Genomic DNA, 57,671 nt, shown 5'->3' with positions numbered 1-57,671 from the left:
TAAATATTTAAAGAACTATCAACATGAACCAATTACAGAATATTATTTCAGTACGGGATGTTTGCGCAGGTGAACAGGTAGAATCCCTGAGTGGGCTTGACCTGATGGACGCCCCCGAAATATCGGCAAAGAACCTGGCAAACATTGCCAATGAGGAATACGTATCAGGCCTGAACCTGGCAAAGAAAAAAGTAGTGCAGGCGTTGATTCTGGTACGTAATGACCTGATGAGTGTTATGGCGGCAAATAAAGTAATACCTGACCTTTCTGTCAAGCAGTACACCACAGGCGAATTCAAAACAAACATTACTTACCCCGAAGAAACTAAAGAAAGGGGGGTAGTGCTATACAAAAATAGTAAGATAAGGGGAAAGCTGAGAAAACTCGTGATACACAATGTGCAGGTGTATGCACTGGCAAATGCTGAAGGTGTGGAACTGAAAATATATGACGACCACTCAGGGGGAATTGTCAGTACTTATAATATTGACCTGGAGGCAAATAAGGTGAATACATTCAATATAGAGTATGAACTGAAGGGCACATTTGCTCGTGTGCTGTTGGACGGGACAAATGTATCCGTATGCAGTAGCTATCTGACATGCTTTACAGGGTGTAATGGGAGAATGCCTAATGATTGTGGTTACACAAAAGGCTGGTATGATACTAAAGAGATAACCAGCAAAGAGGGGTTCGGCATCAATCTTGAGTTTAGCTGTGGCTGCGAATACGGACAACTGCTGTGCGACATGGCACAAACATACGTAGGAGAGATAGTATGGCTGAAAAGCCGGGTGCTACTTCTTGAAGAACATTTGCGCACCAATCGCCTGAACAACTGGGTGGTGTATGGCAGGGAAGAGACAAAGAACTACCTGGCAGACCTGGAAGATCAATATCGTGATAAATGGCAAACATTTATCGGAGCGATGCCGGGCATACTAAAACAATTTAACGATGACTGCCTTTTGTGTAACGGCATCAGGTGGGTGACAAACGTTTGATAAACTATAAATCAAAGCAACATGATAACATTTTTATTATACACGATTGTGGCATGGGTAGCTAATGCCTGCATAGCGAAGATATTATACATCAGTATTCAGCCCGGACAATGGCTGGACAAATTGCTGAACTGGCAGAACAGGTTGCATGCATGGGATATGCAAGGCAAAGAATTTTTGGTGAAGGCAGGAGGTATGTGTGAATTGTGTTTCAGTCATCTGGTAACGTTCACCGGGTTTTGGATATACCTGTTCTTTATGAGAGAGGCTGTTGGTTGCTGGGTAACCATGAACGTTGAGACATCGATTGGAATATTGGTCATCAATTTTACCTGGTACCTCTGCTATATAGCCGTAGGAACAAATATGGCATTGTATTTCATTACCAAACTCTACAGGTCATGACACTGGAAGAATACAGGCTGTTTCTTGAAGCTCTGGCAGAAAAGAACCGTAGGGAAAAGGTTGCTCAAACAGGCGGTAAAAACACATTTGCAAATAAGCAGCTGAAAAAGAAAAGATTTACAAAAACTAAAAACACCAACCATGCAAAACGAAGATTTTGAATACCTGAGAGACCATATACTGGAGCATAATAAGTACTTCTCTACAGGCTTTGCAAATGCTTTTAAGGATGATACAACTGATGCCATATTGATAAAGGACGGGAAAGATATGCGCCGTATTATGTTTGCTGATGGCTTAGGTAATTATTTCTATTTGCGGAATGATACCTGGTCGAAATATGAAGCAAAAGAACAGGAGCGTGTGACAGATAATGGCGCACAAAACATATCGTGCCTTGATACTATGAGCGTGCACCTGGTGGCCATTGTGAATAATGCCGATGCATACAGGCTGATAGAAAACCTGCGCAACACAGTGATGATGTATGAGCCGCTGAATATATTGCCGGTAACCAGTACGTGGAACAGAGAGCAGGTAGTTGCAAGTGAGTTGTACGGCATGCCAATGGAAGACATAAATGCCACACTGCAAAGACTAACAGACGAAACAATAGTCAGGCTTTCGCTAAGCGTTTCAAAGATGTTTATTCCCGGAAATTGTATTAAAGAACCTTTTAATTATTAAACCATGAGTACAACCAACCTGGTTAACCTGGGAGAGATACCCGTTTGCAGCATCGCTGTTATATTGCCTGTAACAGCAACAGATACGGGCACCTGGGCTTTTATGACCACATTCAACGGAGCTTATCAATACATCCAGTTCACAGCAACACAGGGCGAGAATATAGTAGTGCCTGCCGTACTGAATGAAGACTATAATTATACCTTCAAACTGTATAAGCCTGACAACACTATTCTGAATGATACAAATTACTGTGCCAAAACCATACCCATACTGCCTGGTACTGACTATGTATGCCCGGCTGTAGTTGGAGATGGAGTACCTTTTACTACCGGCAAAATAGAATTTGTGGCCACTGAAGGACAAGCCGAAGCCAGTTATGTTCAGCTAACCAATGCTAAGCAGGTAGTGGTTTTTATAGAAGGTGCCATCAGGCAGGAAGGAGCGGGCGACGAGGCATATATTTTCTCACAACCTGATACGACCATTACATTTAATACTCCTCTTATGGAGGGGCAGAAAATAACGATCATTTATTTTAAATAGCATAACCATGAGAACAATTATTATAACATTGCTGATATTGACATTACAAACAGCACACGCCCAAACCGGTGTTTTGATGCAACGATATTATATTGCCGGCTCGTTGTCGCTGGGGCAGAATAACCGGGCTTTTTCTGATAACTCTGCCTGGCTGCAAATGGGTACAGATACAACAGACAGGGGCGTCTTATTTCCCAAAGTATTGTTAGACAGTATCAATACTTCAGCAAGGGGACTGTACGTTTATGATCTCGCCGATTCGGTTTTGTATCATTTTGATGGCACAGATCGAGTAAGATACATGACCTATAAGGATACATCATTGATAAAACAACTCATTACAAACAACCTGCCGGACCTTAGCACAACAGCATTGAAGAGCGATACAGCACGAGACCGTTTTATTGCCACGTATAATTATGTTGACAGCATTGCTGCCGGAAGAATCCCCTTCAGCGATACCGCCGGCACATTGGCAACAAGATCATTTCTAACGGATAATTATTTTGCTTCAGGCGGTAATAGTTTTGGAGTAGATGTCTCATTGGGGATCAAAGATGGCCATAAATTGGATATTCTGACTAATAATACATCGCGTATGAGCATTTTTGCAAACGGGAACGTGAGTATTGCTTCAGCAACTGATGCCGGGTATAAATTCAATGTAAATGGTACGGCAAGGTTTACCCAGGAAACAACACTTAACAATGGACTGTATTTTGATAATAACTCAGCGGGTATGAATATCTATTCCAGTGTATCAGCAGGTAAGGGCATGAGCATTGGCAGCTATAATAGTGGTTATGAGCCAATGAATATAAAGATAGGGTATAACCTGAGCGGCAGCAACAATAATAAGCAGTATATATTGAATCTTGGTTTTTACAATGACGCTGTTGCAGCAAATTATTATTCTACAGTGGTTGGTTCATACAACTCTGTTTTAGGTGCAGACGCATATGCGCAAGTGTTTGGTGCTAATAATGTGATCAATTATTTGCCAAACTCCGTTTCAGAAGGTACTTCTATTATAGGAGCAGGTAATCAGGTATTGCATCATTTTTGTGCAATTATGGGGTACAACCAGGTGACTACTGCAGATAACCAGTTGATACTAGCTCAGTCACGATATAACGGTAGTAGTTGTGGATTCAACGATGTTTATTTCGGTACGGGTCCGCGAAGTGGACAAGCTACCAAAATAGGCAGTAATGTAACTATCAATGGTTCAGGTGCAGGAGTTGACAGTAATATACAGGGAGGTGTGCTACGTCTTGCAGCGGGCAAAAGTACAGGCGCAGCATTACCACAAGATGTCATTTTTGCTACAACCCAAGCCACTATATCAGGTACTGCATTACAGGCCCTGGTGGATAGGTGGTATATAAAGGGAGAGACCGGCAGATTCTCAAATAATTCGGCTCCGACATCAATGATAGATATCGACGGAACTAATGGGTATGACCAGTTGCGCATCCGCAGATCGTATACTCCTGTGTCAAATCAGACACGAATGGGAATACAGGCGATATAGCGTGGGATGATAATTACCTGTACCTGAAAACAACAACAGGTTGGAAAAGAACAACACTATCATCATTTTGATCAGTTTAAACAAATTACCATGAAACTAAAATTCGGATCAGGACAGATTAATGAGCACGCACCGAAGTGGATGATCAATGCTGCTTCAGTATTGACCTTACTGGTTGTTGCCAAGGACAACATTGTAAACGGCTTGCCGGGCATCGATCATGCAATGCACCAGATTGTAAAGGCCTGGGCAGATTATTTACTTGATACATTACAGCTCTTTCTGGCGTTAGCTGTCATATTTACGGGAGAACAAAAGACCGGGGACAATGACACAGCATGAACTTAGTATTATAGACCGGCATCTTAAAGGTATTAACCTGAGGGTGATCTGGGCACTTGTGCTTTGCACTGCAATAAGTGTATCAACTGTTCTGAGCGTGTATTATGGTTTTAAAACAGAACTGGCTGTACAGAAGCTGGAAATAAAACTGTTGACTAAGAGGGTGGAAAGGTTAGAGTTGATCATACATAATTAGACTGCTATCATGAGGAGGTAGACTGTCAAAAGAATAAATAATGAGACGTAAAAAAATATGTTTAAATTTTTATTTCTTTTATAGTATTCTTTTAGTTGTTTATGGAAAGTGTTTTTTAGTGTTTGCTTATCATGGAATAAAAAAGACGTAAAAATAATACGTATAGAATTTTTGTTCTTAATTTTTGGTATTTTATAATACTTTATACCAAGAGTTATTATTACTAGAAGTGTTATGAGTATTGGTGTGAATTTTATAAGTGTGTCTTTGTACATACTGTGTGTTCAATTGAATTTGATACCAAAATTAATTAATTATTGATACTAATGGCATTTTGGTAGTGTAAAACATGCTATCAAAGTGCTGTTGTCCAAAGGAAGTGCTATTGAAATATTTAAGTATAACATGGATTAGAAAGGTTTTGCGCTTACAACATTCTGTGTTCTGACTCTATCATGATTGGAATGCCATTTTCGATAGGGTAATATATGCCTCCCTCTTTTGAAATTGCTTTAGTTTTATCTTCACTGAGTTCAATATCGCAGCCATATTTAGGGCAACGTAGCAGCGGAATGATATTTAGATTATCTGTTGGGTTTTGCCTGTGTAACTTCATGAAAGAACCTACTGCCTCATTTAGAGTTACATTTTCCGCTTTTTTATTAGCAGTAACATAAATGCTATCAGAATATTGTTTTAATCCAGGAATAACTTCCGTCAAAAACGAGCCTATCAGAGAAGCGCTACACAAAATTTTATTTTTGGGTGATACGTACTTTAAATCTTCCTTAAGTACCCCAATACCTAGAAAGCTGTGGTTTTTATAAGAAAAATTATCTAAGTAGGCATTGAATATTTCTTTATATTCTGCTGGCGTATAATACCTTACGCACCAGCTATTATAGTCATCTTTAACAAGTTCACTGTTTTTTACATTCGATATTCTGTTGCGTATTCCAAGCTTATTTGGGAACTCTAGACGTGTATAACCATCATTTGTAAGAAGTCTATTAATGTGTTGAAGACAGTTTGTTAACCTTCTGTAATGTGTATGTTGAATAACGCTGAATGACCAAATAAGATTAAATACGTTATTTTTAAAGGGTATGTTTTCTAAATCTGCAACTACTGTATAGCCTGTCTTATTAAGGTCTTGTAAAACCTTTCTTGAAGTTTCACAGAATTCTAACCTTAGGTCTATTCCTATTGGAATATATCCTTTGTTACTACCTGCAATCAGCCATCGTCCCCAACCACATCCAATATCCAGAAAAATGCCACCATTATTGCTATTGGGGACTGGTAATTCATATATAGGATATTCTTTTAGTTTTCCGATTCTATCTCCATAATGTATTCCATTTGTTGCGGATATTTGTTGTTGAACCAGCCATGGAATAGTAGAGTTGTAGTCACTAGGTTGCGGATTGTATTGCAACTTTTCATAAATCTTTTCTCTGTTTTTAGCAATTATTTCGTTGTCCTGCATTCTTAGATTTTATGGCTAATTGGAGTTTGTTTTTCTAGATATTATGCAAATGTGTAAAAAAAATACCAAGCAAATGCCAATATACTACCAAAAATGTCTTTGTAAAAGAGTTGACAGTTAGAATAAAGGTAAATTACGATAAATGTATATTCTATATCCAGTTCTGCTTCCTTGTTGAATATTTCCGTTTCGTTGAATAGCGTTTGTTTGATTATTATTATTTATGTCTCTTTGTATAAATAATTACTGTAATGCGGTTTGTATATCTTTTTCTGATGATAATAGCTGTTCATCCTGCCCGGGGCCAGGTAGCCATAGACGGGTTGGAACAGTTATTAACATTTGCCGATAAGAATAGTCCTGCCGCCCGGCAGGCATACTTACAGCCGGTCATTGCGCAAAAAGATAAGGAGGCGCAGTCTTCAGTGCTATATCCCCGTGTCAATGCGTTTGCTACCGGTGATCACTATCCCATACTGGCTACGCAGTTGCTACCGGCTGAGGCGCTGGGTGGTACGCCCGGCACATATCTTAAGGCGCAATTTGGCTTGCCGTATGTGTTTACAAGCGGCGCAGAGCTGAGCGTTCCTGTGATCGACATGGAGAATTGGGCTAAACTATCTAAGGCTCGAACTCAGTATGAGCAAAGCCAGTGGAGCAGTAAAGTGGCATTAGAAAACCTGCATTTGCAATTAGTACAGGCATATTACCAGGCATTGGTGACCAAAGAGGTACTAAAGTTGAATGAAGAGAACGAACAGACAGCAGATGAGTTGCTCCGTATTATGTCGGAACGAAATGAACAGGGAGTTATAGACCCTGCAGATTACAACAGGACAAAAAATCTTTCGCTGGATGTGAAAACAACACGTATAGGTTACACGCAGGCTATGCAGAAGAGTGTTAACAATCTTGTAGCAATATTGGATATAGACACATTAGTACTGAACGAAGAGTTGGACAATTTTGAATGGCCGGTGCTTTACCAGGCAGGAGCAGTTAGTGCACGTCCGCAATGGCAGGAAGCAGAGTTGAAAGTGCGCACAGCAGAATTGTCATTGAGGCAAAGCCGCACTGCAGGTCTGCCGGAATTGTCGCTATCGGGCAGGTATACCTATAATATGCAAACGAATTTCGAAGCAGGGTTTAAGAATATAGAGTTCAATGTTGCAAGTGTTGGGATGAAGCTAAACGTTCCGCTGTTTCAGGGTAACTTTTACAGGGCATCGAAACAAAAGACAAAGCTGCAACTGGAACAGGCAAAACTGGAGCAGGAACGCACGCATGCTGCATTGTCACAACAACAAGAGGATTGGCTTGCACAATACAATGCTGCTTTTAATAAACAGAAGGTGTTGACGGAGAAACTGGCCAATGCAAAAGACAACTTACGCATTGGCAAGCTGAATATTAAAGAGGGAGTAATGGAATTCGACCAGTTCAATAATATTTTTATGGAATATAATAAGGCGAGGATGGAATATTTACAGAACCTCGCCGACGGAATATTGTATCATCTGTTAAGTACACAAAATTTTTAAGATAATGAAGCGACCAATTATATGGGCTACGCTGACAATGGCTGTTGCAATTACGGTAATAGTTTTGGGCTGTAAAGATAAAGCTGTGACAACAAAGCCACAGGTCAGGAAGCTGACCGCAGCAGTATATGCGTCGGGAACATTGCTCCCTGAGCAGGAATATAAGGTGATGGCCGGTGTAGATGGATACCTGCAGGAGGCTTATGTGAAAGAAGGAGATACTGTGCATAAAGGCCAGCAGTTATTTTACATCAGCAATGAAGTACGTCATGCACAGGAGCAGGGTGCGCATGCTGTTGTGCAGAGAACCATATCAACCGTAAATGAAAATGCACCCCAGTTCAAAGAGATGGCGGGTCGTATAGAGGTGGCAAGGATAAAAAAAGAGCAGGATGAGCTGCAGTACGATCGGTACAAAAAACTTTTTGATGAAGACGCTATATCGAAAAGCAGTTATGAAAAGTATTACCTGCAATACCAGAGCTCGCTGAAAGAATACCAGAACCTTAAACAACAATATGAGCAATTGACCCTTGCTGGTAAACTGCAATTGCAACAGGCACAAAATCAACTGCAGGTGAACCGCGCGCAACAAAATGAAGGACGGATAAAGAGCTTTGTGGATGGAATTGTCTATGATATATATAAAGAAACAGGCGACCTTGTTAGTCCCAACCAGCCGGTGGCATTGATAGGTTCAGGAGATATGATAGCTAAGCTACTGATAGACGAAGACGACCTGGAGAAGGTATATGTAGGGCAGGAGGTACTTATTACCATGGATGCCTATGACAACAAAGTATTTAAAGCGCATATAAGCAAGGTCTACCCTATGCTGAATAAGGTAGAGCAGTCATTCCGGGTAGATGCTACATTTGATGAAACACTGCCATTAGGCATTTACGGTCTTAATCTGGAAGCTAACATAGTATTGGCCAGGGATAAGGAAGTGTTGGTAATACCGCGTAGTGCATTGCAGAAAGGAGATAGCGTGTTGATAAAAGATGGCGATGGGAAAAAAGCCGTGCATGTAGCGACCGGCATTGCTGACGATGAATGGATTGAAGTGAAAAGCGGTGTGGATACAACTTCTATAATAATATTGAAATAATGAACTGGAAACTGGCATTAAATATCGCATTGACACATCTGCTTACTAAAAAGAAGCAGAGTATCGTTGCTATGCTCGGGGTGACCTTCGGTATATCCATGTTCATTATCATGATCAGTTTTATGACCGGGGTGAATGACTTTACAGAAGATATGGCCATGGACAACACTCCGCATATTCATATCTATAAGCCCTTGGAAATAAAGGACGAGAAAATTATTGCAGAGGGTAATACTCCCGGAATGAACGACTGGTATGTCGTTACTCACCAGAAACCTAAAAATGAACTTAGCAAGATAAAGAACGGGCTCTCTCTGATGGAGCGTATAGAACGCATGCCTGGCGTTAAAGGTGTAGCGCCGCAATTGTCTACACAGGTATTTTATAACAATGGTCCAGTAAAAATACCCGGCAATATATATGGTATTGATGTTGAACGCCAGACCTCATTGTTCGGACTGGATAAGAAAATGGATATTGGCCAGCTGAATGACTTGCTGAAAGGTTCTGATGTAATAGTAATGGGTAAGGGCCTTGCCCAAAAGATGGGCGTACATGTAGGAGACAGGATAAATGCTACTACCCCTGAGGGGGGCAACCTGAACCTGAAAGTCGTGGGTATATTTTCTTTTGGTATTACAGCCATGGATCAGACGCAGAGCTACGCTACCCTGGCTACCGTTCAGAAAATATTGCAGAAAGACCCATCGTACGTTACTGATCTGAACGTCAAAATGAAGAACATCGATGACGCAAAAGCACTGGCGGCAGATCTCTCAAACCAGGTAAATGACCTGAAGTTTGAAGATTGGGAAGCGGCTAACCAATCATTACTGGCAGGTACGCAGATACGTAATATCATGACTTTTGTGGTTTGTTTTACCCTGCTGGTGGTTGCCGGTTTTGGTATCTATAATATCATGAACATGAACATCATTAATAAGATGAAGGATATAGCAATACTGAAAGCTACAGGGTTTCAGGGTAATGACGTAACCGGCATTTTTATGCTGCAATCTGTTATCATAGGTATTGCCGGTGCGATATTAGGTTTGTTCATTGGTTTTTTCTTCAGCTATCTTTTGTCTCGCACTCCATTCCCTGCAGGTGAATTTTTCCGGATAGATACCTTCCCGGTAAATTTTAATCCTGTTCACTATATCATCGGTATCTTCTTCGGGTTCCTGACTACGCTTTTTGCAGGGTGGTTCCCATCAAGAAAAGCAGCGAAAGTTGACCCTGTTTCAATTATCAGGGGATAAAAAACAAAACAAATGGCTACCATATTAAGGTCTGAAAATATCAAAAAGAAATTCTACCAGCCTACCGAGTTCGAGGTGTTGAAAGGTTTGGATTTTGAGGTAGATGAAGGGGAATTCTTTTCAATTACAGGAAAGTCAGGTTGTGGTAAAAGCACGCTTCTATATATTCTCTCTACTATGGATACAGATTACGAGGGCAGCCTGCACATAAAAGGTGAAAGGTTGACGGGCAAAAAACAGAACGCACTCTCTGCTTTCAGAAATGAGCACCTTGGTTTCGTTTTTCAATTCCATTTTTTGTTGCCGGAATTTACTGCGCTTAAAAATGTCATGTTACCTGCTTTGAAACTTGGCAGGTATAGCGAAGAGGAAATAGAATTCAGGGCCTTGGAGAAATTGAAGTCGGTAGGTATGGGAGAATTTGCACATAAACACGCCAATAAATTATCAGGTGGGCAGCAACAACGGGTAGCTATTGCACGGGCATTGATAAACGACCCTGCTATCATAATGGGTGATGAACCTACAGGCAACCTGGATAGGGCAAACTCAATGATGGTTTTTGACATTTTCCGACAACTGGCAAAAGATAACAAGCAAACAATAATAACTGTTACCCACGATCCGGATTTTGCCAACGGCTCAGACCGCATCATGGAAATGGAAGATGGACGGATATTAGAGATTGCTGCACCTAAATAAAGTTCTCCTTATTTATAATTGTGTAATTTGTATTTATGCCGATCTCTGACATAACATCCAGGAGTGAAATAGCACAGGATAAGTATATGAAACAGATGAAGTATATGCCGTACTTCCTCATCATAGACTTTGCCCTTATAGCTTCTGCACTGCGTTACTACCTGGTGCCTGAGTGGGGATGGTTGCATATCGTTGCGTTTTTATCACAATGTCTCGTTTTTACAGGATTCTGGTTTTTGATAAAGTTCATTAACAGGAAGCTTAATAACGTTTTTCCTTTCGAGCGTGGACCTTTTACAAGAATAAGCTTGCAGGTGCTCATCACGATAGTGGTCGTACTGCCATTTATCGTTGCAGCAGTATATTTCAGCAGGGAACATATTCCTGATTTTGTAAGTGATGAGTTCCTGGCGACAATGATGATGATGGTCCTGGTCGTAATATTCATGTTCAATTTCGCATTTTACGCCTTCCATTTTTTTCAACACTGGCAAGCCACCGTGAATGAGAAATCCGGACTGGAGATACAGGCGGCCGAATTAGAACGTGAGAAATATGAGCTGCAATATCATCAACTCAAAAATCAGGTTAACCCTCATTACCTGTTTAACATGCTCACTTCACTGGATGGGCTGGTGCATACAGACCCCGATCTGGCTTCCGACTTTATCAGGCATATGGCTAAGGTGTATCGATATGTTTTGCAACATAAGGAAAGCGAAGTAGTAAACCTCGAGGATGAACTTGAATTTATAGGCCATTATATTGAGTTGTTGCAGATACGCTACGGACAAGGACTGAGTATAGAAAGTAAGATATCTGAACATGCAAGGGGGAAAGGCATCGTGATGATCACCCTGCAGATGCTTTTGGATAATGCAATAAAACATAACATTGTACAGGTGTCTTCTCCATTGAATATCAAGATGTGGGATGAGGGCGACAACCTGTTAATAAGAAACAATAAACAATTACGCAAACAGATTGAAACGTCAAACGGGACAGGGCTTCAGCAACTGAGACAGCTGTATGCATTCCTGACTAACAAGAATATTGTTGTAGAGGATACACCTGACTATTATACAATAAGGATTCCCCTGATTTAAAAAAGCAAAACATGAATATTTTGATATTGGAAGATGAGCCCCTGGTAGCGGAAAGCCTCATGAAATTAGTAAAACAACTGGAACCGGATGCAGTTATTGCAGGACCTGTCCAGAGTGTGCAGGAAGCACGAAAAAGGCTCGAGGTACAAACACCTGACCTTATCATATCTGATATCCAACTGGCAGATGGTATCAGCCTGGATGTGTTTACCGACTATAATATACAATGCCCCATCATTTTTACTACGGCTTTTAATGAATACGCCATAAGAGCTTTCAAAGTAAATAGTATCGATTATTTGTTGAAACCAGTGGATAAGAAGGAACTGCAGGCGGCAATGGAAAAGTTTCACTTATTACAAAGCAAATTTGGCAACGAAACTTACCTGCAACAGATAGGTGAATTATTTAAAGATTTCCAGGGTAGTAAAAAATACAAAGAACGATTTGCAGTACATTTAGGTCGTAACGTTGTTTTGATACCTGCTAACGATGTAGCTTGTTTCAATAAAGAAGAGGTAATATACCTCGTAAATCACGAAGGGAAGAAGTTTATTACTGATTACCGCTCACTTGACGAGGTGGAAGAGTTGCTTGACCCCGCGCAGTTCTATCGCGCCAACAGGCAACATATTATTGCTTTACCATTCATTGCATCAATGCACAGCGATGAAAGCAGCAAGATATACCTTAAAATGAAACTACCGGCATGCGATGATATCATTATCAGTAAAGAAAAAGCCGCGAGTTTCAGGAGGTGGATAGAAGGTTAATAGTATATGCAATGGTTAGTTGTCTCTGCTTTTATTTCTTAAAGAAGTGAGCATAGCAACTCAACGTATCACCATTGCTGAATCGTTGCGTGTAATCGAAGTCGATAATTGTGTAGTTCTGGTCCATAAAACCTTCTCCACTTAAAGTATAGGTGCCTACGTACTGTTTAGGGATGATTATCTGTTTCTTGTTACAATTTACAGTACAATATACCGTCTGGCCATTCCACCAGGTGAAGTACAGCTTACTTTTGTCGTTGGGGTCTACTACAAAGTTGTTGGCATCTGAGTTCTCGCCGGTGCCATTGCGGCAGGTAGAAGTGCCATGATATAAGCCTGCAGCTTTCAGTGCGCAGGTTTTTTCAAAGGTAGTAATTGTAAATTCATAAGACTTTTCTACACCTGTCGCGCTGACACCTTTTAACACCGGATGATATTCACCACCTTTCGATGAATCGTCTTTGAGGTAGAGAGAAGCTGTGAACGGTGGTTTGTCTGTAGTACGGTTAAAGTTCGGGCTGATACCTTCGGGCATATTTTCGAGGCTGAGCGTAATTTGTTCGGAATTATTAGATACTAATTCTACATCCAGTGTCAGTTCTTCGGCACCATTTTCCTGTATCGTAATATTCTTAATGCCATTGATCTTGAATTCAATGGGCGGTTCTTCTTTTTTGCCGCAGGATGCTACTACAAGACAAATAGATAGAGTAATGAAAAAATATCTGAATGTACCGAGGTTTAACATGCGATGAAATTATGCTTTTTCTGATGCATTTACAAAATTTAAGTTGTATACATACAGATTATCAACCGTAGTATGATGTTGATGTTCAGCTGGTTAGGATGGGTAATTCTGCAAAAAAATCTAAAGTGCGTATTTGCTATTCAATTGGTGTCATACCAATGCCTTGTCTGTATTTTCAACATGCAGGCACAAGATCGCAGATCATAACCCATGTTATTGACATGTTAACCCCTGTCGTTTTTTTACATATGAATACTGCAGCTGTTTACATTTGATGGTAATTGGCGTAATAATATTATGTTGGTTATTCTGACTAAGGCTTAAGCTCAGCTGATAGTCAGGTCAAAACACAAATAAAAAAACACACACAATGAAAAGGATATTTACGTCCGTAGCAGCGACGTTTGTCTTGTTCTTAGCAAACGTTATTTCAGCAACTGCACAATGGTCAACTGTTGGTAGTGCAGGGCTGAGCAATTCGGTAGCCAATTATATAGCAACGGCTGTGGATGGTAATCATACTCCATATATTGCCTACTCTGATAACTCACAAGGCAACAAATTAACCGTAGAAAAATTTAATGGTACTAGTTGGGTAACAGTAGGAGGGACAGGCGTTTCTTCCGGTTCTGCAGAGCATATTTCTATAGCCATTGATGGCAGCAATAATATCTATGTAGGTTATCGTGATGGTGCCAGTAGTAACAAAGCAACTGTTATGAAGTATAACGGATCATCATGGTCTGTTATTGGCGGATCTGGTCTTTCTGACGGCCAGGTGTATTACGTTACAGTGGCTGTTAATGGCTCGGGTACGCCTTATATTGCCTACCAGGATCAATACAGGGGAGGAAAAGCCACAGTAGAAAAATATACAAGTGGTAACTGGTCTTCTGTAGGCAGTAAAGGTTTTACTTCAGGCCAATCCGATTATCTTTCATTTGACATTGATGGAAGTGGTAACCTGTACGTTGCATATAGGGACAATAGCCTGAGCTGGAAAGCCAGGGTGATGAAATATAGCAGCGGTAGCTGGTCTACCTTAGGTACTGCTGGGTTTTCAAATGGTGGCATATCAGAGATAGACATTGATGTAGATGGCAACAACAGGCCATATGTGGTATATAAAGACTGGGCCAATGGTAATAAAGCAACGGTTGAGTCCTATACAGGTGGTAATTGGTCTGTAGTAGGTAGTTCAGGTATTTCTTCTAATAGCATTGGTACGCCTACCATCGAAACCGATGGTAACAATACACCTTATATTGCATATCGTGACGATGGCAATAACCAGAAGGCAACTGTCTTGTCTTTCAATGGTAGCAGCTGGTCACCTGTTACATCTGCCGGTTTTTCTTCCAACACGGTTGATTACACGTCGATCGTAATAGACGGGAATAATAATACGATCTATGTGGGTTTCAAAGATAACTCAGTCGGACAGAAAGCAACAGTGATGAAGCACAATGGTGCTGCTCCTTCTGTTACTACATGGACAGGTAGCACCAGCACAGATTGGAATACGGCAAGCAACTGGTCGACAAATTCGGTACCGGGTTCTTCTGATAATGTAAAGATACCATCCGGCAAGAGCAGGTATCCTAACCTGGCCAGTGGTACCTCAAGTTGTAAGAATATCGAGATAGTAAGCGGAGCATCTGTCATCGTAAACGGAGGCACATTACGTATAGCCGGTTCTATAAGCAATAGTGGAACCTTTAATGCAGAAAATGGTACGATAGTATTGAATGGTACTTCAGCACAGACCATTCCATCAGGAGCTTTCTCAAATAAAACAATAAAGAACCTGGAGCTGAATAATGGCTCAGGTTGTTCCCTGGCAGACACAATAAAAATTACGGATACTTATACACCCACTTCAGGTACACTTACCACGAACGATAAGTTCGTGCTGAAAAGTTCACCAACAGGCACAGCACGCGTTGCTCAAGGCTACTACGGGGGCAATTATATTTCAGGTAAGACAACGGTAGAACAATACATCCCCGGCAAAAGAGCATATCGTTTTATGAGTCATCCGTTTGGTACCCCGATAGCCCTGAGCCAACTTACAGATGATATTGACATTACAGGTAACGGAGGCACTACGAATGGTTTCACGGCTGTACAGGTAAATGCACCGTCTGCATATTATTTTGATGCATCAACTGCCGATAACAGTACATATGGCAATAACCCCGGGTGGAAAGATTTTCCCAGTGCGATACCAGCTTATTGGGATGCTTATGAAATGGCACGCATATTTATCCGTGGTTCAAAAGGACAAGGTTTGACAAGTGCAGCCTACACTCCTGATTCTGTAACGATAGACATGACCGGTGACCTGATAACGGGTGACAGGCTGATAGGTTTGGATAAAGGCAACAACTCCGAGTTTGTAATATGTGGTAATCCCTATGCATCCCCTGTGAATATGAGGACGCTTACCCGTACAGACCTGTATTCCAGCTTTGTAGTATGGGATCCGAATATGGGTACAAAAGGAGGGTATTCTGCTTACTCATTCTATTATAATTATTACTTGCCTGCATATTCCGGTTTTGTGGCAAAAGTATACTCATGGAAATCAAAAGGCTTTGTCAATTTCCAGGAGTCGGATAAGACAAGCGCTACACCTGCTGCTTTGTTTAAACATACCGCAAACGACCCTTATATGGTAGAGTTGAAGATAGAAGACAGTACGACCTTCTGGGACAGGCTGACTCTGTCTTTTGACAGTACAGGCATGGCTGTGGAAGACTCGCTGGATATGGTAAAACTGCACAACCCCGATGTGGACTTCTATACCTTGTCAGACGACAATGTCTTGTTGTCAATTGATACACGCCCCTTTGAAGATAATAAGGTCATCAGGCTGGGCATGGACCCGGGTATGACAGACCACAGTTTCGCTTTGAAAGTACCTCAATTCAATATACCGGTAGGAACGAAATTATATCTGTATGACAAGTTCACCGGTAAGACAGAAGAACTGAAAGAAGGATTTGAATATTGGTTTGATGTTACGTCCGATACAAATTCTTACGGTGCAGACAGGTTCTCGATCAATATGAAAGGCATTCCAGATGACGTGTCAGTTGTCAAAAACGCAGCATCTGGTCGTATGCAATTGATACCAAATCCGGCGCACGGAACTGTAAAAGTTGCTTTTGATCAACTGAAGGGTACCGCTGTTGTGAAAGTAGCTGATATGTCTGGCAGGGTAGTTTACGTACAGTCTGTGAATGCAGCTGTTGGTAGTGTTGTCGTGCCATTATACAACCTGCCTGATGGTGTATATATGGTAGAACTCGAGAGCGATAATACGCATATGGTAGAAAAACTCGTGAAACAATAAATAGATAAACAAAAAATAAGGAGTATATAATGAAACATTTGAAATGGATACAGCCGTTAGTAATGATTCTGATGTTAACATCACCTGTAATGGTTTTTGCTACAGGTCCGGGTTTTGACAATGATGTCAAAAACTGGAATGATGATGAGAACCACGACCAGGATGATGATAATTGTGATGATGATTATAACGAGATACCTCTCGATGGTGGCTTAAGTGTGCTGGCTGCAGCAGGTGCTGCGTATGGTATTAAGCGCGTACGCGACAAGAAGAAAAAATAACACTTTGTTATTGCAATAAGTTATTTGTGCCGTATAGGCATAAAGGTAAAAGGGCGCATATCTATGCCGCCCTTTTAGTGTTTTATATAAGTAACAGTATATTTTGCTATTTAAGGTCTGCTGCCTTTATTTCAGCGGTAAAGGTGTGCAACCTTTGCTTTTTGGTGGTCACTTTGCTCCAATTGCTGGCCTTGGTCAGGTCTTTGGTCACCATCTTATTGGTGTTGGATATGCCTTTTATGGAATCAATATATTCTCCGGCCTGGTAATCAGATTCAAAACTGCCGTCGGCCTTGCCCATGATCAGGATATCCCGGGTGTCGCCATTGTTGACGATCGCAGAACTGCTGCCCCTGCTGCTGTAATCGTAGTAGCTGGTAAATGTTATCTGTTCGCCGCTGTGGTTGATAACACGGTAAGTAATGGTTGTTCCTTTTTTACAACCTGCCAGGATCATAAGTGCAAAAACACCTGTTAGTATCTTTTTCATAACGTTCAGTACGGTAAATTACACAATTTCTTTCAATCCGATAAAAAAGCCCGGTTCCTTCATGAAGGAACCGGGCTTTACCTTGTTTATCTACTTTGTTTCCCTTTATTGCAGATCCAGCACCTTTATCTCAGAGGTATGCGCGCTGAAGTATCCCAGGGCTTTATTGGAAATATTTCCGGTTGGGTTGGATGGTGCTGCGGATTCAGAGCTGCCGTCAGCTTCTTCACGTTCCAAAAGGTACTCATACATTTGTCGGTCCAGGCATTGCATTTCAACGGTTACTATGTCACCGGGTTGCAGTTCTTCTTTTTCCTGCCCGTTGAAAAGAACGGCTTCCCTGTGTTTACCATCAATAAATTCATCAGACTCAATATATAACTCTCCGTCAGCTATGCCGTTCACATACCTGATAGCACGGTAGTAATTACCTGTGCCCACAGGGTCTCGGTAATAGACAGTAGGAAACAACTGGGGGCCGTCAAAGGTCATAACTTCTTTCTGGCCCAGTGAGTCGTAAGGTACTTTCACCGGCATCTTGCTTATGGCAGTGTATGTCTCTCCATCTATCATAACGGTAAGTGTATAGGTTCTGCCTTGCACACCCGGAGTGTTGGTAATGTATACCCCGGCTTCTTTCTCTTTTAATACTTCTTCATAGCCTGCGTCATCCTTCATGGTCACGATGGCACCGGACACTCCCGGGAAATTATTGTCCTTGTCGATATCAATGGTCCTCGTGACCTTTACTACATTGGGGCCTGTATTGTCTGCCAGGTTGGCTTCTATCACGATCTTTGGTTCTGTATTATCCAGGTTCACATCTATCACCTTCGTGCACGATGCGAATGTCATACCTGTAAGTGCTGCAATAGCTATATATCTCAGTTGTTTCATTGTTTAGAATTTGAAATTGTAAGTAATAGATGGTACTATGCCGAACAAGGATGTTTGCACTGCCTGTGTTTGCTGCAGATTGGTTTTGTTCTGTTGAAATTCTATTGAGTACGGGTTATACCTGTTATAGGCGTTATAGATAGAGAAGGCCCAGCTTGATTCCCTGCCACGTTTGGTCACTTTGGTATAAGTAGCCCCCAGGTCTAACCTATGGTAGGCAGGCATGCGCGAAGCGTTCCTGTCTGAGTAGTAGAAGTAGGTCTCGCCATCCAGCTCATATTTGGCAGCAGGGTAGGTTACAGCATTGCCTGTATTATACACCCATATGGCCGATATGGTCCAGTGCTTGTTCAGGTCGTACATACCTACTACTGATATGTCGTGTGTCCTGTCGTAACGTGATACGTACCAATCCCCGTTGTTGATGCCGTTTATCTTACGCTCCGTACGAGACAGTGTATAACCTATCCATCCGTTGAACCTGCCGTATTTTTTCTTGAAGAATAGTTCCAGTCCGTAGGCTCTGCCTACACCAAACAACAACTCGCTTTCTATCTTGGTGTTCACGTTCAGTTGAGCGCCGTTTTTATAGTCTATCTGGTTCTGCATGTCTTTGTAATACACCTCGGCAGAGAATTCGTAGTTATTGTCTTTGAAGTTGCGGTAGAAACCTAGTGAGTACTGGTCTACTATCTGCGGTTTTACGATTTTGCTGCTGGGTATCCACAAGTCTGTAGGATTGCCGGTATTCGAATTCGACATCAGGTGCAGGTATTGAGCGCCTCTTGAGTAACCCGCTTTGATCGAGGTTTTCTCATTCAGCAGGTAGTTGATGCTTACCCTTGGCTCAGGATTGTAGTACGTTTTGATAAATTCACCACTACTATAAATACTGCTGTCCGTTGTGTTGCCTTTCTCATCAAATTCGTAGAAAGTACCCTTGCCCAATAGTGAGAATGAGGAAACGCGCAGACCATAGTTCACGTGTATCTTATCAGTCACTTTCCAGTCGTCTGATGCAAAAACAGAGTTCTCCCATGCGTAACGTGTTTCCACATTAGTACTGTTTATCTGCGATTCATCACTTTTTGCTTGTATGTTGCCCGGCTCTATGGTGTGGTGTATGCTGTTGAAACCGAACTTTACGGTATGTTTTGTGTTGGGGTAATAAGTAAATTCCTGCTTCAGGTTCCAGTCTTGTATCTTCGATTTAATGTCAAAGTCGAAACCTGCGCTGGATATGCCGATGTTATAACGATAATCGCTGTATATCAGTGATGTGTTGGAGAAGAGCTTACTGTTCACAATATGACTCCAACGTGCAGTTCCGGTAGTGTTTCCCCAGTCAAAACCGAATACATTGTTGAAACCAAGCACGTCTTTCCCAAAGTAACCTGAAAGGAAAAGCCTGTTTTTGTCATTGATGGAATAATTCACTTTGGCGTTCAGATCGTAAAAATACAGTTGGCTGTTTTTCAGGTTGTCGTCGTTTGATGCCTTCAGGAACATATCTGCATAGGTCCTGCGTCCGGTCACCAGGAATGAGCTTTTGCCTTTTTGTATCGGACCCTCTACATTCAGCTTCGATGATATCAGCCCTATACCGCCACTCACATGGTAGTCCTGGTTATTACCCTCGTTCATTTGTATGTCCAATACAGATGATACCCTGCCACCAAACTCTGCGGGAATGCTGCCTTTATATACGGTCACATCTTTTATCGCGTCGGAGTTGAATGTAGAAAAGAAGCCCAGCAGGTGCGATGCATTATATACAGGAGCCTCATCCAGCAATATCAGGTTCTGGTCAGGGCCACCACCTCGAACGTAAAAGCCACTGTTACCATCACCGGCCGATGCAATACCCGGCATCAGTTGCATGGTCTTCAGTATGTCTTTCTCGCCCATGATAACAGGCAGTTTGTTGGCAGTTTTGATGTCCAGTTTCATCATACCCATTTCGCTGCGGGTAATATTGGCGTCATCGCGTTCGCTTTTTATCACTACCTCATCCAGCTTCTGCCCTTCATCGGCCATGGCAACGTTCTGTGTCAGGTTCTTGTCCAGTATTACTTTATATTCACTTAGCTGGTAACCCAGGTAGCTTACTGACAAGGTATGCTCACCGGCTGGTACGGTTATGGAGTAGAAACCATATTCGTTGGTAACGATTCCTGCTCCCTCTACATCATTTACTTTTACAATGGCGCCTATCAGCGTTTCGCCTGATGATTTGGCTTTGACGGTTCCGCTGACCGTGAATTTCTTTGTTTGTGCCTGTACTGCCATGCCTATCATAAGCACCATGGCCAGTAGCCTGAATCTGAGCATTTCTGGTTAATGTTTTTACTGATGTGATCTGTTTAGTTAAAGTATCACCCTGAACACAACTTCATAAGGTTTTACCCCTATGTATGGCATATTTTGTTATGTACGGGTGGTTACGGGTGCAAATAGAACGGAAAACAGCCGCCCCGGCAAAACATAATCGGCGAAGCGGAAGTTTTCAGCGGTAAAGCGTAAAATATAAGGGGTAAAATAAAAGTGGTACGTAAATTTACATACCATGTGATTTCTGATTATACTGATCTGGTACTACTTACTTCCCGCATACAACTCATATTCCAGTAGTCGGCAGTCAATCTTGCTGTTGTAAAACTCTATACGCCTGTTGGCTTTCAGTCCTATCTTTTTGGCCAGGTCCATATTGCCGGTGAAAATGTAGCCATGATAGCCCTTGCATTGTTGTTTCATAAAGTCGCCAATGAGCTTGTAGGTGGCTTCCAGTTCATCCATTTCGCCCAGTCGCTCACCATATTCGGGGTTGATATACACCACGCCGCCTTTGCCCTGTGGCACATGTGTGGCTGCAAAGTCTACTTTGTTAAATTCTATCATGTCGGCCACGCCGGCAGCGCGTGCGTTCTTGCTGGCATTGGCAATGGCCTGTGCGTCGTAGTCAGTAGCTATAATGCGCAATCCCGGCACGTCGTCCAGTATCTGATTCTCTAATTTGCCCCGCTCATCTAAATATACCTCCTCGTCATAACCCTGCAGGTGCATAAAACCATAATTGTCCCTGAATAGTCCCGGGCGGGTGTTGGTGGCTATAAGTGCAGCTTCTATGGCCAATGTGCCCGAACCACACATGGGGTTCACAAAGGGTGATTTCCTGTCCCACTTGCCTGCCAGTATTGTTGATGCTGCCAGGGCCTCGAGCATGGGGGCACGGCCCGGTATCTTACGGTAACCGTGGCGTGCTATACTGCTGCCCGATGTATCTATGAACAACTCCGCTTCATTCCCCTTCCAGAAAAGATGTATCACCGCACCTGACAGTTCTGCGCCGCTATTCGGGCGTTCGCCGGTTTTTTCCTGCATACGGTCTACAATGCCATCTTTCACACGCAGGTTGGCAAACATATTATTGTTGATGGTATCGTTGAACACATTGCTGGTAATGGAGAAATACCCGTTCTGTGGCAGTAGCTTTTCCCATGCATAGCTGTGTATGTTCTTATACACCATATCTGCGTCATAGGCCCTGAACTGTTTTAGACTATAAAGCACCTGGCTGGCACAGCGCAGGTTCAGGTTCAGCCGTATGCAGTCGTTCAGCGTACCCGTAGTGCGCACCCCGGTAATAAAGGTCTCCTCTATAGTAAATCCCAGTTCACGCACTTCCTGCTCCACGTACGGAGCCAGCCTCTTATTACAGGTAATGGTTATTGCACCTTTGGTATCGTATAATGACATAAGGAGCAAAGATAGTATTACAATAGGATAGGGGACGGGTATTTGGTGTTATTCAGATAATGATCAATGCTAAATATGATGAACATCATGGATTTTTACCCATACTTGCAGCAGCTTTGCTATAACTAAAATCTAAGGAGTATGTTATCCGGAAAAGATAAGGCAACCAGGTACACAACAGGTGCAATACTGCTCATAGTGGCTCTGAATGCTTTTGGTGGCGGCTGGTATGGCATGGCAGGTGCTGAAGCGGTGCCGGTTGAATGGTTGGAAGGCACTCCTTTCAAAAACTATTTTATTCCTGCACTTGTATTATTTACGGTGGTAGGTGGCAGCAGCCTCGTAGCGGCAATACTCAACTTTACAGGACGCAGTTTCAACAGAAGAGCCTCTTTTATGGCCGGCGGTACTATGTTGATATGGATAGCAGTGCAGGTGGCTATGATAGGATATGTAAGCTGGCTGCAACCGGCAATAGCTATTGCCGGTGTCCTTGTTATTGTACTGACTGCTTTTAGGGGCTCACTTAAACCTAAGACAACATCCGCGTCCACTGATACATCTGCACAATAATATCACGCCCTTCAGAATATCTTTGGCAGGAACATTCCTGATTGCTTGATATAGTTGCCATATTCTGGGAACTTATTTCTGAGCAGGCTTTCTTCGTACCGTGCCTTATATAAAAAGAGTATAAGTAACCCCACGCTCACACATAGCCGCAGTGTATTTTCAGAATAAGTTCCATAGCCGGATGTAAGCAACAAGATACCAGTGTAAATAGGATGGCGGATATATTTATATAAGCCCCGTGTGATGAGTACCCCATTGCTTTTAGGAGTTGGAAAGGCCGTCAGGTTGTTGTTTAATGTAATAATGGCGTAAATAATTATTATACCACCCAAAACAGAAACTGCCAGCCCCGAATAACGGATAGTGCTGTCAAAGTGCATATCCACTTCCGGTAAGCGAAACAGGTAGATAGATAACAGGAAAGCCTGTATGGACACTAAAACTATATCCCGGGGGGGCTTCATACCACTAATTTACAAATGTCTTTTGTTGGTTAGTTATCTGTTAGCTCATCTTTCCATTTACTTTTAACAAAAGGTGCGTATTCTTTTTCTGCTATCGTGTAGTTCATGCCAATATAACCAGCTCCTGATAGGTCACCCACATCGGTATAGGGCGGAAAATATATTACCAGGCAGCTCCCGTTATCGTCACAATCGCGGGTCGCAATATAGAATTGAAACACCAGGCTATGTGCGTCAAATGTATCAATCCTTTCTTTAGGCAGGAAAGTAAAATCTGCAAGAATAGTTTTTCGGATAACATCATATATGCCATCTTCAAAAAGGTCGTTGAAGTTTAGTTGTTTCCCGGTCTGCATATCAAAGTGGTAATATTCACTCCACCAGCTGCCATGTGCTGCTCCTGTCGCGTCAGCAGTGTAGTTATACGAGATGCATAAGTACTTATTGGTACTATCTTCTACACCAAAAAACTCCTCTATGTGTTCATGCCAGTCATCATCATCTTCTTCCTCTTTATCATCGGCTGACGTGATGCTTTGTATCACGCTGTCTGTAGGTACAAACTTGTTCTGCAGGAACTGGTTTATAGTCTTCAGAACATCTCGATGTTCCTCTCCCGTCAGCAAGGGGTAGCTTACCGTATTGTCGCTCTGCTTGTTGGCATAATGCAGCTCTTTCCGTTCAACCTTGTAGTAGTTCGACTGTCTAGGTTGACTGTAACAGGCCATGTCGGAGGTCAGTAATAACAGTAAAAGGAAATATTTCCGTACGGGTTCCACAATGTTAAATTACACAATACTGTAGAGTGGGTTACTTGTTTTTTTGTTAAAAGCCCCGGCTACTGCATATGACATAAAACGAAAAGCCACTCATTGAGTGGCTTTCTTTCGTCCTATATTTACCGGTTGGTAAACAGGTCTTTGAGGATAATAAATTTGCTTGTTTTGATAGAGTTATCTTATAGACTGGGTCTTGTTATGAACACGCACCCCAGGCTATAATGTTCCCCTGGTTCTCAGAACCATTGTCCCAGTCGGCTTTATTGGCGGTCCCCAGTATGAAGGTAAAATCTACCGGGGTGCCATGCCTTTCATAGGCTTGCAGCCCTGCCCTTGGTGTGATGCCACAGGCCGAGTTGCTGGATGATTTGGGGCTGGTCATGGCCATTTGAAAGACACCACCGTTAGCATCTGTCCACTCGCAAAATATCCTGTCGTTAGACTGTGATGTGAACGTTCCGCTGGCGCCGGGTTGTATTACTGTACCCGGGGTCAGGTTGTCCCAGGCTGAGTTGGAACATACGTCATTAGACTGTGAACATGTTACGGGTGTACTGAAAGGATTGGTGATCGTTACAGTTAATCTTGTTTCGCTCATAAAATCAGGTATTATTTTCCTACTCTGTTCTGTCGGCTTTTCAGATAACGCCTCCTGCTTTGCATACCCTGTGCAGGCCAGGCCCGTTTTTTTTGAGTGGTAACCGGTATCCACTGTTTGCAAACATTTTTCTGACAACACAAAGCTGCAAAATCAATTATGGCACCGGCACCGTTATATCACCGTCGAAAAACAGTATTTACACCTGGCACTGCCGGGTGTAAATACCACATTTAACAGTTTTGTCACAATAGTCCTGCACAGTTTCATGTAATATTGCTTGTATTCAACTGCTTGTTTATTAAGCTGTTATTGCGTTTATGAAAATGATCAAATGCCTGTTTGTCGCCTTATTGTTCACTCCATTGTTCAGCTATGCAGGGGAAGTAGTGGTTACTATCAAAAACCTGGAGAGCAACAAAGGCAGTATTCGCCTGCACGTATATACAGGTGAAGAGGACTTTCATAATAAAAAGCCATATAAGATACTCACCTACTCCAAGCAGAAAGAAACAAATGGTATCCTGGTGTTGCGCGTTACATTACCTGCGGGTGAGTATGGCATCTCCCTGTTAGACGATGAGAACAATAACAAACAGATGGACTATAACATAGTACACATGCCCAAAGAAGGCTTTGGGTTTTCCGATTACTACCATTCCGGTCTTAGCATGCCCCAATACAAAAATTTCAAATTCATTTTAGAAGAAGCAACACCTAAGAATGTGACGGTAAAAATGCGTTACCTCTGATCACTTCAATTTGTCGATTATGTCAAAAATACCTATATTTGTAATGTAGAGCTTCGGCTTTGGCCGTTCTTTGACATCGTGGAAACACTACAGAAAAGTGCGTATTGATCAACAACTGAGCTTACGAGTTCGTTAAGACTAAAACAATCATTATTCACTTAACAATACTTAACAAAATGCTATATCCCGATAGTTATCAGGGTTGATTCAGACAATTAGATTCAAAACAGTTATTATCAGGCAAAATTGGGAACAAAAAGAAACAAAATGACCCGTTCGCTGCCCGGAACATCAGCATCCCACCATAAATAACATAACTTTTTGGTTTACTGGCATTACCTTTGCACCCCTACCTCCGAACCATATCGTTTATTATATTTATACCAAGGATCAACAGATGAGGAAAATATTGATATTGTGTGCCCTTGCAATGGGCGTTATTTTGCAGTCGGCCTATGCACAGGCAGATAAAAAAGCAAAGGAAGTATTGGATGCTGCTTACAAGAAGATAAATAGCGCCAAAACAGTAAAAGCCGACTTCTCGCTGGAGCTGAAAGGTGGCGGCGTAGACGACAAGAAAAAAGGCACTTTTGTGATGAAAGGCCCGAAATACAGGGTAAATATAGCCGGGCAGGAGATCATTTGCGACAATAAAACCGTATGGACCTATATACAGGCTACCAACGAGGTGCAGGTTACGGAGTATAATCCTGACGCTCAGACCATTTCTCCTACCAAATTGTTCACCAACGGGTTTGTAGAAAAAGAATATAACTATAAGTATGCCGGCGAACGCAAAATTAACGGCAAGGTTTGCGATATTATCGAACTGACACCCAAAGATGCGGACAAGATGTTCACGAAAGTGCAGATGTCTGTAGATAAGTCTAATAACATCATGGGTGGCCAGGTATGGGAAAAGAATGGTAACACCTACCGTTACGACATCAGCAACTATGTTATCAATTCAAACACGGTAACAGACGCCACCTTCACCTTCGATGCAAAAAAGCATCCCGGTGTTGAGGTGATAGACCTGAGGTAAACCTGAAGAATGTTCGCGGGCAACCGCAGAGTATGTAACACAGGGCTGCCTTTCTTGGCGGCCCTGCTTTTTTATCTCACAACAATGTCATAAATATAGACTTGTCAATATATCACCCTTTTTGTCCGTCATAAAAGCCATAAATTGCAATACATCTCCAGGTTATGTTCAGAACTGTTTTTTATACAACGCTGGCTTGTTTAGCCGTATTTACATTGATAGCCATATCTCCTGGCTGCAAAAAAGAGAAGGCTGATAAAGTTACACCGGCAGGCGCAGGCTCTGATTTTGATATCAGCAGGATATGGGATTGTCATAACAACAGCAATCCTTTCCCTTCCCAGATAAATAAAAACCTGGAAGGTACATGGGTATGGATAAGTAGTAGTTGCTATTGGAATTACAGCGAGGTAATTGCTGCTGATAAACAGGTGGTACTTATATTTAAAGATGCCGGCAATTACCAGTTGTTCGAAAACGGAACTGTGGAATCAGAAGGCACATGGAAGTTGTCACAGATTGACAACAATACATGGGATATTGTAACTTCTGCAAAGTCGAAATACCTGCATGGGCACATACTTCTTTGTAATGATGAAGTAGTATTCTATTCCAGCTACCTGGATGGTTGCGATTATTATTTCAGGCGAAATTAGTAGGGGATGTTATAGACCCTGTTGTATCCACCATATTCCGGCCTCAATAATATCAGCATAGTTTACATAACCCGACCCGAGTATCATACTCCCCATGCCACTTGATGTAATCGTATGTGCTTCTTCCTTGCGTTGTAACGATGTGGTATGGATCATCTTGGTATTCTTGTCATTCTCAGACACTAAACGCTGGGCTACCTGGTCAGGGTCGCTGTCGTCAAATTCAGCTCTGGGTGCGCCCTGTAGGGGATATATAGCTACTAGCGAACCTTCATGTAATGCCTCTAACTGTTCTAGAGCGGTGATCTTAATCCACATATGTATAGTTCTTTACTGCAAATTAATAATTGTTTACGGATAACATGGACATATGACATAGGCCAATAACAATCGGTTAACCGCAGGGATAAAAGGTTGACTGGTAAACTTAAATGCGTTTTTAATCGTGATAAATAATCATCGGTCATTTTGTAATGAAAATACACATATATTTGCTCATCATTCTACGAACTATGGTGAATTAAGCATTCCGCCCGACGCGCCCGGGCGAGAAACATAGGATCTTCTGATGCAATGTGTGTTTCGCGTTGCAGTATTTCTATTATTTTACATACAATATATTGTTATCATGTTTCAACGTGTTCGTTCATCACGTATTATTAATATTATGCGGTTGTTGAAAACCGCTGTTGCCGGTGGAGAAAAAGAATTTACTACCGGCAGTATCGACAGGGCCATATTTATGTTGTCAGTTCCAATGATACTGGAAATGGCCATGGAGTCATTATTTGCCATCGTAGATGTATTCTTTGTAGCCCGGTTGGGAAAAGACGCTGTTGCTACGGTTGGACTTACAGAATCTATGTTGATGGTCGTTTATTCAATAGCATGGGGAATGAGTATGGGGGCGACATCGGTAGTAGCCCGCCGTACGGGGGAGAAGAATGCCGACGGCGCAGCGCATTCGGCCATGCAAGCCATTTACGTAGGTATAGCATTAAGCCTTTTGCTCAGTATATCAGGAGTGATATTTGCAAAAGACCTGCTGTTGATGATGGGGGGCAGCGAAGCACTTGTAGAAGCTAACTACAGGTATGCACAGATCATGTTGGGCAGCAATATTGTTATCATTATGTTGTTCCTGATCAATGGCGTCTTTCGTGGTGCTGGAGATGCGGCTATCGCTATGCGTTCGTTATGGCTGGCAAACGGATTGAATATTGTTCTATGCCCGTTGCTTATATATGGTTTTGGACCCATTCCGGGTATGGGTTTGAAAGGTGCTGCAATTGCAACTACTATAGGCCGGGGCACGGGTGTCTGCTACCAGCTATATCATTTGGCAAAAGGTAAGGGTATTCTGCGCATATTGCGCAGACACCTCTCTCCTGATGGGCCTTTAATGACACATGTATTGAAAATGGCTGCAGAGGTTACATCGCAATTCATGATAGCATCTGCCAGTTGGATATTCCTGGTGCGTATCATTGCTCATTTTGGCAACGAGGCCCTGGCGGGATATACGATAGGTATCCGTATTATCGCATTCACCATAATGCCGGCCTGGGGTATGGCCAATGCCGCCGCAACACTGGTAGGGCAGAACCTGGGCGCACAGCAACCCGACAGGGCTGAAAGATCAGCCTGGCGGTCAGCATTTTTCAATATGTTGTTCTTATGCTCAATAGCAATTGTATTCTTCGTTTTTGCAAGGCAATTGGTGTCCCTGTTTTCAACCGAGCCGGGAGTATTAAAGTATGGCATAGAGTGCCTGCGCTATATCTGTATGGGTTATATGTTCTACGGGTATGGGATGGTCATATCCCAGTCGTTTAACGGGGCAGGGGATACCCGTACCCCAACGATACTTAATCTATTGGGGTTCTGGGCTTTCCAGATACCATTGGCGTATACCTTGTCTATTGTTCTTGAACTGGGCCCTAAAGGTGTATTCTCAGCGGTAGCCATTGCTGAAAGTGCTATGGCTATAGCCGGTATAATGCTATTCAGACGCGGCAAGTGGAAATCAATAAAAGTGTAATAATAATACTCCTTCTCTATCCCGGAAGGAGTATTTAACTTTCCTGTCAGGTAAAAATAACAGTCTTGTTAGCAATTTGGTTGATAATTACATGCTTGTAATGTGTATTTTTGCACGCAATGAAACAATGGTTTGCGGGCTTCCTGTTACTGTTATTTTCTTTCCAGGTGTTGCCTGTAAAAGAGTTGGGCAGACTCTTTTACAAAGGTTTCGTGACGGAAGAAGTACAGGATGCAGCATACGAAAGTGAAGACTACTCATCCGGCGATCTGAAATTGGAGCCTGGCCTGTACACCAATTGTATATACAGTTCAATATCGGGGTTTCAACCGGCACTGCCTTCCTCGTTAACCCGAGCATACTCAGAGCATATTCCAGATATGTATGCACCTAATATCATTACACCTCCCCCGGATAATATTTACTTAGTCGCGTAACACAATTGCGCGGATGGATATACAGGGTCTATGCCATGAGGCATGACACCGGCGATGCTGCGTCTCCGCTTTACAATTACCGAAATTTATTAAGTAAATATTATCAATAAAGACAATAGTGAAACAAATACATATAATAGAAGCAATATCTCATGATCTCACTCCATCCGCAGCCGTGGATTTGCTGAAAGAGGGTAATTACCGTTTTGTGAACAATCTGAAACTGAACAGGGATTTGCTGGAGCAGGTAAATGCGACCAAGAATGACCAATGGCCATTTGCGGCTATACTCAGCTGTATGGATTCAAGAACTTCTGCCGAGCTTATATTTGACCAGGGACTTGGCGATATATTTAGCATACGTATAGCCGGAAATGTTATTTCTGAGAATGTGTTAGGGAGTCTTGAGTTTGCAACGGCAGTAGCTGGTAGTGTGCTTATAGTGGTTTTAGGCCATACAAGTTGTGGTGCCATAAAAGGTGCTTGCGACAGTGTCCAACTGGGGCATTTGTCTGCCCTGTTGAGCAAGATAAAACCCGCGGTGGAGATGGAAAAAACATTTACAGAAGAACGCAACAGCAAGAATACGGCTTTTGTTGACCAGGTAGCTACATTGAACGTGCATCATACGGTAGACGAGATAAAAAAACAGAGTGATGTCATTCGTAATCTGCTGGAGCAGGGAACAATAGGCATCGTTCCCGCGATGTATGATATTGCTACAGGTGAGGTGAATTTCCTAGATTGATTTCTGGTAAATAAAAAGAGACGGGATACATTATGTATCCCGTCTCTTTTTATGTCTGCCCGGCCCGGATGTGTACGGGCTCAATGCAATTAGTTGTGGCTTACTACGACTGTGGTATTCTGTACAGCATATTGTGTCTGTATTAGTATCATATATGTGCCGGAAGGAAGGTCTCTGGTGTTGATACCGTACTCAATCTTAGCGTCGGTCACATTCGTAATACTGATAGTTCTGCCTGTGATGTCATATAAGTTGATGCTGCCATTACTCCCGCCAGGTACTGTAACATGAACCATATTGTCGGCAGGGTTCGGGTATACTTTTGATTGGACAGCCAAGCCTGTATTTTCAACCCCGGCAGGAGCACCTTCGTATATCAGGAAGTCATCAACAGCGGCTTCCACCACATTCTGCCCATTGCCTGATAATGTGCCGATCTTCCGGTCTTCTGCAATAAACTGCATTTGAATGGCACTGGCACCAGGTAAATATTCGCTCACCCTGAAAACTCTTCTTCTCCATCTCTGGTCAGATTCCTTAGTATAATCAACACGTTTCCACAGTCCGCTGTTAGGTGTGCGGATCTCAACAGTCCAATAGTCGCTGCGGGCGTTAGAATTCGATCCTCTGTCATTGCTGTACCACCTGTAATATTCTATCACGGGCTCGTAGAAAGGGAGGTCGAAAACAGGAGTGCGGGCAGTGGTCAACCCGTTGTCTACATCATCGTCAGATACGGAGCCGAAGAGCTGACCGTTACCGGTGATGAGACACTTGCCTGTACCTGTAGTATGGTCTTTGTCCGTTTGTACTTGCTGACCACCGGAGGTTGTGCCGCCCGGAACGCCTTGTTCCCATATACCATCAGATGCGTCATCGGTAGAAAGTCCTAATTCCCATCCATCTATTGCGCCCTCGAAATCATTCTTATACCTGCCAACATTTAGTCCAAAACCAAATTGGTAGGGTAGTGTCAGTTCCGTAGATGTTACCGCCGGGCTGTAGCCCCCCGGTAAGCCATATGAAGAGGCCTGGATGGCATCGTTGGCCTTGAAGAAGTAGTCTACAATAGAACCTCCCGGCAGGCCGGGTATCTGTGCCGCGTACTCATTACCTGTAGTATTGGTCATTGCTACAGAATCCCATGTGCCGGCGCCATAACGGTCGCGGTAGAAGAGGAATAATTTATCAAAGAATGCGGGGTTGCTCAACACAAGGTTGCCTTTTATAGCAACGGCTGTGTTGATGGGTTGGTGGGGCACTTCAGTGTGCTCAAATTGTGCATCGCTGAGCAGGTATATACCATGTCGTGCAAATGCAGCAACTATCTGGCTGAAGTGTGGCGTGCCATTACCCAGGTTTGCATCATCATCATCATTCATTAGGGCAGATATCAGTACATCGTGATATACTTCTCCTTCTGTGCCATCCGGCCCATTGGGAGTGTCATAGTATGTGAGCGCGAACAATTTAGCCATCGTGTCTCCGCTGCCTGTATTAATGGCCACGTCCCACCATGCACCTGCTATTATCTCACCATCGGCATGTACTTCACCTTTTATGTCCCCGGGGTAAACTTTCGGTGTGCCGATGTAGCTGCGTATGTTTGCGCCGTTATAATATGAGCCTTCACCTACTACTCCATCCTGGTTGATACACATAGCCCAGACATCAGAGTTACCCTCGCCCATGGCACCATTTGAGAAGTTGGTTCCTTGCGAGGCATAAAACTTGTAAGATATACCGTGGCCATATTCGTGGAAGACTATGTCTGGAACGGTAGAGAATGCCCTGCAGGACGCTCCCTGTGGAGGGTAGAAGTTGATAGAATAATTACCATTGCTATAATATGCATTACAGTCAGTTCCATTGATATCCACGTTTGTTCGCAGCGGCGTATTATCCATGCCGGTAAATGACGGCCATTTTGACTTCATGTAGTCGTGGATCGCATTCACATAAAAAAAAGCTGAAACTGCCCTGAAGTCGGAAGAGGTACTGTCTGATACCGGCAGGCTGTGTGCTGATGGCGATATGGTCATGTTAGCTGTAAACGTAGGCGTTGAATTACTTACTCGCACGTCAGACCACGGACCCTTTACTTTGTATGTCACATTCACCGGTGCATTGGCTGAAGCAACACTTACAAAACCGGTATCATCGGTAAGGTAGTCTGTACCGGCTATCGTTACAGTCATATGTTTTACCCTCTCTACCGATCTTGGGTTGGTTGGCTTAATCATATAAAGCAGTGCATCAACCGTAGTCTCAAATGTTTCGTTTACAGAGTTGCTGCGATACAGTAATTCGCCTGTAATCGCGTCTATATATCCGCTCAACTCCACCGGTTTTTCAAATGAGGTGGTACCATTAACGGCGAAGGTCCATGCAGGGTGCATGATATAACCTCCTTTTGCGGGGATGGGGAACCACACCCAGTTGGGTTCCACCCTTTTCTCGCTGATGTTCACACCACCAAGTCCTTCCAGGATAGTAGTGCCATTCAACACATCTGACGCTGACAATTCCGGTTGCAAGCCGGCAGCGGGTGTGCCGAAGTTCTTCATTTTAATACGTTGTAACCTGCCGTCCGGGGTAAAGCGGAAAGCCAGGTCTGAGAGTACAACCTCATGTCCGTTTATCACTTGCTTGAAATTGACAAATGAGGCATGCGAAACCGAGATATCCCTTGTTTTTATCCATTCAGCGGCATTTACACCCATTTCTGAGAGCTTGCCGGACATAAATCTCTGTGCTTTGTCCATATTTGTATTGCCGGGTACCATAGCCGCAGGGCCATACATATCTCTGAACATGCCTGTGAGTTTGTCAGGCGTTGCATTCCAGCCGGGCAACATTTTCCTTGCCTGCTCCTGGGTTGCCAGTACTTTATCGGTGTTAGTCATTGGAATAAACCGGTAAGACTGGTAAACCGAATATGTAAGCGAATGCACTTCTTCGTGCTCGCCGGCAGATGCCTGTATGCCTGCGCCAAATATCAACAGGCTGAGGATAGATGTTAGTTTTTTCATTATTTCTTTTATACTATATAACTTGTTTTATTGTCTGCTTTATCCCGGTAAGACTCGTTTTTTTAACCGGGGTTTAATGTTGAAAGGGGAGGAATATATATGATTGCAAAACAAAATATAGTTCCAAAAAGGTTGCCGAAACTACCTAATAAACAGTTAATTGACAAACAAAATACAGAACGATGATATTTATATGACAATGACTATATAGATAGAACTTGATTTAAATGAGCGGTTTATAGCGCTTTTTTCCGCTCTTAGCAAAATCCCCTACCCATAGACAACACATTATGAACTAAAAAATTATAGAAAAGATTTTGAAAAAATAGACGTTTACCTATCTTTGCACCCCGTTCAGAAATGAACATACGGTCGATTCCGTAGCTCAGTTGGTAGAGCAATACACTTTTAATGTATGGGCCCTGGGTTCGAGTCCCAGCGGGATCACTGAAAAGCCGCCTCATCGAGGCGGCTTTTGTTATTTATTCCGGTATATGGTCTTCCTTATTTCAGAAAAACAGGACTATATATTCCAATCTAAGGGTTCCTGTTACAGCAAAATGTAGCTTGAAAGCATAAGGGAAAATCAAAATAAATCACACCAGTAGGCTCTTGTTGTTAGAACAACGTTGCTTGTTTCAGCTTTTGCGTGGCAGCAGTTTCGGTTGAGATGTGGAAGGTGTCGCTGAAACCGTAGCGAGGTGCTACATGCACCTGTACATCCCCGGCATGTTGCCTGAAAAGTTGCAATGCCAACTCAGGGTCGTTATTATCCCTGGAGAGGTGAGAAAGGAAGAGGTGGGTCATGTGTGCAGGTTTGTGCGCCAGGAAAAAGTCCAATGCCTGCTTATTGGATAAATGTCCCAATCCCCCACGAATACGGTTTTTCAGGTGGATTGGGTACCTGCCTTTCTCCAGCATTTCTTCGTCATAGTTCGACTCGAGGTAAGCAGCGTGGCAGTGCTGCATATACCTGGCCAGGTTGTCGCAGACAGCGCCGATGTCTGTAAATACGCCAACGGTAATACCTGCATATTGTACCACAAAGCTGCAAGGGTCTACAGCATCGTGTAGTTTGCTGAATCCTGTTACGGTGATACCATTCACGTTTATTACTTCTTCGTGTTCAATACGGCGATATAGTTCGGGTTTAAATTTCAGGTGGCTGCTGTAATGTGTTTTGTGGTTCAGGTAAACGGGTATCTTATACCGTGAAGACAATAACTGCGCACCTTTTATATGGTCGGTATGTTCATGTGTAATAAAGAGGGCACGCACCTTAGAGATATTCAGCCCCATCTTTTTCATACGTATCTCGGTTTCGCGGCAAGACAGGCCCGCGTCTACCAGAACGGCATCCTGTCCGTTGCTGATATAGTAACAGTTGCCATTGCTACCCGAGTTAATAGATGCTGTATAAAGAGACATACCCGGCTACAAAATAACGACATAAAAACAAATACGCGTCAGGAGGTAGCTTCGCCCAAGGTACTATCGTGCCGGCTGTGTGACGGGGATATCAACTTTTTTATCAGTACTATCTGCCCCAGGTGATAGTGGGCGTGCTCGATCAGGCCTACGATATTTCGGTAGTTGTTTCCATATTTACCATCTGAGAAATTTTCAAAAAACTGTTCATCGGACATTTTTTCTACCAGGTTGGCAAATTCCTCAGCATCTGCCCAGACATTTTTTAATAGCTCGTTCCATTCTTCCTGCGAATTGATTGCAGGGTGCTCAAAGCTCAGTTTATCATTACCCGTTAATGGCCCACCTTTCAACACGCCTGTTATCATGCGTGTATAGTAATGAACATGGTATGTAAGCGTAAGTATGGTGTTAAGTCCGTCTATTTGGGTTGTTGCCTGTTGCCAGGTAACATCAGAAAGTGTGTCCCGGTAATTTACCCCCGTTGAATTGTCACCCTGGTGCAATTCTGCAAAATGTCCGGCTATCTGTTTTGACAAGTTCATTTGAAGAATAGTTGTTAATGAGTATGAATATAGGCAAAATGGCCTATTGATATTTATGCTCCCGGTTATTGAGTGTTATTAATAGCATGAGGTATCATGTTATGGCTGTTTTTATGCAATTGTTTCTGTTTAATGTATTTATGCGCTACCTTCGCGACCGCTTTAGGTATGTTTATACCTAACGACAATCACTAATATTTAACATTTAATAAGATACCTGCATAATCAACTTTACGTAATTTTACGCCCGCAATGAAGCAACTCTTTAGAATATTTCTATCGCTGACACTGCTCCTGTTGAACGTATATAGCTCTATACAGGCTATACCGCAACTGGATGGTGCAGGTATTGCTTCAGTAGAAAAGGAACTTCCTCCATCACCTGGCACGTCATTATCTCACGACGCCGGAGCGACTGCGGGCTCGCATTTTAACCAGGTCATCTCATTCAAAAGATTTTACAGGATAGTAGCCGAGGAGAATGAGGATGAGATACAGGAAGTAGGCACGATCAAGAAGCAAGTTGCCAGGAACGATTATTTTACTACATATTACCCTCCTGTACAAGGAAATTCATACAATATCAGCACGGAATGCTTACAGTCTCGTAAACACCTTTCTTTTTACGCTACGGACAGGTATATTACTCTTCGTGTTTTCAGGGTCTGATACCCTGTCTATTTCAGGCTTGTGCTACATATAGCCTGTTCTTCCATAATAATGTCCCGTTAATTACGGTTTGCAATCATTCAGATTAAGAATGCTTAAGCGTGTATCGTCACATGCTGACAAATAAAAATAAATTAAATAATCATACTGTGTTGAAAAACAAATTAATCGTGAAGAGCGCTCTCATCTTCATAGGCTTTTGCGCGATGTTGAGCCAAACGAGTTGTAAGTCAGGTAAAAAAGAAAAGGAAGAGAAGACCCAATTCTTAGTTACCAGTACATTGAGAACAGATACGTCTATTGTCAAAGAATATGTGTGCCAGATACGGTCCATACGCCATATTGAATTGCGTGCGCTGGAAAAAGGGTACTTGCAGAATATCTATATTGACGAGGGACAGTTTGTAAAAGAGGGACAGTTGCTGTTCCGTATCATGCCGAAAATATACGAGGCCGAAATGCAACGTGCACAGGCTGAGGCCAAAGTTGCCGAAATAGAACTGCAGAATACGCAGAGCCTGGCTGATAAAAATGTAGTTGCGCCTAATGAGCTCGCTATGGCGAAGGCGAAATATGAAAAAGCCAAAGCTGAACTGGCACTGACACAGGTGCATCTGCAGTTTACAGAGATACGAGCGCCATTTGACGGTATCATCGACCATTTCTACCTGAAACTGGGAAGCCTGGTTGACGAGGGGGACCTGCTCACCACTTTGTCTGACAACAGCAAGATGTGGGTATATTTCAATGTACCTGAACCTGAGTACCTGGATTATAAATCCAAGATAAAAAATGACAGCCTGCAAAAGGTTAACCTGTTAATGGCCAACAACGAAGTGTTTGAAAAATCAGGCGTTGTGGATGTGATCGAGGCAGATTTTAATAATGAAACAGGTAACATCGCTTTCAGGGCTACATTCCCCAACCCGGATGGTTTGCTGCGCCATGGCGAAACAGGTAATATTCTGCTACCCGTTCCGCTCAAGCATGCTCTTCTTATTCCTCAAAAAGCAACTTTCGAGATACTGGACAGGAAATATGTTTATGTAATAGACAAGAATAATGTAGTAAGGCAAAGGCAGATAACAATCGGTACCGATATGCAGGACTTATATGCCGTGACCGAAGGATTGAACGATAATGACAAAATACTGCTGGAAGGCTTGCGTAAGGTACGGGATGGAGAAAAAATATCCTACAAGTACGAGGAGCCGAGGTCGGTAATGTCACATTTAAAATTATTTACAGAATAATCAGTATTCAGAAAAAGCAAGAAGATGTTTAGCAAATTCATACATAGGCCGGTACTTGCTATCTCGATATCGCTCGTCATAATATTTATGGGTATACTGGGCATGGTCAGTCTGCCCAAATCACAATTCCCATCCATTGCACCTCCTATGGTAGTAGTAAGTATTGCTTACCCGGGAGCCAGTGCGAATGTATTGGTGAACTCTGTACTCATTCCGCTGGAAAAATCCATCAATGGTGTTCCGGGTATGAGGTATATGACGTCGGATGCCACCAGTGCAGGTGAAGCAACGATACAGGTAGTATTTAACCTTGATGCCGACCCTAATATTGCGGTCGTTAACGTAAAGAATCGTATTGAACAGGTGATCAACAGGCTGCCGCCATTGGTGCAGCGTGAGGGTATAATCGTAAACCGTATTCAGCCCAACATGCTGATGTATGTAAACCTGTATAGTAAAGACACGCTCGCCAACGAAAAATTCCTGTACAACTTTGCCAGTGTTAACCTGTTGCGAGAGCTGCAAAGGGTAAATGGAGTTGCATTTGCACAGATACTTGGTAGCAGGAACTTTGCCATGCGTATATGGCTGAAGCCTGACAGGATGCGGGCATATAATGTATCTACTGATGAGGTAATGACCGCACTGGGAGAACAAAGTGTGATCGGCTCTCCGGGTAGGATAGGTAGAAGTGATGGTCAGCGTTCTCAGGCTCTCGAGTATGTACTAACATACCAGGGACGATATAATGAACCCGAGCAGTATAAGAATGTGATTATCCGTGCAAACCCGGATGGGGAGATTCTCTATCTGAAAGATATTGCTGATGTGGAACTAGGTAGTGAGTTCTACGATATATATTCGAATATGGACGGTCACCCGTCGGCGGCTATAGTTTTGAAACAGAACTATGGTAGTAACGCTAGCGAGGTTATTGAACGCCTTAAAGATAAACTGGAGGAGATAAAGGAAAGCTCATTCCCTCCTGGTATGGATTATGAGATCAGCTATGACGTATCGCACTTCCTGGATGCGTCCATCGACAAAGTGGTACATACGCTTTTCGAGGCATTTGTATTAGTTGCAATAGTGGTGTTTATCTTCCTCGGAGACTGGCGTTCCACGCTGATACCTACGTTGGCTGTACCGGTATCGTTGATAGGTGCATTCATTTTTATGCAGCTATTCGGGCTCACGATCAACCTCATAACATTGTTCGCACTTGTATTGGCCATAGGTGTGGTGGTAGATGATGCGATAGTCGTCGTTGAGGCGGTCCACGCCAAAATGGAAGAAGAACATTTGTCTCCATATAATGCGGTCAAGAAAGTGTTGCGGGAAATAAGCGGAGCAGTAATAGCCATTACCCTGTTGATGACGGCAGTATTCATTCCTGTCTCTTTCATGACAGGACCGGTTGGTATATTCTACAGGCAGTTTGCGATAACCATGGCTACCGCTATTGTTATTTCCGGTCTTGTAGCCCTGACACTTACCCCTGTATTATGTGCTATGATATTGAAGAATACACATGGACAGCCGAGGAAGAAAACTATCATGAACAGGTTTATCGATAGTTTCAACCGAGGTTTTGATAAGGTAACCGGCAAGTACGCAGGTTTTTTAAGGCTGATCGTAAACAGAAGGGTATTGACATTTGGGTTATTGATAGTGTTTTGTGCCGGTATCTGGGCTACTACCGAAGTGCTGCCATCCGGTTTCATTCCCGCAGAAGATCAGGGTATGATATATGCTATTATCCAGACACCTCCCGGATCGACATTGGAAAGGACGAATGATATTTCGCGCAAGTTGCAGCAAATAGCTGAACATGTAGAGGGAATACAATCGGTGTCTTCATTGGCCGGATATGAGGTGTTGACAGAAGGACGTGGTTCTAATGCGGGTACCTGCCTTATTAACCTGAAAGACTGGTCAAGAAGGGAACATACCGCACCACAGATCATTGAGGAACTGGAAGAAAGGGCCAAAGAAATTCCGGGTGCAACGATTGAGTTCTTTGAGCCCCCTGCGGTACCTGGTTATGGTGCTGCAGGCGGTTTCTCGCTTCGTTTGCTGGATAAGACCAATTCCGGTGATTATGAGTCTTTCGGTAAGATAAACGATGAGTTTATGGCAAAGCTGAGAAAGCGTAAAGAGCTGACCGGGCTGTTTACATTCTTCGCATCCAACTACCCTCAGTATGAACTTAAGATAGACAATAAAATAGCTATGCAGAAAGGGGTGTCTATCGGTAAGGCGATGGATAATCTATCGATTCTGATAGGTAGTACTTACGAATTAGGTTTTGTGCGTTTCGGTAGCTTCTATAAAGTGTTTGTGCAGGCATCCCCGGAGTACAGGAGACTTCCGGAAGATATATTGAACCTGTATGTCAAGAATGATCACGACGAAATGGTGCCATACTCTTCTTTCATGACCATGAAGAAGACACAAGGTATGAATGAGATAACAAGGTATAATATGTACACCTCTTCTGCCATTAATGGCTCGCCTGCACCGGGGTATAGTAGTGGTGAGGCTATCAAGGCCATACAGGAAGTGGCAAAAACACTACCTCGCGGTTATGATATAGACTGGCAGGGTCTGGCTAAGGATGAGGTGTCGCGAGGTAATGAAGCATTATACATTTTCCTTGTGGTGCTCGGGTTCGTATATTTGGTGCTGGCAGCACAATATGAAAGTTTTATCATTCCGTTGTCAGTTATCTGCTCATTACCCGCAGGTGTTTTCGGAGCATTTTTTATGCTCAAGGTTATGGGGCTGGCCAATGACATTTATGCGCAGATAGGGCTCATAATGCTTGTTGGACTATTAGGGAAAAACGCTGTGCTGATCGTAGAATTTGCCATACAGAAGCGCCAGCAAGGCTCTACGATACTGGATGCAGCTATAGAAGGTGCTAAGGTGCGTTTCCGCCCGATATTGATGACATCATTTGCGTTTATTGCCGGTTTGATACCGTTGGTAGTAGCTACGGGCCCCGGAGCCATCGGTAACCGTACCATAGGTACAGCGGCGGCAGGAGGTATGCTGTTGGGTACTGTTTTCGGTGTCATTATCGTTCCGGGTTTGTACTACATATTTGGTACGTTGGCCGATGGGCGTAAACTTATCAAGGACGAGCATGAGCGGCCTTTGTCAGAAGAAGAGTACGAAGATGAACTTGTTTTAACGGATGAAATTGACCACAATGCGTAATAGAAAAATTAACGGATTCATAGGGGTAGCATGCATGTCGCTGAGTTTAGCGGCGTGCAGCCTCCCTACACAGATAAACAAAGACCCGGAAAAAAATATTCCGGGTGCTTACAGCCTGGGTAATGCAGATACATCTACTACAGCTGCCATAAAATGGAAAGACTTTTTTACTGACCAGTATCTTGTTGACCTGGTAGATACAGCACTGCAAAACAACCAGGAATTGAATATTACCTGGCAGGAAATACAGATAGCCCGTAATGAAGTGAGAGCGCGTAAAGGAGAATACCTGCCATTTGTCAACTTTCAGGGCGGTGCTGGGGTAGACAAAGCTGCCAGGTACACGAGCAAGGGTTCCAGCGAAGCAACTACGGAAATTGCACCCGGAAAAGAAACTCCGGATCCGCTGCAGGATTATATGTTCGGATTGTATGCCAACTGGGAAGTGGATATCTGGAAGAAACTGCGCAATGCTAAGAAGGCAGCTGCATCCCGCTACCTGGCTACTATAGAGGGTAAAAACTTTGTTGTGACTAACCTCGTAGCCGAAGTAGCTAACTCTTATTATGAGTTGTTGGCGTTAGACAACCAGTTGGCAATTGTCAGGCGGAATATTGATATCCAGAATGACGCATTTGAGATAGTGAAGCTGCAGAAACAGGCCGCACGGGTTACAGAGCTTGCTGTTCGCAGGTTCGAGGCACAGGTATTGAATACACGTAGTCTGCAATATGCTATACAACAAAGAATAACAGAAACGGAAAACCGGATCAACTTCCTGTTGGGTAGGTATCCGCAGCATATTAAGAGAAGCACAGCGACATTTGTTGAAATGCAACCGGCACTTGTTGCTGCAGGCATACCTTCACAGTTGTTGGAAAACAGGCCGGATGTCCGACAAGCGGAAAAGGATTTGGTTGCGGCAAAACTGGATGTGAAAGTTGCCAGGGCTAAATTCTATCCTTCATTAGGTATATCGGCAGGTGTGGGTTATCGGGCATTTGATCCATCTTACCTGATCAAAAGCCCGGAATCGTTGCTATATTCTCTGGCTGGCGATCTGGCAGCGCCACTCATTAACCGAAATGCGATAAAGGCTGCTTATTATACAGCCAATTCAAAACAGATACAGGCAGTATACAATTACGAACGTACACTTATTAATGCGTACGTAGAGGTAGCCAACCAACTGGCAAATATCAACAACCTGGAACAGAGTTACAGCCTGAAATCAAAGCAAGTGCAGGCATTGTCTGAATCAGTAGATATCGCCAACAACCTCTTCAAATCAGCCAGGGCTGATTATATGGAGGTGCTGTTGACACAACGAGATGCACTGGAAGCTAAGTTTGAGCTTGTAGAGACAAGAAGACAACAAATGAATGCGATGGTTAACGTCTATCACGCTTTAGGTGGTGGATGGAAGTAAGAATGTTATGCGATAAGGGGTGATCACATAGCAATAGGTTCAAAACATCAAATGAAACACACAAACAAAAGCCACTTCTTATGGAGTGGCTTGCTTTTTTGTTATCCTTTCAATTTCCACACTATGGTAATATAGTGGTTGGCATAGCCATAGCGTAGCGTGGCAAATATTCTTTTGAAGAATGCATCAGGGTGACTCAGGTAGTAATTTATCAATCCTTTACGGATGTTCTGAGCTCGTTTTTCTTTTTTGAAGATGATCTTATATAATGAAAACTTCTGAATTTGGATCTGCGCATCCAACTCTTCAAAGCCCAGATCGGTAAACATTTTACGGAACGAAGCTTTTGTGAAGTCGGAAATGTGGTGTGGGTTAACATCAACAGACGGTGTAGTAGGTACAGAACCTATCAGCAATCCACCTGGTTTGAGCAATGACTTAAGATGAGCGATAAAGGCTTTTGGGTCAGGAACGTGTTCAATAGTTTCAAGGCTTGTAATGGCATCAAACTTTTTATCGTGGGTAAACTTCATTCCATCAGAGTTGATGAAAGTCGTTTTTTCGTGCTTGTATCTGTCTTTTGCATAGTTTACAGATTCTGCGTCTATATCCACACCTATCACTTGGTCTACCTTGCCACTATCGGCCATAAGATAAGAGCCATAGCCTACACCGCAGGCACAGTCCAGTACAGTGCCACCTTCCAGGTGGTCTTTAGCGAAGGTATAACGCTCCAGGTGTAGTTGTAAAGTTTCGCTACCTGTGCTTTCATTCGCTTCTACCAGGTCAGGAATGATCCTTTCTAAAGTTTCCGTTTTCAAATTATGATTTTTGATCTGTTATTGAGCTGTTGTTGTATATTCCTGCATGCATAATCGTGGCTGTAAAATCTGCGTAAAGGTAAACGAGAAATGAGAAAGAAAAAATGATGTTACATCTCCGTATGTCGCAGCTGGTTGATTAAATTGCTATTAATTCAATAGGATGAGTTCTATATTGTTGTTTTTCAGTTGTTTATGTTCGGTTGATAGACAAGGGTAGCTTTTTCAGGCTTGTTCATAGTGTTAATTTGAAATAAAAAATAATTGTTACTTCTCGTTTGAGTGTAAATTCTTTCCGTTTCGCTGAAGATTATTTGTACAGTCTGCCAGGTTGTATTCTATTTGTATGTAATGTTATCACATGGATGTAATACACACTACCGGACTTTATAAATACTTTGGAGATACACCTGCTGCCAATGATATATCTATCAGTGTAAGGCAAGGGGAGATATATGGCTTTCTCGGGCTGAACGGAGCAGGCAAGACTACACTGATACGTATGCTGCTGGGTATGATACAACCTGATAAAGGGAACATACAATTGTTGGGTAAAGAACTTAACCGCAGCTTTAAGAACTGGAACGATGTAGGTTACCTGGTAGAAACTCCATATTCCTATCCCGAACTGACCGTTGCCGAGAACCTGCAGGTATATTACCAATATCGTATACTGAAAGAGCCGGGTTTGATCGACGAAGTGATCTGTAAGTTGAAACTGACTCAGTATAGGGATAAAAAGGCCAAGGTATTGTCGCTGGGCAACCAACAGCGGCTTGGGCTGGCCAAGGCTTTGATGCATAACCCGCGTTTACTGATACTGGATGAACCCGTTAATGGGTTGGACCCCGAAGGTATCGTAGAGGTACGGGAGTTGCTGAAAGAATTGGCACAAGGTGGTACAACGATATTCTTATCAAGCCACATACTGGGCGAGATAGCCAGGCTGGCTGATCGTATAGGTATTATCCATAAGGGTAGTATGGTGAAGGAGCTGACCTGTGAGGAGTTGTCGCAACAGGTGCAACGCAAGCTATTGATAAATACTACTGATAATATAAAGGCTGTTGAGTTGCTGAAACGATCCGGTTTTGAGCCCCATATGAATACAGAGGGAGATGTTGAACTGACCGATAAACGATCCCTCTCAACTCCGGAAAGTATTACAGCCATGCTTTCCGACAGTGCACTACCACCCCGGAAAGTATTTGAACATACCGAAGACCTGGAAATGTTTTTCTTACGTACTATCAGAAGTTAAGCTATGAAAGAACAACTACATGCACTGAAGGCAGAATTCCTGAAGCTGAAACACTCACGTATTGTTTGGGTGACCTTTATTGCTTTTGCGCTGGCACCGCTTATGGGGGGCGTCTTTCTGCTTATTATGCGTAACCCTGATGCTATGGCTAATACAGGCTCGCTTAATGCCAAAATAAAGATGATGGGTATGGCCGCAGACTGGCGGTCTTACCTAAATATATTAACACAGGCTATAGGAGTAGGCGGTGTACTTATATTTGGCTTTGTGGCCAGCTGGCTGTTTGGCAGGGAGTACACAGATGGTACTGCCAAAGACCTTTTCTCCTTGCCAGCTTCAAAAACGAGCATACTGAATGCCAAGTTTGCCGTGTATCTGCTGTGGTGTGTACTGCTGGCTGTATCTAACCTGCTGGTGGGCTTGCTGATAGGTCTGGCTTTGCAACTACCGTTAACAGACACGAATTGGCTGGCAGCTGATATGAGTACCTATTGGCTTACAGGCGTTATGACCATTATTATAGGTAGCCCGATAGCTTTGTTTGCCATATGGGGCAGGGGGTATATGGCACCGCTGGGTTTTGTGGCACTTACGCTGGTATTTGCCCAGGTGATTGGTGCTGCGGGATATGGTGCATATTTTCCCTGGTCGGTGCCGGGGCTGTATAGTGGTTCCGGGGGCGACTATAAAGAGCAATTGAACGGGCTGAGCTACTGCATATTGGTACTGATGAGTATTGCCGGGTACTTTGCGACAGTATTATATTGGAGGTATGCCGATCAGAAGAAATAAGGCCATTTTGTATCGTTTTATTAGGGGTGCCCGGGTGTGTTGTTTTTCGCAGGTCAACCACCCAGATCGGCTCGCACTCCGTTGAGGTGCTCGCCCCATCCTAAGAACAGGAGGGCGGATTTTTGTTAAGTGTTGTTAAGTGAATCATGATTATTTTGACCTTAACGAGCTCACTACGTTAGGTTGTTAAGTAACCTGCAATTTTATGTTTCCATGATGTCAAAGAGCACTATTCAGCCAATTGGCTGAATAGTATAAATATACGTAAAATTGTTATTTTAAACAAATGAAATTTACCTTAAGAATCCGGGTTGGCAGGTTAGGTTTACGGCTAAGAAAGGTCTCATCGGGAACGTGGAAGCTTGTTTTTTTCAGGTCTGCAATACGTGAATTTTCATATACGCGTAGAGTTGCAAGTATGTTTCGAAGTTGTAATATTTGCAAAAAGCTAATTATGATGATCATGAACAAATACTTTCAGGTAGTAGCAGTAAGTTTATTCGGTGCATTGGTTATTTTGTTGTCCGGCTGTAACAGTTGCGGTGAGGATAAAAAAGGCGAAGAGAAGGCTGCTTTAGCCTGCACTCAGCTAAATTTTTCCGGTTATGAAAAGCTCCCGTCGGTTTTAGACAGTCACAGATCGTTGTTTAAGCAAAGATATGCGTTGATCAAGAACGGGACTACTGTAAGTATGGACGATCTGACCATAAACCTGGACGAATCTATTGATGCAGGGGTAGTGACTACGATAAAAAATGCTGCCGGTGCAACCGGCGACAACCAGGCAGGCGTGAAATTATATTACGGAGTAAATACGGATGCAAACAACATATTTCTTATATATAAACCTGTGCTTCTAGAGTTGAATGGTAACTCTACTGCAACCAGCTGGCATTATACGGTAGTAGAAGATTCTGCCACCAACTATTACACCCTGAATGCGGATGGCAGTTTAAATACGCTGGACGATTTCACTAAGATCTCGGGTTATCTATCCAATTATTCAGCATATATGAATAAAAGGGATGCTATTGGTGGGGCATATACGCCTGTTGTGGTAGATTACCAGGGCGCTACAAGCGATCCTGCTGCTATTATTTACCCTATCGCCGAGATCGAAGAATTGATCCTTCAAAATCAAAGTGCCATAACAAGTTTTAATAAGGTGCTTGAAGATAAAATGCTTTATAAAGATTTTTCATTATTAAGTGTCACAGGGGTCCGTTTTCATAATGTACAGGAAGCGGGCATTAAAAAACACGACATATACATTGAACCGGTGTTCGATAACAAGCGTGTAAGCTTTACAGACAGGTCAAATAGTGAGATAAATATCCTGGTTGACACTTATTTTAAAGGAAGGGCTGCAAACCTGGGTTCCTTATGTCCACCTAATTGTCCGTCAGTTATGTATCCTTGTAAATAATTACTTTACAGGACTGATATACAACTACACGTACTAAATATCTATTTTTATTACGTGTACAATATTTTGCTTACTTCGGCTGTAATGACGTTTGCTATCCTGGTTGGCCTGCTAAAGCCAGGCAGGTATAGTACACTCTATAGATTGCTCTTGTTGCAAGTGGTGTTGGCGCTGATGGCAGAAGTGGGAGGTTATATTGTTGCACTTGTATTTCATAACAGTAATTGGTTTCATAACGTATACATAATAGCAGATTTTGCAACCATGTTGGCCATATGGTATACTCTCAGTAATAAGCGCAGGTCAGAGCAACTTGTAGTGCTGACACTTGTGGTGAGCTATTTGTCACTGTGGCTACACCAGGTAATAAATTCGGGTACACAAATATTTGCTCACAGGTCGTACTTGTTTGGTTGCGCAGTCATAGTTTCGTTGTTCCTGAATGTAATTTTTGACACCATACGTTCTCGAGGAGATAAAGATGCCCGCTTAGTGAATTATGTTATAAGCATTTCAGTTATTGTGTTTTACTGTGGGCAGATTCCCTTGTTTGGTTTTTTGAATATGTTGAATGCGAACTTTCCGAAATTGTCGAAGCAATTATTTAATATCAACTTTGCCCTGGAAATAACCAGGTACCTTTTTGTTGCCTATGTGTTTTATATTTCAACGCCTGTAAAAACTGATAAACGGACTATTCATGAATGAGCACGATATATTCCTGATCATCATCTTTACCACGCTCATCATCCTGCTGCTGATAGCAGGTATCGCCATCATAATTATAATAGCCAACCGCCAACGTGTAAAACGTGAAGTAGAATTTGAAAAAGAACTGCGTGCAGTAGAACAGGAAGTGCAGGAGCAATTGCTGACCAATGTATCGCAGGAGCTGCATGACAACATCGGACAAATGCTGACCGTGATGCACCTGCAATTGAAAAAGGGACAGGTGAAACACCCCGAGGTGTCGCCCTTGCTGCAACCCGTTAGTGAGACCCTAAACGATACGATAGAACAGGTAAAGACGCTTGCCCGGGGGCTGAACAGTGATATGGTGCAGGACAACGGGCTGAGAAATAATATCGCCCAGGAAACAGAACGACTGAAAAAGCTGGAGAAATTCGGCCTGGTAAGAGTAGATGATGGTACGGATATCCACCTTTCGAAAGACATGCAGCTATTAGTGTTCCGTGTATTCCAGGAAATGATGAATAATGTGATGAAACATTCAGGTGCTACAGAAGTGCAGATCAGGCTGAATGGGAGCCCTTTTTTGCTGGAGGTAAGGGATAACGGACATGGTTTTGACACAGAAGGTCCAATAGGTAAAGGGATGGGATTAAGCAACATACAGAAACGTGCAAAACTTGCAGGTTTAACATGTAAAATAGTTTCATCTGTTGGGAAAGGTTGTATATTTATGCTGAAACAACTTTAGCATAGAGCCATGTCTTCCACCTCTATTTACCTTGCAGACGATCACACCGTTGTGCGCAAAGGATTAAAAGAACTGATCGAGTGCCTGGGCGATCACCTGATAACAGCCGAATTTTCATCGGGCAAAGAACTGGTTGACGCCATGCCGTTTTCTCCACCACCTGACATGATAATACTGGACATTGCCATGCCTGTAATGGACGGCAAACAAGTGATGGAATACTTCAAGGAACATGATATTACTCTCCCTGTACTGATACTAACACTGGATACCACCGAAGAAAGTATTATAGAGCTTTTCAGGCTGGGGGTGCGCGGCTATCTGCCCAAAAACTGTTCGCCCGATGAATTGCAGCAAGCAATAGAAGACATAGTACATACGGGCTATTATCACAATGAATTACTTGTAAAAGCTTTATCCATGAACAAACAAAACAGCCATGGCGAAAGGGACATGATATTGTCCCAGCTTACTAAAAGAGAACTGGAATTTCTGCAACTGGTATGCGACGAGCAGGAATATACTTATGAACAGATAGGCGATAAGCTAGGCGTACATGTGCGCACTGTGGACGGTTACCGAAAGTCGCTGTTCGAAAAATTTAATATCAAATCGAAAACAGGGGTAGTGCTTTTTGCATTCAAATACCGCCTGGTAGACGGATTGACGGCATAGATATGTTCTGTTGTCACCAAAGGATCATATACTGTTGAGCAGTTCCTCAAGATCTGCTTCTGTGTGCACTTTTACATCGCGAGGTTTGCTGCCTACTGCCGGTCCTACAATGTCGGCAGCCTCCAGTTGGTCCATGATGCGTCCTGCACGGTTGTAACCCAGGTTGAAACGGCGTTGCAGCATGGACGTGGAACCTGATTGTGTTTGTACTACTGTTCGTGCGCATTCCTCAAACAGTTTATCGCGGTTGGTCAGGTCTACATTTTTCTCTTTTTCGTTCTCTTCGCCTTCGTATTCAGGCAGTTCGAAAGCAGTAAGGTAACCACGTTGATCGCCGATGAACTCTGTCACATTGTCTACTTCAGGTGTGTCCACAAAGGCACACTGCAAACGCAACAGTTCGCTACCGTGCGATATGAGCATGTCTCCACGACCTATCAACTGCTCGGCACCGCCCGCATCTAAGATGGTACGAGAATCCACCTTCGCAGAAACCTTAAAGGCGATACGCGCCGGGAAGTTGGCCTTGATAGTACCGGTAATCACATTCACACTCGGGCGCTGCGTGGCTATGATGAGGTGTATACCTACCGCACGTGCCAATTGTGCCAATCGGGCTATCGGCATCTCCACCTCTTTGCCCGCAGTCATCATCAGGTCGGCAAACTCGTCTATCACCAATACGATGAACGGTAGATAGTCGTGCCCGTTCTCGGGGTTGAGCCTACGGCGTATGAATTTGTCGTTGTATTCTTTGATGTTTCTTGCGCCAGCGTCTTTCAACAATTCGTAGCGGTTGTCCATCTCAATACACAATGCGTTGAGTGTATTGATCACCTTTTTGGTGTCGGTGATGATGGCTTCTTCTTCGTCGGGTAGTTTGGCGAGGAAGTGTTTTTCTATCACACGATATATGGACAGCTCCACCTTCTTAGGGTCCACCATCACAAACTTCAGTTGCGACGGGTGCTTCTTGTACAGCAGCGATACCAATATGGTGTTGATACCTACCGACTTACCTTGGCCTGTTGCACCCGCCATCAACAAGTGCGGCATTGTGGCGAGGTCTACGATGTAGTTTTCGTTGTCTATTTTCTTACCCAAAGCTATCGGCAAGCTCATCTTCGTTTTCACGAACTTCTCGCTCGACAGTAGGGTGCGTATGGTTACCGTTTGCTTGTTGGCATTCGGTACTTCTATACCTATGGTTCCACGCCCCGGTATGGGTGCTATGATACGTATGCCGAGTGCTGCAAGGTTCAGTGCTATATCATCTTCCAGGTTGCGTATTTTGGATATACGCACACCCTCGGCAGGTACAATTTCGTATAAAGTTACAGTAGGCCCTACCGTTGCGCTGATACGCTGTATCTCGATACCAAAGCTCTTTAGTGTATTGATGATCTGGTTCTTGTTCTGTTCCAGTTCGTCTTTGTCCAGTATGATGGTTTCGCTGCTGCGCTCTTCCAACAGGTCTAGCGTAGGGAATTTATAATCAGGCAGATCCAGTTCAGGAGCATATTTCTCATTATCAGCAATACTGATATGCCCGCCATGTGTGGGTATTACGCGTTCATCTTCATGTTTAGTTACCTCGAATGAGAATTCCTCTTCGGGTTTTGGTTTAGGAGCCGGTTTAGGTGCAGGTTCCGGAGCCAGTTCTATAGGCTCTTCTAACTGTTCTTCTTCAACAGCCGGTTCGGGTTCCTCTTGTTTGGCAGCATACATATCGTTGATAGTAGGTGTATGTGTACTTTTATCTACCAGTTGCATGTCCCACTCTTCCTCCGGTTCGTCCTCATCATCAATAGCAGCAAGAGGTTTTATGTTGTCGTTGCCGTAATTAGTGTTTTCGGTGGTAAATGTATTGTTCTCTTCTTCGCTGTTGTTTTGGCGTTCAGCACGCGCAGCTTCTATCTTTTCTTTTTGTGCAGTTGCCATGGTCGATGCTACATCAGCCATTTTCTGTGCAGTTTTCCTGGCTCTGCGCAGAACGGGAGATATGTCCAGTGCAAAAACAACGAACAGGAAAAAGCATACAATAGCAAAGAGTATCAAGCCAGTGCCGATGTGGCCGAAGAAGCCGTTCATATAGCTTATAGCTTCGTTGCCCCAGGCACCGCCAAATGAGAAAGCTGCATCAGGCATTACATAAGTAAGTACAGGCGCTACTACCAGTATCAGTAGAGATAACCAGCGCAGGTAGCGTGTAACGGGTATTATACGTTTGCCGTACAGCATTCCAAGGCCTATAGCGGCAATCCATAAGCCGATAGCCAGAGAGGCAATGCCTGCCCACTCGTATACCATTATATGTGAGATGACGGCACCTATGCGTCCTCCCCAATTGGCAACAGTTTGCCTGCTTTTCAGCAATGCCATCCAGCCCTCGCCGGAGAGTACCTTGTCCTGGTCTACCTGCCAGGTGAAGCAATAACTGATAATTGAGAAACAGATGAAAGTGCCTACCAGCAATAAAGCAATGCCTGTACCCAGTTTTACCTGTTTACGGCGGCTGATCGTGTCAGCGACAGGTTCCTGCGACCTGTCTGCTTTGGTTTTTGGAGTATTTTTTTTGGTTGTTGCCATATGGGTCAGCGAAAGACAAAAGTAATATTTTATAGTAGTAGTGCGAACCGGGCGAGTGATAGAAAATAAAAATTAGGTTAATGTGTAATGTGTTGGCCCGGCTATTAACTGCCGGATATTAATTAAGACAAGGGCGAAGCCAACCATTTGCAGGGGAGTGCTGTCTTTTATCATTACATTAAACAAGGTGTTCGCAAGGCAATAAACGGGTTTTCAATATGCTATGAAACCTTTATACGTTCAAAAATAATAGGTTGAGGCATTGCAACTTTGAAATATTTCCGTATTTTCAGCCGTTGAGAACTGGTATTTTTGATGCCTTTGCTAACATTTTTGCATGTATTTATTACAGGTAATGTAAATAGTGTTGCAAACGTGGTTAGTAAAATATATTTTTATAAAAATTACACTCTTAAGGATAACATATCATGATCAGTAAAAGAACCATTAGTCGTGTAAGTCTCGCAGTTGCATTAGCGTTTACCATGCAGGGTACACAGCATGTGCAAGCACAGGACGTTCACTTTACGCAGTTCAATGCGGCGCCACTGATTCTTAACCCTGCCTTTACAGGTAACTTTGACGGTAAGATGCGTGCTTCAGCGATATATCGCGATCAGTGGAGGAGCGTTACAGTGCCCTTCAAAACTATTGCGATATCAGTGGACGCGCCGATGGTGCATGAATTTGACCACAGACGACTACTTGTCAGCAGGTATACAGTTGTATAACGACAAGGCTTATGATGCAGGACTTACTAACCTGTCAGCACTTGGCGTCTGTTGCTTATACCAAGTTCTTAGGTTCAAACGATAAGACATCATTGTCTGTTGGTTTCAGGGTGGTTATACTCAAAAAAGTTTCGACCTGAGCAAACTGTATTTTGATGATGATATTTCATCGATGGCCAGTTTCAGCCGGGTTCTACAACCAATACGCTGAATAATAAAGTAGATTACTTCCTGTTCAACGCAGGTCTTAGCTGGGCTCACGCCGCAGGAGAGAATTTCTCTTATGTTATAGGTTTGGGTGCCAACAATATCAACCAGCCTTTGGAAACTTTCGACAGAAGAGAAGATCTTGCTGACGTAGGTTTGGGTATGCGCTACAATGCACAGATAGGTGCAATAGCGTATGTGAGCGACAAATTGAGCTTGCGCCCTGCATTCTTGTACCAATCTCAGGCAAATGCCACAGAAATGGTTGCAGGTAACGAATTTCACCTGATTGTGGGTGATCCTGAGTTCCGTACCTATACTACAGCGGTATTCTTGGGCGGTTGGTACCGTTTCGACGATGCAATGATGGTTTCTGCCGGTCTGGAATTCAAAGGGTTCCGTTTGGGATTGGCATATGATTATACCGTTTCGAGCTTGAAAAACGCTGCTAAGAGCACCGGTGGCTTTGAGATCGCGCTTACTTGGATCGCCCCTGATCCGCTTGATTTTGCGCGTAAACTCATCTACCCATGTTCTCGCTTCTAATGATATTTTGAACTAATAAGAAGAAAGGGCAAAAATATTTTCAATAGCCCTTTCTTTTTTTTAAACCAATTTATATTTTTATACCCATTAACAATGCGCATGCACATGAGAAAAAATTGGCTGCTTCTGCTACTTGCGACGATACTCGTAACAGTAAACATTGACGCGAATGCTCAGCAACAACGCAAGGACAAATACAGAAACAAGGCAGATGATCCCGTTTCTAAGTTGCCGTATTACAAGAAATTGAGATGGGCAGACGGATTATACAAAGAGGGTAGTTACTTCAACGCTGCAGATTATTATCTACAGCTGAAGGAAGAACAGCCTCGTAATCCATATTTGACTTACCAGTTGGCTGAGTGTTATTGGATGACACGTGACTACGTGCCTGCCGCACACTACTATGGTGAAGTATACAACGCCGCTTCCAAGCTTTATCCTGAAGCTAAGTTCAAAGAAGCGATGATGTTGAAAAAAGCAGGTAACTACAACGAGTCCATCGAGGCTTTCAACAAGTTCATAGCTGACAACCCGAAAACGTTCAAGCCGCTGAAAAAGCGCTCTCTACGTGAGATAGAAGGTTGTAACGTGGCAATGAATTCAATGATGAATCCTGAGGCCGTAACGGTTAAGAATGCAGGTCCTAACGTAAACAGTGCATACACTGAGTCTGCACCTCTACCATTGGGTGATACTGCGTTGTTGTTCTCTACCATGCGTCAGAACGACCTGATAGAAGTGGATAAGAAGAAGCGTGGAGATTACATGTCTCGCTTCATGACGTCTACCAAACAAAAATACACGAGCGAAGTTGACTCTTTCCAATGGCCTTTGCCTTTCAAAGACGGTGACTTCAACTCCGATAAAGTACACATCAGTAACGGTTGTTACAGCCCGGGTGGTGAGCGTTTCTACTTTACCAAGTGTAAAGAAGGCGACTCTATGTCTGTAGAGTGTAAGATATATGTATCCAAGTTCGGTGAAAAAGGATGGGAAGATGCTGAAGAGCTTGGCGAAGGTATCAACGATGGTCCTTCAAACACTCAACCTTGGGTAGCGAAAGTAGGTAAGAAAGAAGTATTGTTCTTCGCTTCAAACCGTACGCTACAAAGCCGTGGTGGATATGATATCTGGTATTCGGTTATCGATCCTCGCCGTGGTACTTACCGTCGTCCTCAAAACGCAGGTAAGCAGATCAACACTCCTCAAAACGAACAAACTCCATATTACGATAGCCGCGAGAACAAGCTTTACTTCGCTTCTGACGGTTGGGTAACCATGGGTGGTTTTGATATCTTCTCAGCAGTAGGTGGCCCGTCTCGTTATACCAACTTGACCAACTTGGGTTATCCTATCAACACATCTGCCGACGAACTTTACTACGTAAGGGATCCGTTGGGCAAACCTGATGCATACGTTGTCTCTAACCGTGTTGGTGCCATGGCTTTGAAAAACCCAACATGTTGTGATGACATCTGGCGTATTCAGTATGAGCCTAAACTGTATGTAAGAGGTACAGTGGTTAACCGCGAAACTCAAGAACCTATTGAGGAAGTGGTTGTTAAAATGGTGGATGAGTCAGGTGATATGAAAACCTTTGACTCTGAAGATGGTAACTTCCTGTTTAACATGAGTCGTGGTCATTCATATGCACTGACAGCCGATAAAGAGCAATATGCTTCTACAAGGGCTTCAGTAAATACAATGGAAGTAAAGCGTACAGATCCGGACAATACAGTAGAACTGACCATATATATGGACGAGGTTACACCGAGATATACATTTTCTGTAAGCAACATCTATTATGACTATGACAAAGATGCTTTGAAAGCAGAGTCTGTTGCTTCTCTGGACTCACTGGTTCAATTCCTGACAGACAATCCTGCATTTACAGTTGAGATATACTCATTTGCGGATGCTAAGGGTAACGAAGAGTATAATAAAAAGCTTTCTCTGCGTCGTGCTGAGGCCGTTGTTAACTACCTGGTAAACGCAGGTATTGAGCAAAACCGCCTGACCGCTAAAGGATTTGGTGAGTCAATGCCAGCTGCACCTAACACAACAAATGGTAAAGATAACCCTGCAGGGCGTGCCGCTAACCGCCGTACCGAACTGCGTATCGTATCAGATGTGCCAACTCGCCGTGTACTGTACAACAGTGCTAAGCCAGGTAATATGGACCAACAGTCTAAAAACCTGCAGATGGACGAGAGCATGAACGAAGACTACGAGTCTGATTCTGAATCAGAAATGGGTAACCCTGGTAGCAGGGTCAACAAATAGTATTGACTATAACAGAGCAATAAACAAAGGGGCTGTGCTTTTAAGTACAGCCTTTTTTGTGTCTTATATAGTGCTACTTTTGCAACTTATGAAATATATACAGGCATCGTTTGAAACCACTGACGCTACTATAAAAGAAGTGCTGGTGGCTCACCTGGCAGAACTGGGTTTTGATAGTTTTGATGAGAATAGTACACACCTGCACGCCTATATACCGCAACCTGATTTTGATGAGCTACAACTACAGTCTGTTACAGAACAATTTGATGTCAAGGCGGCGGTTACCATTATTGAGCAGGAAAACTGGAATGCAGAATGGGAAAAGGCCTTTGAGCCCGTAAAGGTAGGCGACTTTTGTACTATCAGGGCTACCTTTCACGAACCCGATCCCTCATCCAGATATGATATCATAATAACCCCGAAGATGTCGTTCGGAACAGGGCATCATGCTACAACCCAATTAATGGTCAGGCAAATGCAGCAACTGGATTTTAATGGTAAGCGGGTTTTCGATTTTGGCTGTGGTACAGGAATATTGGCCATACTGGCGGAAAAACTTGGTGCCGGTGAGGTGATAGCAGTTGATAATGATGAATGGTCGTACGAGAATGCTGCGGAGAACCTGGAACACAATCTTTCAAAAAAAGTTAGTGTTTCCCAAGGATCTATAGAGCATGCCGGAAATGAACAATATGATATCATCCTGGCCAATATCAACCGTCATATCCTGATACAATACATGAAAGAAATGAAGGTATTGTTGAAGAAGGGGGGTACTATACTGATGAGTGGGTTATTGAGCGAAGATGAACCATTAATAGTGTCTGAAGCAAGTAAAGCAGGCTTTATATTCAAGTCAAAGATAGAATTGAACAACTGGATATGCCTGTCCTTTTCATGATATATATGCAACTGACATATATGTTAAGATTTTCTAAAAATACTATGTAACAATATGATTACCAGTTGTTCACGACTATATTCAATATGAGTAGTTAGGATTACTCAATAGTAAAAATTATATTTGCTCTCTTCAACTTTTGAATATATCAATGAATATTGCGATCCTGATTGTAACAGCATATCTGATTGGCTCCATACCAACTGCGGTATGGGTAAGTAAATGGATATTCGGGATAGATATTCGGGAACACGGGAGTGGTAATGCAGGTGCTACCAATACGTTCAGGATACTGGGTTCTAAAGCCGGTACCGTGGTTATGCTGGTAGATATGCTGAAGGGCTTTTTAGCTGTAAAACTGGCTTTATTTGCCAATCTGGGTGGCTTGCATACAGAGCAATCTGTTAACCTGCAGATATTCCTGGGCTTGTTCGCAGTATTAGGACATATCTTCCCGATATGGGCAGAATTCAGAGGTGGAAAAGGCATTGCTACGCTGTTTGGTATGATACTGGCTATCCAACCACAAGTGGCAGTGAGTATGGTAGGTGTCTTTGTACTTATGTTATATATGACACGTTATGTATCACTCAGCTCTATTACAGCGAGTATCGCATTCCCCATTATGATCGTCTTTATTTTCAGGGAACCGGAACTGAGCTACAGGATATTTGCGATTGCTACTGCTTGTTTGGTGGTATTGACACATCATAAGAATATCAACAGGCTATTGAACGGTAGCGAGAGCAAAGTGGCCATTTTCCGCAAGCGTAGGTTTCGTCGCAGGAAGGACGATTAAACATTTCTTATTTTTGGCTTGTTATATATGATATGCGGGAGCTTTTCCCCAAATTACAGCCGTTATGAAAAAGCAATTTATCATCGTTTTTGCAGCACTAGTTTCTACTGCATTTACATCATGTTTTAAGAATCCCGTTACGGGCAGAAACTCTGTTAATATACTTCCTGAGTCGGAAGTAATGAGTTTATCAAAGCAAGAGTATACCAGCTACCTGGCTGAAAATAAGCCGATATCCGGTACCAAGGATGCAGAGACCGTAAAGCGGGTAGGAGCTAAAATGCAGGTTGCTGTTGGCAAATACCTGCAAAGTATTGGTAAGCAAAGCCTTACTAACGGCTATATATGGGAATTCAACCTGGTAAATGACAATACAGCCAATGCATTTTGTATGCCGGGTGGTAAAGTAGTATTTAACAGCGGTATAATGCCCCTTTGTGCCAATGATGCAGGTGTAGCTGTGGTGATGGGGCACGAAATAGCACACGCCATAGCCAGGCACGGTAATGAGCGTATGAGCCAGGGTTTGATAACACAGTTGGGTGGTATGGCATTGTCAGCAGCAATTGCAAACAAGCCTGAACAAACCAAACAAATATATAACAGAGCGTATGGTATCACTACACAGGTAGGTGTGATATTACCTTACTCAAGAGCCCATGAAAGCGAAGCAGACCGTATGGGGCTGATATTTATGGCCATGGCGGGATATGATCCTAACGAGGCTATAAGCTTCTGGATGAGAATGGCTGCTGCCGGCGGACAAAAACCACCTGAATTATTGAGTACACACCCTAGTGACGAGACCAGGATAAATGACTTGAGAAAGCATTTGCCGGAAGCCATGAAATACTACAAACCAAACTAGATATTTGCGCGCACTACCTGTTTATAAAAGGCTGCTGAGCTATTTCGTACCTGTGCTGGTGAGCAGAGATGCAGGTACCCATAATCCATTACTTGAACTATATTATTACAGGGGACGTTACCAACTGGCTACATTGGACGCACTATATTCTGACGGTGATCAATACCGTCCATTGAAACTTGCTTTTAACAAACTAAAGAGTGAGTTGCCTGACGTGAAAAATGTCTTGGTGCTTGGTACGGGACTGGCCAGTGGTGTGCAGGTGATGAGCAAGCTGGGTTTCAGCCCTGACTTTACACTTGTGGAATATGATGACAAGGTGCTACAATGGGCTATGGAGCTTATGCCGGAATACAAGGGTAAAATAACCCCGTTAATTGCCGAAGCAAAACAATATATAGAGCAGCAGGTATCTACATATGACTTGCT

The 57,671-nt window shown here is 43.1% G+C and carries 55 protein-coding genes and 1 tRNA gene (1 of these 56 running past the window's edge); 41 read left to right on the top strand and 15 right to left on the bottom strand.

All coding sequences use genetic code 11. From position 1 onward, the window contains the following. The first annotated feature begins 23 nt into the window (after window positions 1-23). The 8 genes from H6550_13645 to H6550_13610 all read left to right on the top strand — a co-directional run bounded on the left by H6550_13645 (window position 24) and on the right by H6550_13610 (window position 4,714). Complete coding sequence (locus H6550_13645) at window positions 24-1,004, top strand: hypothetical protein (GenBank protein ID MCB9047171.1); 981 nt, start codon at window positions 24-26, stop codon at window positions 1,002-1,004. Window positions 1,005-1,025: 21 nt separating this feature from the next. After that, window positions 1,026-1,409, top strand: a complete 384-nt coding sequence (locus H6550_13640) for a hypothetical protein (protein ID MCB9047170.1) — start codon at window positions 1,026-1,028, stop codon at window positions 1,407-1,409. Beyond that, complete coding sequence (locus H6550_13635) at window positions 1,406-1,570, top strand: hypothetical protein (GenBank protein ID MCB9047169.1); 165 nt, start codon at window positions 1,406-1,408, stop codon at window positions 1,568-1,570. Before H6550_13640 ends, H6550_13635 begins: the two co-directional genes overlap by 4 nt. Continuing rightward, window positions 1,551-2,096, top strand: a complete 546-nt coding sequence (locus tag H6550_13630) for a hypothetical protein (GenBank protein MCB9047168.1) — start codon at window positions 1,551-1,553, stop codon at window positions 2,094-2,096. Before H6550_13635 ends, H6550_13630 begins: the two co-directional genes overlap by 20 nt. A gap of 3 nt (window positions 2,097-2,099) precedes the next feature. Further along, on the top strand, window positions 2,100-2,642 hold the full coding sequence (locus H6550_13625) for a hypothetical protein (protein MCB9047167.1): 543 nt from the start codon (window positions 2,100-2,102) through the stop codon (window positions 2,640-2,642). A 7-nt stretch (window positions 2,643-2,649) separates the two neighbouring features. Continuing rightward, a complete protein-coding gene (locus H6550_13620) occupies window positions 2,650-4,176 on the top strand; it encodes a hypothetical protein (protein MCB9047166.1) in 1,527 nt (508 codons plus the stop codon). 90 nt (window positions 4,177-4,266) lie between these two features. Beyond that, entirely contained in the window at window positions 4,267-4,518 is a 252-nt protein-coding gene (locus H6550_13615; GenBank protein ID MCB9047165.1) for a hypothetical protein, read from the top strand. Next, window positions 4,505-4,714 (top strand): hypothetical protein, encoded by a 210-nt coding sequence (locus H6550_13610; protein ID MCB9047164.1) that lies wholly within the window; start codon window positions 4,505-4,507, stop codon window positions 4,712-4,714. Before H6550_13615 ends, H6550_13610 begins: the two co-directional genes overlap by 14 nt. A gap of 427 nt (window positions 4,715-5,141) precedes the next feature. On the opposite strand, the gene H6550_13605 is transcribed toward H6550_13610, so the two are convergent. Continuing rightward, complete coding sequence (locus H6550_13605) at window positions 5,142-6,203, bottom strand: methyltransferase domain-containing protein (GenBank protein ID MCB9047163.1); 1,062 nt, start codon at window positions 6,201-6,203, stop codon at window positions 5,142-5,144. Between the two features lie 275 nt (window positions 6,204-6,478). Here H6550_13605 and H6550_13600 point away from each other — a divergent pair, with 275 nt between their 5' ends. Genes H6550_13600 through H6550_13575 form a run of 6 tightly spaced genes read left to right on the top strand, consistent with a single transcriptional unit; the run spans window position 6,479 to window position 12,698 of the window. Beyond that, entirely contained in the window at window positions 6,479-7,744 is a 1,266-nt protein-coding gene (locus H6550_13600; GenBank protein ID MCB9047162.1) for a TolC family protein, read from the top strand. Between the two features lie 4 nt (window positions 7,745-7,748). Continuing rightward, entirely contained in the window at window positions 7,749-8,855 is a 1,107-nt protein-coding gene (locus H6550_13595) for an efflux RND transporter periplasmic adaptor subunit (protein ID MCB9047161.1), read from the top strand. Next, on the top strand, window positions 8,855-10,117 hold the full coding sequence (locus tag H6550_13590) for an ABC transporter permease (GenBank protein MCB9047160.1): 1,263 nt from the start codon (window positions 8,855-8,857) through the stop codon (window positions 10,115-10,117). The genes H6550_13595 and H6550_13590 overlap by 1 nt, the downstream gene beginning before the upstream one ends. Window positions 10,118-10,129: 12 nt before the next feature. Continuing rightward, entirely contained in the window at window positions 10,130-10,819 is a 690-nt protein-coding gene (locus H6550_13585; GenBank protein ID MCB9047159.1) for an ABC transporter ATP-binding protein, read from the top strand. Window positions 10,820-10,854: 35 nt separating this feature from the next. Continuing rightward, window positions 10,855-11,925 (top strand): histidine kinase, encoded by a 1,071-nt coding sequence (locus H6550_13580; protein MCB9047158.1) that lies wholly within the window; start codon window positions 10,855-10,857, stop codon window positions 11,923-11,925. 11 nt (window positions 11,926-11,936) lie between these two features. After that, window positions 11,937-12,698, top strand: a complete 762-nt coding sequence (locus H6550_13575; GenBank protein ID MCB9047157.1) for a response regulator transcription factor — start codon at window positions 11,937-11,939, stop codon at window positions 12,696-12,698. 31 nt (window positions 12,699-12,729) lie between these two features. Here the strand turns inward: H6550_13575 and H6550_13570 are convergent, their stop codons facing one another. Then, a complete protein-coding gene (locus tag H6550_13570) occupies window positions 12,730-13,446 on the bottom strand; it encodes a hypothetical protein (GenBank protein MCB9047156.1) in 717 nt (238 codons plus the stop codon). A gap of 370 nt (window positions 13,447-13,816) precedes the next feature. On the opposite strand from H6550_13570, the gene H6550_13565 reads away from it, so the two are divergent. Together H6550_13565 and H6550_13560 are read left to right on the top strand one after the other, a co-directional pair. After that, window positions 13,817-16,804 carry a T9SS type A sorting domain-containing protein gene (locus H6550_13565; GenBank protein ID MCB9047155.1) on the top strand — a complete coding sequence of 996 codons (2,988 nt, stop codon included), beginning with the start codon at window positions 13,817-13,819 and terminating at the stop codon, window positions 16,802-16,804. Window positions 16,805-16,833: 29 nt separating this feature from the next. After that, window positions 16,834-17,085 (top strand): hypothetical protein, encoded by a 252-nt coding sequence (locus H6550_13560; protein ID MCB9047154.1) that lies wholly within the window; start codon window positions 16,834-16,836, stop codon window positions 17,083-17,085. Between the two features lie 106 nt (window positions 17,086-17,191). Here H6550_13560 and H6550_13555 read toward each other — a convergent pair whose 3' ends face one another. From H6550_13555 to H6550_13540, 4 genes are all read right to left on the bottom strand, one after another. Then, on the bottom strand, window positions 17,192-17,575 hold the full coding sequence (locus tag H6550_13555; protein ID MCB9047153.1) for a hypothetical protein: 384 nt from the start codon (window positions 17,573-17,575) through the stop codon (window positions 17,192-17,194). A gap of 105 nt (window positions 17,576-17,680) precedes the next feature. Continuing rightward, window positions 17,681-18,472 carry a DUF4249 domain-containing protein gene (locus H6550_13550; protein MCB9047152.1) on the bottom strand — a complete coding sequence of 264 codons (792 nt, stop codon included), beginning with the start codon at window positions 18,470-18,472 and terminating at the stop codon, window positions 17,681-17,683. A gap of 3 nt (window positions 18,473-18,475) precedes the next feature. Further along, window positions 18,476-20,803, bottom strand: coding sequence for a TonB-dependent receptor (locus tag H6550_13545; protein ID MCB9047151.1), 2,328 nt, complete (start codon window positions 20,801-20,803; stop codon window positions 18,476-18,478). A 264-nt stretch (window positions 20,804-21,067) separates the two neighbouring features. Further along, a complete protein-coding gene (locus H6550_13540; protein ID MCB9047150.1) occupies window positions 21,068-22,228 on the bottom strand; it encodes a class I SAM-dependent RNA methyltransferase in 1,161 nt (386 codons plus the stop codon). 141 nt (window positions 22,229-22,369) lie between these two features. Here H6550_13540 and H6550_13535 point away from each other — a divergent pair, with 141 nt between their 5' ends. Then, complete coding sequence (locus H6550_13535) at window positions 22,370-22,801, top strand: hypothetical protein (GenBank protein MCB9047149.1); 432 nt, start codon at window positions 22,370-22,372, stop codon at window positions 22,799-22,801. A gap of 11 nt (window positions 22,802-22,812) precedes the next feature. Here H6550_13535 and H6550_13530 read toward each other — a convergent pair whose 3' ends face one another. From H6550_13530 to H6550_13520, 3 genes are all read right to left on the bottom strand, one after another. Continuing rightward, on the bottom strand, window positions 22,813-23,265 hold the full coding sequence (locus H6550_13530) for an isoprenylcysteine carboxylmethyltransferase family protein (GenBank protein MCB9047148.1): 453 nt from the start codon (window positions 23,263-23,265) through the stop codon (window positions 22,813-22,815). A 29-nt stretch (window positions 23,266-23,294) separates the two neighbouring features. Beyond that, on the bottom strand, window positions 23,295-23,993 hold the full coding sequence (locus tag H6550_13525) for a hypothetical protein (protein MCB9047147.1): 699 nt from the start codon (window positions 23,991-23,993) through the stop codon (window positions 23,295-23,297). 247 nt (window positions 23,994-24,240) lie between these two features. After that, window positions 24,241-24,756: a hypothetical protein gene (locus H6550_13520; GenBank protein MCB9047146.1), complete on the bottom strand. Its 516-nt coding sequence runs from the start codon at window positions 24,754-24,756 to the stop codon at window positions 24,241-24,243. Window positions 24,757-24,962: 206 nt separating this feature from the next. Between H6550_13520 and H6550_13515 the strand changes: the two genes are divergently transcribed. From H6550_13515 to H6550_13505, 3 genes are all read left to right on the top strand, one after another. Continuing rightward, the gene (locus tag H6550_13515; GenBank protein MCB9047145.1) at window positions 24,963-25,394 is read left to right on the top strand and encodes a DUF2141 domain-containing protein; all 432 of its coding nucleotides are present in this window, start codon (window positions 24,963-24,965) and stop codon (window positions 25,392-25,394) included. Window positions 25,395-25,791: 397 nt separating this feature from the next. Then, window positions 25,792-26,439: an outer membrane lipoprotein carrier protein LolA gene (locus H6550_13510; protein MCB9047144.1), complete on the top strand. Its 648-nt coding sequence runs from the start codon at window positions 25,792-25,794 to the stop codon at window positions 26,437-26,439. A gap of 164 nt (window positions 26,440-26,603) precedes the next feature. After that, entirely contained in the window at window positions 26,604-27,095 is a 492-nt protein-coding gene (locus H6550_13505; GenBank protein ID MCB9047143.1) for a hypothetical protein, read from the top strand. Between the two features lie 9 nt (window positions 27,096-27,104). On the opposite strand, the gene H6550_13500 is transcribed toward H6550_13505, so the two are convergent. Continuing rightward, on the bottom strand, window positions 27,105-27,413 hold the full coding sequence (locus tag H6550_13500; protein MCB9047142.1) for a hypothetical protein: 309 nt from the start codon (window positions 27,411-27,413) through the stop codon (window positions 27,105-27,107). A gap of 349 nt (window positions 27,414-27,762) precedes the next feature. On the opposite strand from H6550_13500, the gene H6550_13495 reads away from it, so the two are divergent. The 3 genes from H6550_13495 to H6550_13485 all read left to right on the top strand — a co-directional run bounded on the left by H6550_13495 (window position 27,763) and on the right by H6550_13485 (window position 30,321). After that, entirely contained in the window at window positions 27,763-29,136 is a 1,374-nt protein-coding gene (locus H6550_13495) for an MATE family efflux transporter (protein ID MCB9047141.1), read from the top strand. A 119-nt stretch (window positions 29,137-29,255) separates the two neighbouring features. Beyond that, complete coding sequence (locus H6550_13490; GenBank protein MCB9047140.1) at window positions 29,256-29,573, top strand: hypothetical protein; 318 nt, start codon at window positions 29,256-29,258, stop codon at window positions 29,571-29,573. A 145-nt stretch (window positions 29,574-29,718) separates the two neighbouring features. Continuing rightward, window positions 29,719-30,321 (top strand): carbonic anhydrase, encoded by a 603-nt coding sequence (locus H6550_13485; GenBank protein ID MCB9047139.1) that lies wholly within the window; start codon window positions 29,719-29,721, stop codon window positions 30,319-30,321. Between the two features lie 89 nt (window positions 30,322-30,410). Here the strand turns inward: H6550_13485 and H6550_13480 are convergent, their stop codons facing one another. Next, window positions 30,411-33,353: a T9SS type A sorting domain-containing protein gene (locus H6550_13480; protein ID MCB9047138.1), complete on the bottom strand. Its 2,943-nt coding sequence runs from the start codon at window positions 33,351-33,353 to the stop codon at window positions 30,411-30,413. A 374-nt stretch (window positions 33,354-33,727) separates the two neighbouring features. Here H6550_13480 and H6550_13475 point away from each other — a divergent pair. Continuing rightward, a tRNA-Lys gene (locus tag H6550_13475) sits at window positions 33,728-33,800 on the top strand. A 171-nt stretch (window positions 33,801-33,971) separates the two neighbouring features. Here the strand turns inward: H6550_13475 and H6550_13470 are convergent. After that, window positions 33,972-34,781, bottom strand: a complete 810-nt coding sequence (locus tag H6550_13470; GenBank protein ID MCB9047137.1) for an MBL fold metallo-hydrolase — start codon at window positions 34,779-34,781, stop codon at window positions 33,972-33,974. Window positions 34,782-34,819: 38 nt separating this feature from the next. Further along, window positions 34,820-35,326, bottom strand: coding sequence for a DUF1572 domain-containing protein (locus H6550_13465; GenBank protein ID MCB9047136.1), 507 nt, complete (start codon window positions 35,324-35,326; stop codon window positions 34,820-34,822). A gap of 252 nt (window positions 35,327-35,578) precedes the next feature. On the opposite strand from H6550_13465, the gene H6550_13460 reads away from it, so the two are divergent. The 4 genes from H6550_13460 (at window position 35,579) to H6550_13445 (ending at window position 41,899) form a co-directional block, all read left to right on the top strand. Next, window positions 35,579-35,995: a hypothetical protein gene (locus H6550_13460; protein MCB9047135.1), complete on the top strand. Its 417-nt coding sequence runs from the start codon at window positions 35,579-35,581 to the stop codon at window positions 35,993-35,995. Window positions 35,996-36,108: 113 nt separating this feature from the next. Beyond that, window positions 36,109-37,248, top strand: coding sequence for an efflux RND transporter periplasmic adaptor subunit (locus H6550_13455; protein MCB9047134.1), 1,140 nt, complete (start codon window positions 36,109-36,111; stop codon window positions 37,246-37,248). 24 nt (window positions 37,249-37,272) lie between these two features. Continuing rightward, window positions 37,273-40,470, top strand: coding sequence for an efflux RND transporter permease subunit (locus H6550_13450; GenBank protein ID MCB9047133.1), 3,198 nt, complete (start codon window positions 37,273-37,275; stop codon window positions 40,468-40,470). Beyond that, window positions 40,463-41,899: a TolC family protein gene (locus H6550_13445; protein MCB9047132.1), complete on the top strand. Its 1,437-nt coding sequence runs from the start codon at window positions 40,463-40,465 to the stop codon at window positions 41,897-41,899. Before H6550_13450 ends, H6550_13445 begins: the two co-directional genes overlap by 8 nt. Before the next feature lie 101 nt (window positions 41,900-42,000). On the opposite strand, the gene H6550_13440 is transcribed toward H6550_13445, so the two are convergent. Further along, complete coding sequence (locus H6550_13440) at window positions 42,001-42,720, bottom strand: class I SAM-dependent methyltransferase (GenBank protein MCB9047131.1); 720 nt, start codon at window positions 42,718-42,720, stop codon at window positions 42,001-42,003. 361 nt (window positions 42,721-43,081) lie between these two features. On the opposite strand from H6550_13440, the gene H6550_13435 reads away from it, so the two are divergent. The 6 genes from H6550_13435 (at window position 43,082) to H6550_13410 (ending at window position 48,315) form a co-directional block, all read left to right on the top strand. Continuing rightward, a complete protein-coding gene (locus H6550_13435) occupies window positions 43,082-43,981 on the top strand; it encodes an ABC transporter ATP-binding protein (protein ID MCB9047130.1) in 900 nt (299 codons plus the stop codon). Between the two features lie 3 nt (window positions 43,982-43,984). Then, window positions 43,985-44,773: an ABC transporter permease gene (locus tag H6550_13430; GenBank protein ID MCB9047129.1), complete on the top strand. Its 789-nt coding sequence runs from the start codon at window positions 43,985-43,987 to the stop codon at window positions 44,771-44,773. A gap of 463 nt (window positions 44,774-45,236) precedes the next feature. Beyond that, complete coding sequence (locus tag H6550_13425) at window positions 45,237-46,199, top strand: hypothetical protein (GenBank protein ID MCB9047128.1); 963 nt, start codon at window positions 45,237-45,239, stop codon at window positions 46,197-46,199. 84 nt (window positions 46,200-46,283) lie between these two features. Further along, window positions 46,284-46,907 carry a hypothetical protein gene (locus tag H6550_13420; protein MCB9047127.1) on the top strand — a complete coding sequence of 208 codons (624 nt, stop codon included), beginning with the start codon at window positions 46,284-46,286 and terminating at the stop codon, window positions 46,905-46,907. After that, the gene (locus H6550_13415; protein ID MCB9047126.1) at window positions 46,900-47,640 is read left to right on the top strand and encodes a hypothetical protein; all 741 of its coding nucleotides are present in this window, start codon (window positions 46,900-46,902) and stop codon (window positions 47,638-47,640) included. The genes H6550_13420 and H6550_13415 overlap by 8 nt, the downstream gene beginning before the upstream one ends. 9 nt (window positions 47,641-47,649) lie before the next feature. Then, a complete protein-coding gene (locus tag H6550_13410) occupies window positions 47,650-48,315 on the top strand; it encodes a response regulator transcription factor (GenBank protein ID MCB9047125.1) in 666 nt (221 codons plus the stop codon). A 24-nt stretch (window positions 48,316-48,339) separates the two neighbouring features. On the opposite strand, the gene H6550_13405 is transcribed toward H6550_13410, so the two are convergent. Next, a complete protein-coding gene (locus H6550_13405) occupies window positions 48,340-50,904 on the bottom strand; it encodes a DNA translocase FtsK 4TM domain-containing protein (GenBank protein ID MCB9047124.1) in 2,565 nt (854 codons plus the stop codon). Window positions 50,905-51,332: 428 nt separating this feature from the next. On the opposite strand from H6550_13405, the gene H6550_13400 reads away from it, so the two are divergent. From H6550_13400 to H6550_13370, 7 genes are all read left to right on the top strand, one after another. Further along, window positions 51,333-51,635: a type IX secretion system membrane protein PorP/SprF gene (locus H6550_13400; protein ID MCB9047123.1), complete on the top strand. Its 303-nt coding sequence runs from the start codon at window positions 51,333-51,335 to the stop codon at window positions 51,633-51,635. A gap of 168 nt (window positions 51,636-51,803) precedes the next feature. Next, window positions 51,804-52,388, top strand: coding sequence for a type IX secretion system membrane protein PorP/SprF (locus H6550_13395; protein ID MCB9047122.1), 585 nt, complete (start codon window positions 51,804-51,806; stop codon window positions 52,386-52,388). Between the two features lie 105 nt (window positions 52,389-52,493). Next, on the top strand, window positions 52,494-54,674 hold the full coding sequence (locus tag H6550_13390; protein MCB9047121.1) for an OmpA family protein: 2,181 nt from the start codon (window positions 52,494-52,496) through the stop codon (window positions 54,672-54,674). 88 nt (window positions 54,675-54,762) lie between these two features. Next, a complete protein-coding gene (gene prmA / locus H6550_13385) occupies window positions 54,763-55,575 on the top strand; it encodes a 50S ribosomal protein L11 methyltransferase (GenBank protein ID MCB9047120.1) in 813 nt (270 codons plus the stop codon). Between the two features lie 151 nt (window positions 55,576-55,726). Beyond that, window positions 55,727-56,374, top strand: a complete 648-nt coding sequence (gene plsY / locus H6550_13380; protein MCB9047119.1) for a glycerol-3-phosphate 1-O-acyltransferase PlsY — start codon at window positions 55,727-55,729, stop codon at window positions 56,372-56,374. 64 nt (window positions 56,375-56,438) lie between these two features. After that, window positions 56,439-57,242, top strand: a complete 804-nt coding sequence (locus tag H6550_13375; protein ID MCB9047118.1) for a M48 family metallopeptidase — start codon at window positions 56,439-56,441, stop codon at window positions 57,240-57,242. Between the two features lie 4 nt (window positions 57,243-57,246). Next, on the top strand, window positions 57,247-57,671 hold the 5' portion of the coding sequence (locus tag H6550_13370) for a hypothetical protein (GenBank protein MCB9047117.1). 226 nt of this gene lie beyond the right edge of the window; only the first 425 of its 651 coding nucleotides appear in the window; the start codon lies at window positions 57,247-57,249; the stop codon falls past the right edge of the window.

The sequence above is a fragment of the Chitinophagales bacterium genome (genome assembly GCA_020636495.1).
Lineage (GTDB): Bacteria > Bacteroidota > Bacteroidia > Chitinophagales > Chitinophagaceae > UBA5543.
The sequence above is the reverse complement of the archived record's forward strand: the minus strand, read 5'-3'. Positions and strand labels throughout refer to the sequence as shown.

What these genes read in the sequence shown, in the direction of transcription:
- H6550_13645 (MCB9047171.1), top strand. Translation starts at nt 24, where the DNA reads ATGAACCAATTACAGAATATTATTTCAGTACGGGATGTTTGCGCAGGT.
- H6550_13640 (MCB9047170.1), top strand. Translation starts at nt 1,026, where the DNA reads ATGATAACATTTTTATTATACACGATTGTGGCATGGGTAGCTAATGCC.
- H6550_13635 (MCB9047169.1), top strand. Translation starts at nt 1,406, where the DNA reads ATGACACTGGAAGAATACAGGCTGTTTCTTGAAGCTCTGGCAGAAAAG.
- H6550_13630 (MCB9047168.1), top strand. Translation starts at nt 1,551, where the DNA reads ATGCAAAACGAAGATTTTGAATACCTGAGAGACCATATACTGGAGCAT.
- H6550_13625 (MCB9047167.1), top strand. Translation starts at nt 2,100, where the DNA reads ATGAGTACAACCAACCTGGTTAACCTGGGAGAGATACCCGTTTGCAGC.
- H6550_13620 (MCB9047166.1), top strand. Translation starts at nt 2,650, where the DNA reads ATGAGAACAATTATTATAACATTGCTGATATTGACATTACAAACAGCA.
- H6550_13615 (MCB9047165.1), top strand. Translation starts at nt 4,267, where the DNA reads ATGAAACTAAAATTCGGATCAGGACAGATTAATGAGCACGCACCGAAG.
- H6550_13610 (MCB9047164.1), top strand. Translation starts at nt 4,505, where the DNA reads ATGACACAGCATGAACTTAGTATTATAGACCGGCATCTTAAAGGTATT.
- H6550_13605 (MCB9047163.1), bottom strand. Translation starts at nt 6,203, where the DNA reads ATGCAGGACAACGAAATAATTGCTAAAAACAGAGAAAAGATTTATGAA.
- H6550_13600 (MCB9047162.1), top strand. Translation starts at nt 6,479, where the DNA reads ATGATAATAGCTGTTCATCCTGCCCGGGGCCAGGTAGCCATAGACGGG.
- H6550_13595 (MCB9047161.1), top strand. Translation starts at nt 7,749, where the DNA reads ATGAAGCGACCAATTATATGGGCTACGCTGACAATGGCTGTTGCAATT.
- H6550_13590 (MCB9047160.1), top strand. Translation starts at nt 8,855, where the DNA reads ATGAACTGGAAACTGGCATTAAATATCGCATTGACACATCTGCTTACT.
- H6550_13585 (MCB9047159.1), top strand. Translation starts at nt 10,130, where the DNA reads ATGGCTACCATATTAAGGTCTGAAAATATCAAAAAGAAATTCTACCAG.
- H6550_13580 (MCB9047158.1), top strand. Translation starts at nt 10,855, where the DNA reads ATGCCGATCTCTGACATAACATCCAGGAGTGAAATAGCACAGGATAAG.
- H6550_13575 (MCB9047157.1), top strand. Translation starts at nt 11,937, where the DNA reads ATGAATATTTTGATATTGGAAGATGAGCCCCTGGTAGCGGAAAGCCTC.
- H6550_13570 (MCB9047156.1), bottom strand. Translation starts at nt 13,446, where the DNA reads ATGTTAAACCTCGGTACATTCAGATATTTTTTCATTACTCTATCTATT.
- H6550_13565 (MCB9047155.1), top strand. Translation starts at nt 13,817, where the DNA reads ATGAAAAGGATATTTACGTCCGTAGCAGCGACGTTTGTCTTGTTCTTA.
- H6550_13560 (MCB9047154.1), top strand. Translation starts at nt 16,834, where the DNA reads ATGAAACATTTGAAATGGATACAGCCGTTAGTAATGATTCTGATGTTA.
- H6550_13555 (MCB9047153.1), bottom strand. Translation starts at nt 17,575, where the DNA reads ATGAAAAAGATACTAACAGGTGTTTTTGCACTTATGATCCTGGCAGGT.
- H6550_13550 (MCB9047152.1), bottom strand. Translation starts at nt 18,472, where the DNA reads ATGAAACAACTGAGATATATAGCTATTGCAGCACTTACAGGTATGACA.
- H6550_13545 (MCB9047151.1), bottom strand. Translation starts at nt 20,803, where the DNA reads ATGCTCAGATTCAGGCTACTGGCCATGGTGCTTATGATAGGCATGGCA.
- H6550_13540 (MCB9047150.1), bottom strand. Translation starts at nt 22,228, where the DNA reads ATGTCATTATACGATACCAAAGGTGCAATAACCATTACCTGTAATAAG.
- H6550_13535 (MCB9047149.1), top strand. Translation starts at nt 22,370, where the DNA reads ATGTTATCCGGAAAAGATAAGGCAACCAGGTACACAACAGGTGCAATA.
- H6550_13530 (MCB9047148.1), bottom strand. Translation starts at nt 23,265, where the DNA reads ATGAAGCCCCCCCGGGATATAGTTTTAGTGTCCATACAGGCTTTCCTG.
- H6550_13525 (MCB9047147.1), bottom strand. Translation starts at nt 23,993, where the DNA reads ATGGCCTGTTACAGTCAACCTAGACAGTCGAACTACTACAAGGTTGAA.
- H6550_13515 (MCB9047145.1), top strand. Translation starts at nt 24,963, where the DNA reads ATGAAAATGATCAAATGCCTGTTTGTCGCCTTATTGTTCACTCCATTG.
- H6550_13510 (MCB9047144.1), top strand. Translation starts at nt 25,792, where the DNA reads ATGAGGAAAATATTGATATTGTGTGCCCTTGCAATGGGCGTTATTTTG.
- H6550_13505 (MCB9047143.1), top strand. Translation starts at nt 26,604, where the DNA reads ATGTTCAGAACTGTTTTTTATACAACGCTGGCTTGTTTAGCCGTATTT.
- H6550_13500 (MCB9047142.1), bottom strand. Translation starts at nt 27,413, where the DNA reads ATGTGGATTAAGATCACCGCTCTAGAACAGTTAGAGGCATTACATGAA.
- H6550_13495 (MCB9047141.1), top strand. Translation starts at nt 27,763, where the DNA reads ATGCGGTTGTTGAAAACCGCTGTTGCCGGTGGAGAAAAAGAATTTACT.
- H6550_13490 (MCB9047140.1), top strand. Translation starts at nt 29,256, where the DNA reads ATGAAACAATGGTTTGCGGGCTTCCTGTTACTGTTATTTTCTTTCCAG.
- H6550_13480 (MCB9047138.1), bottom strand. Translation starts at nt 33,353, where the DNA reads ATGAAAAAACTAACATCTATCCTCAGCCTGTTGATATTTGGCGCAGGC.
- H6550_13470 (MCB9047137.1), bottom strand. Translation starts at nt 34,781, where the DNA reads ATGTCTCTTTATACAGCATCTATTAACTCGGGTAGCAATGGCAACTGT.
- H6550_13465 (MCB9047136.1), bottom strand. Translation starts at nt 35,326, where the DNA reads ATGAACTTGTCAAAACAGATAGCCGGACATTTTGCAGAATTGCACCAG.
- H6550_13460 (MCB9047135.1), top strand. Translation starts at nt 35,579, where the DNA reads ATGAAGCAACTCTTTAGAATATTTCTATCGCTGACACTGCTCCTGTTG.
- H6550_13455 (MCB9047134.1), top strand. Translation starts at nt 36,109, where the DNA reads ATGCTGACAAATAAAAATAAATTAAATAATCATACTGTGTTGAAAAAC.
- H6550_13450 (MCB9047133.1), top strand. Translation starts at nt 37,273, where the DNA reads ATGTTTAGCAAATTCATACATAGGCCGGTACTTGCTATCTCGATATCG.
- H6550_13445 (MCB9047132.1), top strand. Translation starts at nt 40,463, where the DNA reads ATGCGTAATAGAAAAATTAACGGATTCATAGGGGTAGCATGCATGTCG.
- H6550_13435 (MCB9047130.1), top strand. Translation starts at nt 43,082, where the DNA reads ATGGATGTAATACACACTACCGGACTTTATAAATACTTTGGAGATACA.
- H6550_13430 (MCB9047129.1), top strand. Translation starts at nt 43,985, where the DNA reads ATGAAAGAACAACTACATGCACTGAAGGCAGAATTCCTGAAGCTGAAA.
- H6550_13425 (MCB9047128.1), top strand. Translation starts at nt 45,237, where the DNA reads ATGAACAAATACTTTCAGGTAGTAGCAGTAAGTTTATTCGGTGCATTG.
- H6550_13420 (MCB9047127.1), top strand. Translation starts at nt 46,284, where the DNA reads ATGACGTTTGCTATCCTGGTTGGCCTGCTAAAGCCAGGCAGGTATAGT.
- H6550_13415 (MCB9047126.1), top strand. Translation starts at nt 46,900, where the DNA reads ATGAATGAGCACGATATATTCCTGATCATCATCTTTACCACGCTCATC.
- H6550_13410 (MCB9047125.1), top strand. Translation starts at nt 47,650, where the DNA reads ATGTCTTCCACCTCTATTTACCTTGCAGACGATCACACCGTTGTGCGC.
- H6550_13405 (MCB9047124.1), bottom strand. Translation starts at nt 50,904, where the DNA reads ATGGCAACAACCAAAAAAAATACTCCAAAAACCAAAGCAGACAGGTCG.
- H6550_13400 (MCB9047123.1), top strand. Translation starts at nt 51,333, where the DNA reads ATGATCAGTAAAAGAACCATTAGTCGTGTAAGTCTCGCAGTTGCATTA.
- H6550_13390 (MCB9047121.1), top strand. Translation starts at nt 52,494, where the DNA reads ATGAGAAAAAATTGGCTGCTTCTGCTACTTGCGACGATACTCGTAACA.
- prmA (MCB9047120.1), top strand. Translation starts at nt 54,763, where the DNA reads ATGAAATATATACAGGCATCGTTTGAAACCACTGACGCTACTATAAAA.
- plsY (MCB9047119.1), top strand. Translation starts at nt 55,727, where the DNA reads ATGAATATTGCGATCCTGATTGTAACAGCATATCTGATTGGCTCCATA.
- H6550_13375 (MCB9047118.1), top strand. Translation starts at nt 56,439, where the DNA reads ATGAAAAAGCAATTTATCATCGTTTTTGCAGCACTAGTTTCTACTGCA.